This window comes from Streptomyces sp. NPDC046716 (assembly GCF_040645755.1).
Taxonomy (GTDB): Bacteria; Actinomycetota; Actinomycetes; order Streptomycetales; family Streptomycetaceae; genus Streptomyces.
Genome location: NZ_JBEYYU010000008.1, coordinates 173015 through 217989, shown reverse-complemented (window position 1 = coordinate 217989; position 44975 = coordinate 173015). Strand labels below are relative to the sequence as shown.

34 protein-coding genes (1 of these 34 cut by a window edge) are annotated in these 44975 nt (G+C 70.8%); 22 read left to right on the top strand and 12 right to left on the bottom strand.

Going from position 1 to position 44975, the window contains the following annotated elements; translation table 11 throughout:
* Positions 1-124 precede the first annotated feature (124 nt).
* Positions 125-982, bottom strand: coding sequence for a LysR substrate-binding domain-containing protein (locus ABZ930_RS09180; protein ID WP_361543947.1), 858 nt, complete (start codon positions 980-982; stop codon positions 125-127).
* A 124-nt stretch (positions 983-1106) separates the two neighbouring features.
* Here ABZ930_RS09180 and ABZ930_RS09175 point away from each other — a divergent pair, with 124 nt between their 5' ends.
* Positions 1107-2174, top strand: coding sequence for a bile acid:sodium symporter family protein (locus tag ABZ930_RS09175; RefSeq protein ID WP_361543944.1), 1068 nt, complete (start codon positions 1107-1109; stop codon positions 2172-2174).
* Here the strand turns inward: ABZ930_RS09175 and ABZ930_RS09170 are convergent.
* From ABZ930_RS09170 to ABZ930_RS09145, 6 genes are all read right to left on the bottom strand, one after another.
* The gene (locus tag ABZ930_RS09170) at positions 2143-2796 is read right to left on the bottom strand and encodes a fasciclin domain-containing protein (RefSeq protein ID WP_361543941.1); all 654 of its coding nucleotides are present in this window, start codon (positions 2794-2796) and stop codon (positions 2143-2145) included. The genes ABZ930_RS09175 and ABZ930_RS09170 overlap by 32 nt on opposite strands.
* 202 nt (positions 2797-2998) lie before the next feature.
* Positions 2999-3847: a formate dehydrogenase accessory sulfurtransferase FdhD gene (fdhD, locus tag ABZ930_RS09165; RefSeq protein ID WP_361543939.1), complete on the bottom strand. Its 849-nt coding sequence runs from the start codon at positions 3845-3847 to the stop codon at positions 2999-3001.
* A gap of 7 nt (positions 3848-3854) precedes the next feature.
* Positions 3855-4715 carry a 2Fe-2S iron-sulfur cluster-binding protein gene (locus tag ABZ930_RS09160; RefSeq protein ID WP_361543936.1) on the bottom strand — a complete coding sequence of 287 codons (861 nt, stop codon included), beginning with the start codon at positions 4713-4715 and terminating at the stop codon, positions 3855-3857.
* Positions 4712-6532 carry an NADH-ubiquinone oxidoreductase-F iron-sulfur binding region domain-containing protein gene (locus ABZ930_RS09155; protein ID WP_361543933.1) on the bottom strand — a complete coding sequence of 607 codons (1821 nt, stop codon included), beginning with the start codon at positions 6530-6532 and terminating at the stop codon, positions 4712-4714. Before ABZ930_RS09155 ends, ABZ930_RS09160 begins: the two co-directional genes overlap by 4 nt.
* Positions 6533-6534: 2 nt before the next feature.
* On the bottom strand, positions 6535-8490 hold the full coding sequence (locus tag ABZ930_RS09150; RefSeq protein ID WP_361543930.1) for a molybdopterin-dependent oxidoreductase: 1956 nt from the start codon (positions 8488-8490) through the stop codon (positions 6535-6537).
* A complete protein-coding gene (locus ABZ930_RS09145) occupies positions 8487-9467 on the bottom strand; it encodes a 2-dehydropantoate 2-reductase (protein ID WP_361543927.1) in 981 nt (326 codons plus the stop codon). Before ABZ930_RS09145 ends, ABZ930_RS09150 begins: the two co-directional genes overlap by 4 nt.
* A gap of 258 nt (positions 9468-9725) precedes the next feature.
* Here ABZ930_RS09145 and ABZ930_RS09140 point away from each other — a divergent pair, with 258 nt between their 5' ends.
* The 18 genes from ABZ930_RS09140 (at position 9726) to ABZ930_RS09055 (ending at position 33467) form a co-directional block, all read left to right on the top strand.
* The gene (locus ABZ930_RS09140) at positions 9726-11078 is read left to right on the top strand and encodes an OFA family MFS transporter (protein ID WP_361543924.1); all 1353 of its coding nucleotides are present in this window, start codon (positions 9726-9728) and stop codon (positions 11076-11078) included.
* Positions 11079-11322: 244 nt separating this feature from the next.
* Positions 11323-12270, top strand: coding sequence for a beta-ketoacyl-ACP synthase III (locus ABZ930_RS09135; RefSeq protein WP_361543921.1), 948 nt, complete (start codon positions 11323-11325; stop codon positions 12268-12270).
* Positions 12271-12409: 139 nt separating this feature from the next.
* Positions 12410-13087: a GntR family transcriptional regulator gene (locus tag ABZ930_RS09130; RefSeq protein WP_361543918.1), complete on the top strand. Its 678-nt coding sequence runs from the start codon at positions 12410-12412 to the stop codon at positions 13085-13087.
* 242 nt (positions 13088-13329) lie between these two features.
* Positions 13330-14511, top strand: a complete 1182-nt coding sequence (locus ABZ930_RS09125; RefSeq protein ID WP_361543977.1) for an ROK family transcriptional regulator — start codon at positions 13330-13332, stop codon at positions 14509-14511.
* Between the two features lie 233 nt (positions 14512-14744).
* Positions 14745-16232 carry a sugar ABC transporter ATP-binding protein gene (locus tag ABZ930_RS09120; protein WP_361543915.1) on the top strand — a complete coding sequence of 496 codons (1488 nt, stop codon included), beginning with the start codon at positions 14745-14747 and terminating at the stop codon, positions 16230-16232.
* Positions 16233-16605: 373 nt separating this feature from the next.
* Positions 16606-17628, top strand: a complete 1023-nt coding sequence (locus tag ABZ930_RS09115; RefSeq protein WP_361543912.1) for an ABC transporter permease — start codon at positions 16606-16608, stop codon at positions 17626-17628.
* Between the two features lie 20 nt (positions 17629-17648).
* A complete protein-coding gene (locus ABZ930_RS09110; protein ID WP_361543909.1) occupies positions 17649-18710 on the top strand; it encodes a substrate-binding domain-containing protein in 1062 nt (353 codons plus the stop codon).
* A 166-nt stretch (positions 18711-18876) separates the two neighbouring features.
* On the top strand, positions 18877-20040 hold the full coding sequence (locus ABZ930_RS09105; RefSeq protein WP_361543974.1) for a Gfo/Idh/MocA family oxidoreductase: 1164 nt from the start codon (positions 18877-18879) through the stop codon (positions 20038-20040).
* Positions 20041-20052: 12 nt separating this feature from the next.
* Complete coding sequence (locus ABZ930_RS09100) at positions 20053-21051, top strand: sugar phosphate isomerase/epimerase family protein (RefSeq protein WP_361543906.1); 999 nt, start codon at positions 20053-20055, stop codon at positions 21049-21051.
* A gap of 348 nt (positions 21052-21399) precedes the next feature.
* On the top strand, positions 21400-25050 hold the full coding sequence (locus ABZ930_RS09095; RefSeq protein WP_361543971.1) for a ThuA domain-containing protein: 3651 nt from the start codon (positions 21400-21402) through the stop codon (positions 25048-25050).
* 169 nt (positions 25051-25219) lie between these two features.
* Entirely contained in the window at positions 25220-26359 is a 1140-nt protein-coding gene (locus ABZ930_RS09090) for an inositol-3-phosphate synthase (RefSeq protein WP_361543904.1), read from the top strand.
* Positions 26356-27237: an SCO3242 family prenyltransferase gene (locus ABZ930_RS09085; protein ID WP_361543901.1), complete on the top strand. Its 882-nt coding sequence runs from the start codon at positions 26356-26358 to the stop codon at positions 27235-27237. The genes ABZ930_RS09090 and ABZ930_RS09085 overlap by 4 nt, the downstream gene beginning before the upstream one ends.
* Positions 27234-28118, top strand: coding sequence for a sugar phosphate isomerase/epimerase family protein (locus ABZ930_RS09080; RefSeq protein ID WP_361543898.1), 885 nt, complete (start codon positions 27234-27236; stop codon positions 28116-28118). The genes ABZ930_RS09085 and ABZ930_RS09080 overlap by 4 nt, the downstream gene beginning before the upstream one ends.
* Complete coding sequence (locus ABZ930_RS09075) at positions 28115-28753, top strand: EboA domain-containing protein (protein ID WP_361543895.1); 639 nt, start codon at positions 28115-28117, stop codon at positions 28751-28753. Before ABZ930_RS09080 ends, ABZ930_RS09075 begins: the two co-directional genes overlap by 4 nt.
* Positions 28753-29604 (top strand): TatD family hydrolase, encoded by an 852-nt coding sequence (locus tag ABZ930_RS09070; protein WP_361543892.1) that lies wholly within the window; start codon positions 28753-28755, stop codon positions 29602-29604. The genes ABZ930_RS09075 and ABZ930_RS09070 overlap by 1 nt, the downstream gene beginning before the upstream one ends.
* 3 nt (positions 29605-29607) lie before the next feature.
* On the top strand, positions 29608-30780 hold the full coding sequence (eboE, locus tag ABZ930_RS09065; protein WP_361543889.1) for a metabolite traffic protein EboE: 1173 nt from the start codon (positions 29608-29610) through the stop codon (positions 30778-30780).
* Positions 30777-32174, top strand: a complete 1398-nt coding sequence (locus ABZ930_RS09060; protein ID WP_361543886.1) for a nucleotide pyrophosphatase/phosphodiesterase family protein — start codon at positions 30777-30779, stop codon at positions 32172-32174. Before eboE ends, ABZ930_RS09060 begins: the two co-directional genes overlap by 4 nt.
* Before the next feature lie 120 nt (positions 32175-32294).
* Positions 32295-33467 carry a sugar phosphate isomerase/epimerase family protein gene (locus ABZ930_RS09055; RefSeq protein ID WP_361543883.1) on the top strand — a complete coding sequence of 391 codons (1173 nt, stop codon included), beginning with the start codon at positions 32295-32297 and terminating at the stop codon, positions 33465-33467.
* 74 nt (positions 33468-33541) lie between these two features.
* On the opposite strand, the gene ABZ930_RS09050 is transcribed toward ABZ930_RS09055, so the two are convergent.
* From ABZ930_RS09050 to ABZ930_RS09030, 5 genes are all read right to left on the bottom strand, one after another.
* Positions 33542-34927: an OFA family MFS transporter gene (locus ABZ930_RS09050; protein WP_361543880.1), complete on the bottom strand. Its 1386-nt coding sequence runs from the start codon at positions 34925-34927 to the stop codon at positions 33542-33544.
* Position 34928: 1 nt separating this feature from the next.
* Positions 34929-36326: an OFA family MFS transporter gene (locus ABZ930_RS09045; protein WP_361543877.1), complete on the bottom strand. Its 1398-nt coding sequence runs from the start codon at positions 36324-36326 to the stop codon at positions 34929-34931.
* 122 nt (positions 36327-36448) lie between these two features.
* Entirely contained in the window at positions 36449-38602 is a 2154-nt protein-coding gene (locus tag ABZ930_RS09040) for an acetate--CoA ligase family protein (protein WP_361543874.1), read from the bottom strand.
* Positions 38603-38605: 3 nt separating this feature from the next.
* Positions 38606-39835 carry a formyl-CoA transferase gene (gene frc, locus ABZ930_RS09035; RefSeq protein WP_361543871.1) on the bottom strand — a complete coding sequence of 410 codons (1230 nt, stop codon included), beginning with the start codon at positions 39833-39835 and terminating at the stop codon, positions 38606-38608.
* 12 nt (positions 39836-39847) lie between these two features.
* On the bottom strand, positions 39848-41545 hold the full coding sequence (locus ABZ930_RS09030) for a thiamine pyrophosphate-binding protein (protein ID WP_361543868.1): 1698 nt from the start codon (positions 41543-41545) through the stop codon (positions 39848-39850).
* A gap of 188 nt (positions 41546-41733) precedes the next feature.
* Here ABZ930_RS09030 and sucC point away from each other — a divergent pair, with 188 nt between their 5' ends.
* The 3 genes from sucC to ABZ930_RS09015 all read left to right on the top strand — a co-directional run.
* Positions 41734-42867 (top strand): ADP-forming succinate--CoA ligase subunit beta, encoded by a 1134-nt coding sequence (gene sucC / locus ABZ930_RS09025; RefSeq protein WP_361543865.1) that lies wholly within the window; start codon positions 41734-41736, stop codon positions 42865-42867.
* Positions 42868-42878: 11 nt separating this feature from the next.
* Positions 42879-43763: a succinate--CoA ligase subunit alpha gene (gene sucD, locus ABZ930_RS09020; RefSeq protein WP_361543862.1), complete on the top strand. Its 885-nt coding sequence runs from the start codon at positions 42879-42881 to the stop codon at positions 43761-43763.
* 141 nt (positions 43764-43904) lie between these two features.
* Positions 43905-44975 carry the 5' portion of an aldehyde dehydrogenase family protein gene (locus ABZ930_RS09015; protein WP_361543859.1) on the top strand. The gene runs 465 nt beyond the window's last position, so the window shows 1071 of its 1536 coding nt (coding positions 1-1071); the start codon lies at positions 43905-43907; the stop codon falls past the right edge of the window.

The following is a 44975-nucleotide window of genomic DNA, read 5'->3' as shown; positions in this document are numbered from 1 at the left end:
AGTTCCCCGCGCGCCCCTGAAGGCATGCGCCGCGCGCGCCTTCCCCTGGGCGAGCGGAGCTCGCTTCAGGGGCGCGGGGAACTGCGCGAGAAGCGGCCACCGGCCCGCGGCCGACCCACCACCCCTACCCGGCCCCCCGGTGCAACCGCTCCCCGCCCCCCAGAATGGCCTGGGCCAGCACAGCCCCCGGCCCCCGCCCCGCGGAACCCCGCACCACGAAATCCACCTCCCCGAGCTCCGGCAGCCCCACCCGCTCCGGCACCCGCACCAGCCCCGGAGGGATCAGGCCCCGGGAATGCGCCATCACCCCGAGCCCGGCCCGCGCCGCCGCGATCAGCCCGTTCAGCGAACCGCTCGTACAGGCGATGCGCCAGGCCCGCCCGTGCCGCTCCAGCGCTTCCAGGGCGAGCGCCCGGGAGATGCCCGGCGGGGGATAGACGATCAACGGAACCGGCCGCTCGGGATCGATGCGCAGCCGCTCCGAGCCGATCCACACCAGCCGGTCGTGCCACACGGACTGCCCGCCCGGGTCCTCCGGCCGCCGCTTGGCGAGCACCAGGTCCAGCTTGCCCGCGTCCAGCTGCTCGTGCAGGGTCCCGGACAGCTCGACGGTCAACTCCAGGTCCACCTCGGGGTGCTCGACCCGGAACGCTTCCAGGATCTCGGGCAGCCGGGTCAGCACGAAGTCCTCCGAGGCGCCGAACCGCAGCCGCCCGCGCAGCCGCGTCCCCGTGAAGAACGCGGCGGCCTGCTCGTGCACCTCCAGGATCCGGCGTGCGAAACCGAGCATCGCCTCCCCGTCGGGGGTCAGCTCCACGGAGTGCGTGTCCCGGGTGAACAGCGTCCGCCCCGTCGCGTCCTCGAGCCGGCGCACATGCTGGCTCACCGTCGACTGCCGCAGGCCCAGCCGCCGTGCGGCCTGCGTGAAGCTCAGCGTCTGCGCGACGGCCAGAAACGTCCTCAGCTGCCCGGGGTCGTACATGCCCCGACCCTACCTCCGCTCATCACGCGACACGATCACAGTCAGAGCGGTATGCCGGATTCCCGATCAAGCGGGAGAGGTGGACCATGGAGAGGGCACGACCTGAACCGAGAGCAAGGAACCAATGAAACGCCTGAGCTGGCCGTCCTGGATGCCGATCGACCCCTACATCCTGGCGCTGATCGGGACCGTGGGCGTCGCCGCCCTGCTCCCCGCTCGCGGCGGCGCGGCCGACGTGGCGTCCGGCGCCTCGACCGCCGCCGTCGCCTTCCTCTTCTTCCTCTACGGAGCGCGCCTGTCGACCCGTGAGGCGATGGACGGCCTGCGCCACTGGCGGCTCCACGTCACGGTCCTCGCCTGCACCTTCGTCCTGTTCCCGCTGCTCGGCCTCGCGGCCCGCGGCCTGGTCCCGGTGCTGCTGCCGCAGAATCTCTACGAGGGCCTGCTCTTCCTCACCCTCGTGCCGTCGACGATCCAGTCCTCGATCGCGTTCACCTCGATCGCGCGCGGCAACGTCCCGGCGGCGATCTGCGCGGGCTCCTTCTCCTCGCTCGCCGGCATCGTGTTCACGCCGCTCCTCGCGGCGGCCCTGCTCGGCAACAGCGGCGGCGGCTTCTCGGCCGACTCCCTCGTGAAGATCGTGCTGCAACTCCTCGTGCCGTTCGTCGCGGGCCAGTTGCTGCGCCGCTGGGTCGGCGGCTTCCTCACCCGTCACAAGAAGGTCCTCGGCTACGTGGACCGCGGCTCGATCCTGCTCGTCGTCTACACGGCGTTCAGCGAGGGCATGGTCCAGGGCATCTGGCACCAGGTGAGCGCCGTCCGGCTGGCCGGTCTCCTCGCCGTCGAGGCGGTGCTGCTCGCCGTGATGCTGGTGGTGACCTGGTACGGCGCGAAGGCGCTCGGCTTCGACCGCGGCGACCGCATCGCGATCCAGTTCGCCGGGTCCAAGAAGTCGCTGGCCTCAGGACTGCCCATGGCGAGCGTCCTGTTCGGCGCCCACGCCTCGCTCGCCGTGCTGCCGCTGATGCTCTTCCACCAGATGCAGCTGATGGTGTGCGCGGTCCTCGCCAAGCGCCGCGCGAAGGACCCCGAGGAGCCCGGAACACCGGACGGGACACCGGGCCGCACCCCGGCCGAGACGGCCGGGGCAGGCGTCGGCGTCAGCTCTTCGGCATCAGGACCGAATCGATGAGGTAGACGTTCGCGTTGGCGGTCTTCACATTGCCGCAGACCACGTTGGCCGAGCCGTTGACCTTGTAGGACTCGCCGGAGCCGGAGGTCGTCAGCTTCGACTTCTCCAGCGTGGGGAACGACCCCTTTTCCAGGTCCTTCGGCGCCAGCTTCTGGCCCACCACGTGGTACGTGAGGATCTTGGTGAGCTGGGCCTTGTCGTTCAGCACCTTGTCGAGATCGGCCTTCGGGATCTTCGCGAAGGCGTCGTTGGTGGGCGCGAACACGGTGATGTCCTGGGCGTTGTTGAGCGTGTCGACCAGGCCGGCCTTCTTCACGGCGGTGACCAGGGTGGACAGCGCCGGGTTGTTCGAGGCGGCGGTGGCGACCGGATCCTTGGCCATGCCGTCGAAGGAACCGGCGCCGTCCTTGGGCACGGAGGAACAGCCCGGGCCGAACGGCTCGCTCATGGCCGACGCGCCCCCGGAGGGGCTGGCCATGTCCGAGCCCTTCGGGGCCGAGGCCGAGGAGGCGCTGTCGGAGGCCTTGTCCTTGGAGTCGCTGTCCGAGCAGGCGGTCAGGGCCAGCGGGAGCATGCCCGCGGCGGCGACTGCGACGACGACACGGCGTACTCGAGTCTGCATGACGATCCCTCAGAGTTCTGGTCAGCGAGGACGCTCTGTCCCCGTCGCCAGTAATCCGGCGCCCCGCGCCCCGCGGATTGGCGGCTTCCCCGGACGAGTGACATCGGGCTCGGGCCGGGCGCGCCAAAAGACGGGGCCCGGCCGACGCAGGGGGCGCTCCCCGTCGCACCGGGACCCCGTCTTTCGTGCCACGGGCTCCGCGTCAGCTCGACGCGGCCGGAACCCGCAGGTCGAGCCGGTGTTCACCCGCGTACACGTTCATGTTGGCGCCCCGCAGGAAGCCGACCAGCGTCAGTCCGGTCTCCGCGGCCAGGTCCACGGCCAGCGACGACGGCGCCGAGACCGCCGCGAGCACCGGGATGCCCGCCATGACCGCCTTCTGCGCCAGCTCGAAGGAGGCGCGGCCGGAGACCAGCAGGACCGAGCGGGACAGCGGCAGGTCGCCGCTCTGCAGCGCGCGCCCGACCAGCTTGTCGACGGCGTTGTGCCGCCCGACGTCCTCCCTTATGTCGACGAGCGTGCCCGCCTCGTCGAAGAGCGCGGCCGCGTGCAGGCCCCCGGTCCGGTCGAAGACCCGCTGGGCCTCGCGCAGCCGGTCGGGGAGCGAGGCCAGCAGGTCGGGCGTGAGCCGGACCGGGGGAGTGTCGGAGATCGGGAACCGGGCCGTGGTGCGCACCGCGTCGAGACTGGCCTTGCCGCACAGCCCGCAGGACGACGTCGTGTACACATTGCGTTCCAGCGTGATGTCGGGCAGGACGATCCCGGGGGCCGTCCGCACATCCACCACGTTGTACGTGTTCGAGCCGTCCTGGGTCGCGCCCGCGCAGTACACGATGTTCTGCAGGTCGTCGGCGTCGGCCAGCACCCCCTCGCTGACCAGGAAACCGGCCGCGAGCGCGAAGTCGTCGCCCGGGGTGCGCATGGTGATGGCGAGCGGCTTGCCGTTCAGCCGGATCTCCAGGGGTTCCTCGGCGACCAGGGTGTCCGGCCGGGACGAGACCTGCCCGCCCCTGATCCGGATGACCTTGCGCCGTTCCGTGACTCGTCCCATGTCTTGATCAGTCCCGGTTCTGTACGTGCTGGTAGCCGAAGCGGCCCTTGATGCAGAGATTGCCGTGGGTCACGGGGTTGTCGTGCGGTGAGGTGACCTTCACGATCTCATTGTCCTGCACATGGAGCGTGAGGTTGCAGCCGACTCCGCAGTACGCGCACACCGTCGTCGTCTCCGTCTGCGCCGACTCGTCCCAGGTACCGGCCGCCCGCATGTCGAACTCCGACTTGAACGACAGCGCGCCCGTCGGGCAGACCTCGACGCAGTTCCCGCAGTACACACAGGCGGAGTCGGTCAGCGGGGCGTCGTGCTCGACGGCGATCCGGGCGTCGAAACCGCGCCCGGCGACCGAGATCGCGAAGGAGTTCTGCCACTGGTCACCGCAGGCGTCGACGCACTTGTAGCAGAGGATGCACTTGTCGTAGTCACGGACATAGAGGTCGTTGTCGACCCGGGGTTCCTCATCGACGCGGGCGGCGTCGGGGCCGAAGCGGTCCGGCTTCGCCTCGTACTCCTTCAGCCAGTCGGCGACCTGTGGAGTTGTCGACAGATCGACACTCGACGCGAGCAGTTCGAGGACGATCTTGCGGCTGTGCCGGACCCGCTCGGTGTCCGTACGGACCTCCATGCCCGCTTCGGCCCGGCGGGAGCAGGCGGGTGCCAGGGTCCGGGCGCCCTCCACCTCGACGACGCACACCCGGCAGGCGTTCTTGGGCGTCAGGGTGTCGCCCTGGCACAGCGTCGGGACGTCCCGCCCGGCGGCGCGGCAGGCGTCGAGGAGCGTGGACCCCTCCGGCGCGCGCACCGGCTCTCCGTCGAGGGTGAACTCCAGCAGGCGCCGGGGGATCCCCAGCGGCACGGTCGTCATGATGCGTACGCCCCCAGGCGGTCGATGGCGGACTCGATGGCGTTCCAGGCGGTCTGGCCGAGACCGCAGATCGAGGCGTCCTTCATGGCCCGCCCCACCTCGCGCAGCAGCGCGATGTCGTCGTCGGCCTCGATGCCCTTCTTCTCGGCGATCCGGTGCAGCGCCTCCTGCTGGCGCACCGTGCCCACCCGGCACGGCACGCACTGCCCGCACGACTCCTCGCGGAAGAACTGGGCGATGCGCAGCAGGATCCGGGGCAGCGGCAGCGCGTCGTCGAAGGCCATGACGACCCCGGAGCCGAGCGTGGTGCCCGCCTCGCGGGTGCCCTCGAAGGTCAGCGGGATGTCCAGCTCGTCGGGGCGCACGAAGCCGCCCGCGGCGCCGCCGAGCAGGATCGCGCGCAGCGGGCCCGGGGTCCCGGCGAGGGCGAGCAACTCGCCGAGGGTGGCGCCGAAGGGCAGTTCGTAGACGCCGGGGCGGGCGACGGCGCCGGAGACGCAGTACAGCTTGGGCCCGGTGGAGCGGCCGGTGCCGATGGCGGCGTACGCCTCGGCGCCCAGGGTCAGGATCGGCAGGACGTTGACGAGCGTCTCGACGTTGTTCGCCGCCGTCGGCTTCCCGAAGAGCCCCTTCTCCACGGGGAACGGCGGCTTGGAGCGCGGCTCGCCCCGGTACCCCTCGATGGAGTTGAACAGGGCCGTCTCCTCGCCGCAGATGTACGCGCCCGCGCCGCGCCGGATCTCGATGTCGAAGGCGAAGCCCTGCCCGAGCACGTCGTCGCCCAACAGGCCGCGGGCGCGGGCCTGCTCGACGGCGTGGGTCATCCGGGCGAGGGCGCGCGGGTACTCGCCGCGCAGATACAGATAGCCGTGGTGGGCGCCGGTCGCGTACGCCGCGATCGTCATCGCCTCGACGAGCGCGTACGGGTCGCCCTCCATCACCACCCGGTCCTTGAAGGTGCCGGGCTCGGACTCGTCGGCGTTGCACACGAGGTAGTGCGGCCCGTCCGGCTGAGCGGCGGTGGCCTGCCACTTCCGCCCCGTGGGGAACGCGGCGCCGCCCCGTCCGACGAGCCCCGCGTCCGTGACCTCCCGGATCACACCGGCGGGCCCGAGCGCGAAGGCACGCCGCAGGGCGGTGTAGCCGCCGGCTGCCCGGTAGTCGTCGAGCGAGGCGGGGTCGACGACGCCGACGCGCCGCAGGAGGATGAGACCAGGGTCGCCGAACTGCGGAATTCCGGCTGGATCAAGCCCCTCCGGCGATTGAGGAGCGGGGTCCGGGGCGGAGCCCCGCGACAGCAGCACATGCTCGGCGGACCCCGGATTCCCGGCCGCCACACGCAGCGCGACGGGCGCCTGCTCGCACAGCCCCAGACACGGCGACTCCTCGACAGCCGCACCGCCGACCCCCCGCGCCTTCAACGACGTACAAAGATCACCACCCCCCACCCGCGCACACGCCAGATCCGTGCACACGTGCAGCACCGTCGCGGCCCGCGGCCGCACCGAGAACATGGAGTAGAACGTCGCCACCCCGTACGCCTCCGACGGCGGCACCGTCAGCCGTCGGCACAGATAGGCGAGCGCGCCCTCACTGATCCACCCCACCCGGTCATTGACGGCGTGCAGCCCCGGCAACAGCAGATCCCGCCGGTCGCGCGCCCCACGCCCGCCCCTGGCCCACCGCAGATCGGCGTCCGGCCGGTCGACCCACTCACCGGCGGGCGCCTCCCAGGCCGAGGCCGGCGGACCGAGCAGCGCGTCGACCGCCGCCCGCTCCTCGTCCGTCGGCTTGCTGTCACCGAAGCGCAAGTCCACCGTCAGCCCCTCACTGCCTGTGCGGTCAGCTTCTCGATCCGGATCGCCGACGCCTTGAACTCCGCCGTCCCGGCGATCGGGCAATTGGCCTCGATCGTCAGGGAGTTGGTGTCCACCTCGTCGGGGAAGTGCATGGTCATGAAGGCGAGCCCGGGGCGCAGCCCCGGATCGACCCAGACCGGAGCGGTGACCACGCCGCGCCGGGACGACACCCGCACCTCCTCGCCGACCACGACCCCGTACCGCTCGGCGTCCTCCGGGCACAGCTCGACGTACTCGCCCCGGCGCAGCGGGGAGGCGAAACTCCCGCTCTGCACACCGGTGTTGTACGAGTCGAGGCGGCGCCCGGTGGTCAGCCGGATCGGATACGCCTCGTCGGTCAGGTCGACCGGCGGATCGTGCTCGACGAGACCGAACGGCGCGCGGCGGCCCCGGAGTTCGGGATCCGTGTCCCACAGCCGCCCGTGCAGGAACGACGACGGGAGTGCGGCGACGTCCGGGCACGGCCACTGCAGGCCCTGGTGCGCGTCGAGCCGGTCGTACGTCATCCCGAAGTGGTCGGGGGACAGGGCCCGTAGCTCGTTCCAGACCGTCTCCGCGTCCGGGTACTTCCAGTCGTGGCCGAGCCGTGCGGCGACGTCGCAGATGATGTCGATGTCCTCGCGTGCCTCGCCCGGCGCCCGCAGCGCGGCCCGCACCCGCTGGACCCGCCGCTCGCTGTTGGTGGTCGTGCCCTCGGTCTCCGCCCACGAGGCGGTCGCGGGCAGGATCACGTCCGCCATCTCCGCCGTCCTCGTCAGGAAGATGTCCTGCACCACCAGATGGTCGAGCGCGGCGAGCCGACGGGCCGCCTGCTCGCTGTCCGCCTCGGACTGGGCCGGGTTCTCGCCGATGCAGTACACGGCGTGCAGGGTGCCGTGCTCCATCGCCTCGAACATGTCGGTGAGGGTCAGGCCGTAGCGCGGCGGGATGACGGTGTCCCAGGCCCGTTCGAACTTCAGCCGGTGTCCGTCGTCGAGGATGTCCTGGAAGCCGGGCAGCCGGTTGGGAATGGCGCCCATGTCGCCGCCGCCCTGCACGTTGTTCTGCCCGCGCAGCGGCTGCACCCCGGCGCCGTACCGGCCGACGTGCCCGGTCAGCAGCGCGAGGTTGATCAGCGCGCGGACGTTGTCGGTTCCGTTGTGATGCTCGGTGATCCCCAACGTCCAGCACAATTGGGCGCGTTCGGCGGTCGCGTAGGCGCGCGCGAGGTCCTTGACGGCCGCCGCCGGGACGCCCGTGATCTTCTCGGCGAGGGTCGGTGTCCACGGCTCGACCAGCGCCTTGAACTCCTCGAAGCCGGTCGTCGCCCGCTCCACGAACGCCTTGTTGTACAGGCCCTCGGCGATGATCTCGCGGGCGACGGCGTGCGCGAGCGGGATGTCGGTGCCGACGTTGAGCCCGAGCCAGCTCTCCGCCCACTCGGCGGTCGAGGTGCGGCGCGGATCGACGGCGTACATCCGCGCGCCGTTGCGGATCCCGCGCAGCACGTGCTGGAAGAAGATCGGGTGCGCGAAACGGGCGTTGGAGCCCCACATCACGATCAGGTCCGTGTGCTCGACCTCCTCGTACGAGGAGGTGCCGCCGCCCGAGCCGAAGACGGCGGAGAGACCGGCCACGCTCGGCGCGTGGCAGGTCCGGTTGCAGGAGTCGACGTTGTTGGTGCCCATGACGACCCGGGTGAACTTCTGCGCCACGAAGTTCATCTCGTTCGTGGCGCGGGCGCAGGACAGCATCGCGAAGGAGTCCGGTCCGTGCGTGGCGCGCGCCCGCCGGAACCCGGCCGCCGCCGCGTCCAGCGCCTCGTCCCATGTCGCCCGCCGGAACGGCGAGGTGCGGTCGCCGGGCACCTCGCGCAGCAGCGGATGGGTGAGCCGGGTGTAGTTCTTCGGGGTTCCGTCGCGACGCCTCCGCTTCATGCGGCGTCCCTCCTCATGCCGTGGGCGAGCAGATCCGAGAGGGCGTGCACGGTGCGCAGGGTCGGCACCTCGACGCCGGTGATGTCGGCCAGCTCCACCACCGCGGCCAGCAACACGTCCAGCTCCAGCGGCTTTCCGCGCTCCAGGTCCTGGAGGGTGGAGGTGCGGTGGTCGCCGACCCGCTCGGCGCCGGCGAGACGGCGCTCGACGGAGATGTCCGGCCGGCAGCCGAGGGCCGCGGCGACGGCGAGCGTCTCGTTCATCATGATCTCGATGACCCGGCGGGTACCGCCGTGCCGGCACATCTGCCGCATGGTGGCGCGCACCAGGGCGCTGATCGGGTTGAACGAGATGTTCCCGAGCAGCTTGATCCAGATGTCGGCGCGCAGATCGGGCTCGACGGGGCACTTCAGGCCGCCGGCCTTCATCGCGTCGCTGAACTCCACGCACCGCGCCGACACGCTCCGGTCCGGCTCCCCGACGGAGAACCGGGTGCCTTCGAGGTGCCGCACGACGCCCGGAGCCGCCAACTCCGTCGCGGCGTACACGACACAGCCGATCGCCCGCTCGGGCGCGAGGACCGCACTGACCGCGCCCTGCGGATCGACACTGTCGAGCCGCTGCCCGTCGTGCGGGCCGCCGTGCCCGTGGAAGTACCACCAGGGGATGCCGTTCTGCGCGGCGATCACCGAGGTACGGGCGTGCAGAAGGGGCTCGATCAGCGGCCCGCACGCCGCGTACGAGGTGGCCTTCAGGCCCAGGAAGACATGGTCGACCGGGCCGATCTCGGCCGGGTCGTCGGTGGCGTGGACCCGTGCGGTGAAGTCGCCGCGCGGGCTGCCGACCCGGACACCGTCCCGCCTCATGGCCGCCAAGTGCGGTCCGCGGGCGACGAGATGGACGTCGGCGCCCGCGCGGTGCAGGGCGGCTCCGACATAGGCGCCGATCGCTCCGGCGCCGAGGACTGCGACTTTCACTGGAGCGCTCCGTTCGGTCGAGGGTGCCGGATCCGCCCCGCTCGCACGGGCGGTGGCGGTCCGGTGGGGCCGAATCTCGGGGAACGAATCTCTGGGAACGAACTGATGGAGCCGATTGAGCCAATGGAATATTGTCTACAGTATGGAAGTTGGGTCGACAAGGGTCCGTGCACGTGTGTGCAGGTTCATTGCATACGGTCGACCCATTTCGTACGCCCCCCTTCCCAACCCCCTTGGCGCTGCCTACGGTTCTGGATCATGAGGCCCCCTGTTGCACCCCCCGGCTGGAGCCGCTGGCTCGTTCCCCCAGCCGCTCTCGCGGTTCATCTGTCCATCGGCCAGGCCTACGCCTGGAGCGTCTTCAAACCCGCCGTCGAGGACGCCCTGCACGTGAGCGGCACGCAGAGCGCGCTGCCGTTCCAGCTGGCCATCGTGATGCTCGGCCTTTCCGCGGCGTTCGGCGGCACGCTCGTCGAGCGCAACGGACCGCGCTGGGCGATGACCGTAGCCCTGATCTGCTTCTCGTCCGGCTTCCTGATCTCCGCGCTGGGCGCGGGACTCGAACAGTTCTGGCTGATCGTCCTCGGCTACGGCTTCGTCGGCGGCATCGGCCTCGGCATCGGATACATCTCGCCGGTCTCCACGCTGATCAAGTGGTTCCCCGACCGGCCGGGCATGGCCACCGGCATCGCGATCATGGGCTTCGGCGGCGGCGCGCTGATCGCGTCCCCGTGGAGCGCCCAGATGCTCGAGTCGTTCGGCAGCGGGAACGGCGGCCTGGAGCTGGCCTTCCTGGTGCACGGCGTCGTGTACGCGGTCTTCATGTCGCTCGGCGTGCTCCTGATCCGGGTGCCGAGCGGCGCCCCGACAGGGGCGCGGGAAACCGCGCGAGCGACCCCCACCGGCCCGCAGGTGTCGGCGAACCAGGCGATCCGCACCCCTCAGTTCTGGTGCCTCTGGCTCGTCCTCTGCATGAACGTGACCGCCGGCATCGGCATCCTCGAAAAAGCCGCACCGATGATCACCGACTTCTTCCAGGACAGCAGCACCCCGGTGTCGGCCTCCGCCGCCGCGGGCTTCGTCGCCCTGCTCTCCGCCGCCAACATGGCGGGCCGCATCGGCTGGTCCTCCACCTCGGACCTCATCGGCCGCAAGAACGTGTACCGCCTGTACCTCGGCGTGGGCGCCGTGATGTATCTCCTCATCGCCCTGTGGGGCGACTCCTCCAAGCCCCTCTTCGTGCTCTGCGCCCTCGTGATCCTCTCCTTCTACGGAGGCGGCTTCGCGACCATCCCCGCCTACCTGAAGGACCTCTTCGGCACCTACCAGGTGGGCGCCATCCACGGCCGTCTGCTCACGGCCTGGTCCACGGCGGGCGTCCTCGGCCCGCTCATCGTCAACCGGATCGCCGACAGCCAGGAGAGCGCGGGCAAGCACGGCGCGTCCCTCTACGGCCTGTCCCTCACGATCATGATCGGCCTGCTGGTCGTCGGCTTCGTCGCCAACGAACTCGTCCGGCCGGTCCACGCCCGCCACCACCACGTACCCGCGCCCAGGGAGTCCGCCGATGACGCCGTCGACACCGCCCCAGACCAGCAGCAATCCGCCTAGCCGCCGGGGTCTCATCGCCTTCGCCTGGCTGTGGGTGGGCGCCCCCCTCGCCTACGGACTGTACGAACTGGTGCAAAAAGCGACACAGCTCTTCACGGGCTGATCGGTCGGAACTCTCCAAGCCTTGCCCCGCATTCCTGTCGCATACGTCACCGGTTACTCACCGGTCGCTGACCAGACTGGAATGTCCGCAGCTCGGACGGGGACAAAGGGCCCGCGGGCAAGGCACATGAGGGGACCCTCCATGAACGGTTCGCGCATCGTCGGCATCGGCCACTATCAGCCCGCCAGGATCCTGACCAACGAGGATCTGGCGGGCATGGTCGACACCAACGACGAGTGGATCCGCTCGCGCGTCGGCATCCGCACCCGCCACATCGCGGGCCCCGACGAACCGGTCGACGAGCTCGCCGCGCACGCCGCCGCCAAGGCGCTGGCCGCGGCGGGCCTGACCGCCGACGCCGTGGACCTGGTCGTCGTCGCGACGTCCACCGCCGTCGACCGCTCGCCCAACACGGCGGCCCGCGTCGCCCACCGCCTGGGCATCCCGTCCCCGGCCGCCCTCGACCTGAACGTCGTGTGCGCCGGCTTCACCCACGCCCTCGCCACCGCCGACCACACCCTGCGCGCCGGGGCAGCCCGGCGCGCCCTGGTCGTCGGCGCCGACAAGATGTCCGCCGTCACCGACTGGACCGACCGCACCACGTGCGTACTGACCGGCGACGGTGCCGGCGCCGTCGTGATCGAGCCGAGCGCCCAAGGCGCCGAGCCCGGCATCGGCCCGGTCCTGTGGGGCTCGGTCCCGGAGATGGGCAACGCCGTGCGGATCGAGGGCGAACCCGCGCGCTTCGCCCAGGAGGGCCAGTCCGTCTACCGCTGGGCCACCCGCTTCCTGCCGCCGCTGGCCCGCGAGGCCTGCGAACGGGCCGGCCTCGCCCCGGCCGACCTCGCCGCCGTCGTGCTGCACCAGGCGAACCTGCGCATCATCGAACCCCTCGCGGAGAAGATCGGCGCCGTGAACGCGGTGATCGCGCGGGACGTCGTCGACTCCGGCAACACCTCCGCCGGGAGCATTCCGATGGCCCTGTCCAAGCTGGTCGAGCGCGGCGAGCTGGAGAGCGGGGCGCCCGCGCTGCTCTTCGGTTTCGGCGGCAATCTCTCCTACGCCGGCCAGGTCGTGCGCTGCCCGTGAGGGGGTCCGGATGTGATGAGGCCAACTGCCCCTAGCTGTGGTGATTGTGCTCGGTAAACTGTATTCCAAAGACAATCCGTCGGAATCGGCTCGCCGGATGGTCTGAAGCCATGGTCTGAAGCTCAGGAGGGGGACCGCGATGTTGTCCACAGGACTGCCGCAGGGGGCCGTGCCCAAGCTGGAGCGCCCCGGACCGCTGCGCGAGCGGGTCTACGAGGCGCTGCTGGAGCTCATCACCACGCGCGCCCTGCAGCCCGGTCAGCATCTGGTCGAGAGCGAGCTCGCCGGGCATCTGGGCGTCTCCCGCCAGCCGGTGCGCGAGGCGCTGCAGCGGCTGAACACCGAGGGCTGGGTGGACCTGCGCCCGGCCCAGGGCGCCTTCGTGCACGAGCCCACGGAGGAGGAGGCCGATCAACTCCTCGCGGTCCGTACGCTCTTGGAGGCCGAGGCCGCCCGACTCGCCGCGGCCAACGCGGGCAAGACCGGCATCACCGCCCTGGAGGACCTGTGCGCCAAGGGTGAGCAGGCCGTGGCCGACGGGGACGTCGACCTGGTCGTCGCGACGAACGCCGAGTTCCACGCGAAGGTCATGGAGCTGGCGGGCAACGTCGTCCTCGCCGAACTGGCCGGCCAGGTCGACCGCCGGGTCCGTTGGTACTACCAGCCGGTCGCCCGCCAGCGCGGCACCCAGTCCTGGACCGAGCACCGCGAACTCATCGCGGCGATCTCGGCCCGCGACGAGTCCCGGGCCACGGCGGTCATGCGCACCCACACGGAACACACCCGGGAGACCTACCACCACCGAGCCCGCGACTGACGCCGACCGGTGAGGGGGGAAGGGGCGCTCCGCTCCCCGCCCCCCTTCGTCATGCCTCGACCCGGGCTTTGTCCTGTGACGGGAAAAAGTCGTGGGCAATTCCTGTGTAACTTCTTCCCACTCCCGGCAGCCACTGCTACGTTCCCCATCGAAAGCCGGACGGAGCTGCCGGGTACGACACCGGCGGACACGAGCGACGGTCCGACGGAGCCCGAAGAGGCGGGGAGGGGCACGTGAGACGCATGACGGCTCGGCCCGCGAACACGCACCAGGCGCGGCTGCTGCGACTGCTGCGCGACGGCGGGCCCAACTCCCGTGCCCAGCTGGGCGATCAGGTCGACCTCTCGCGGTCGAAGCTGGCCGTCGAGGTGGACCGGCTCCTGGAGACCGGACTCGTGGTCGCCGACGGCCTGGCCGCATCGCGCGGCGGCCGCCGCTCCCACAACATCCGGCTCGCCCCCGAACTCCGCTTCCTCGGCGTCGACATCGGCGCGACCTCGGTCGATGTCGCGGTCACCAACGCCGAGTTGGAGGTGCTCGGACACATCACCCAGCCCATGGACGTCCGCGAGGGCCCGGTCGCGGTCTTCGAGCAAGTACTCGCCATGGCAGCCAAGTTGAAGGCGTCAGGGCTCGCCGAGGGGTTCGACGGAGCGGGCATCGGCGTGCCCGGCCCCGTCCGCTTCCCCGAGGGTGTCCCGGTCGCCCCGCCGATCATGCCCGGCTGGGACGGCTTCCCGGTCCGCGAGGCCCTCAGTCAGGACCTCGGCTGCCCGGTGATGGTCGACAACGACGTGAACCTGATGGCGATGGGCGAGCAGCACGCGGGCGTCGCCCGCACCGCCCGCGACTTCCTCTGCGTCAAGATCGGCACCGGCATCGGCTGCGGCATCGTCGTCGGCGGCGAGGTCTACCGCGGCACGACCGGCTCCGCGGGCGACATCGGACACATCCAGGTCGAGCCGGACGGCCGCCAGTGCGCCTGCGGCAACAAGGGCTGCCTGGAGGCCTACTTCAGCGGCGCGGCACTCGCCCGCGACGCAGAGGAGGCCGCCCGCGACGGCCGCTCACCCGAACTGGCCACCCGGCTGGAGGCATCCGGCCGGCTCAGCGCGTCCGACGTCGCCGTGGCGGCGGCCACCGGTGACGGCACCTCCCTCGACCTGATCCGCGAGGGCGGCAACCGCACCGGCCAGGTCATCGCCTCACTCGTCAGCTTCTTCAACCCCGGCCTGGTCGTCATCGGCGGCGGTGTCACCGGACTCGGTCACACCCTCCTCGCCGCGCTGCGCACCCAGGTCTACCGCCAGTCACTGCCACTGGCCACCGGCAACCTCCCCATCGTCCTGGGGGAGTTGGGCCCCGCCGCCGGAGTCATCGGCGGCGCCCGTCTGATCAGCGACCACCTGTTCTCACCCGCGTAGACACCGTCGCGGGACCGGCACTCAGCACAGCGCTCTGCTCCGCCCTGCCCTGAAGCACGTCGCTCGGCCGCACCATGCCCTGCCGCACCTCGCTCCGCCGCACCCTGTTCCGCCCTGCTCTGCCCTGAACCCGGCCCGCACCCGTTCATAAGGGAACCGCCATGGCACCCACGGCACCATCGGCACCTCAGGCACCACAGGAACCACCGGCATCAGAACCGCCGCTGCTCACCATGTCCGGCATCACCAAGTCGTTCCCGGGTGTACGCGCCCTCGACGGCGTGGACCTGGAGGTCCGCGCAGGCGAGGTGCACTGCCTGCTCGGCCAGAACGGCGCGGGCAAGTCCACCCTCATCAAGGTCCTCGCCGGCGCCCACCAGCCCGACGAGGGAACCATCACCTGGCGCGGAGAGACCGTCACCCTGCGCTCGCCGATCGCCGCGATGCGGCTGGGCATCGCCACCATCTACCAAGAGCTGGACCTGGTGCAGCACCTGTCGGTCGCCGAGAACGTCCACCTCGGCCACGAGCCGACGGCCGGCGGCTTCGTCGTGCGACGCCGGGACGCCAGGGAGTCGACAGCCGCACTGCTCAAGCGACTTGGACACGGAGAGATCGACCCGGGAACCCTGGTGGGCGAGCTGCCGGCCGCCGGACAGCAGATCGTCTCCATGGCCCGCGCCCTCTCCCACGACGTCCGGCTGATCGTCATGGACGAGCCGTCGGCCGCGCTGGACCCCGACGAGGTCGACAACCTCTTCCGCATCGTCGCGAACCTCACCGCGGACGGCGTCGCCGTCGTCTACATCTCGCACCGCCTGGAGGAGATCCGCACCATCGGCGACCGGGTCACGGTCCTCAAGGACGGCCGCGCGGTGGCCGACGGCCTCCCCGCGAAGGACACCCCGACCCGCGACGTGGTCGCCCTGATGACCGGCCGCAACGTGGAGTACGTCTTCCCGGACCGGCCGGCCGCGGCCGCCACCGCCGAACCGGTCCTGAGGGCACGGAACCTCTCCCGCGCCGGGGAGTTCGCCCCGCTCGACCTCGATCTGCGCCCCGGCGAGATCGTCGGCCTGGCCGGTCTGGTCGGCTCCGGCCGCTCCGAGATCCTGGAGACGATCTACGGCGCCCGTAAACCGACGACCGGTCAGGTCAGCGTCGAAGGGCGGGAGTTGCGCACCGGCAGCGTCCGCGCCGCGGTCCGGGCCGGCCTCGGGCTCGCGCCCGAGGAACGCAAGGCGCAGGCCCTGCTGATGCTGGAGTCGGTGACCCGCAACGTCTCCGTCTCCTCCATGTCCCGCTTCGCGCGCGGCGGCTGGCTCGACCGGCGCGGAGAGCGGGCGGCGGCGCTGGAGGCCACCCGCGAACTCCATCTCCGCCCGGACAACCCCTCGGTCCCCGTCCGCACCCTCTCCGGCGGCAACCAGCAGAAGGCCGTCCTCGCCCGCTGGCTGCTCCGCGGCTGCAAGGTCCTCCTCCTCGACGAGCCCACCCGCGGTGTCGACGTCGGCGCCCGCGCCGAGCTCTACGCCGTGATCCGCCGCCTGGCCGACGAGGGCCTCGGCGTCCTCCTCGTCTCCAGCGAGGTCCCCGAGGTCCTGGGCCTGGCAGACCGCGTCCTGGTCCTACGAGAAGGAACGGTCGTCCACGAGGCCCCGGCCCACGACCTCACAGAACACCGAGTCCTGGACCTGGTAATGGAAGGCACCCCGACATGAACCGCCCCGCAAGGGGCGCGAACAACCACCCACGACGCACACCCGACAACGAACGTTCCAGCCCCGCCAGGGGCGCGGGAAACGCCGCGAGCAACCACCCACGACGCACACCCGACATCGAACGTTGCAGCCCCGAAAGGGGCGCGGGGAACGGCGCGAGCAACCACCCACGACCCGCACCCGACATCGAACGGACCAGCCCCGTCAGGGGCGCGGGGAACGGCGCGAGCAACCACCCACGACCCGCACCCGACAACGAACGTTGCAGCCCCGTCAGGGGCGCGGGGAACTGCGCGACCAGCCCCGCACAACCCGCACCCGGCACCCACCGAACCACCCCCGAGCCGCACCCCACAAGAAGGGACCCGGCGCCATGACGCAGCCCGCCTCACCCACCCGCCCGGCGGAGCCGAAACGCGCCGCCACCACCAAATCCCACCCCCTCGCCCTGGGCGCCCTCCGCCTGGACATCCGCACGCTCTCCCTGCTCGGCGTCCTCGTCGCCCTGATCGTCATCGGCGGCATCACCCAGCCCGACAGCTTCCTGGACGGCGACAACGTCCAGCTGATCCTGACCCAGGCCTCCGTCATCGGCGTCGTCACCGTCGGCATGACCTTCGTGATCATCTCCGGCGGCATCGACCTCTCCGTCGGCGCGATCGTGGCGCTCGCCAGCGTGTGGGCCTCCACCGTGGCGACCCAGGAGTACGGCTTCGTCGGCATCCTCCTCACGGCGATCCTCGTCGGCGTCGGCTGCGGCCTGGTGAACGGCGTCCTCATCGCGTACGGCAACATCGTCCCGTTCATCGCCACCCTGGCGATGCTGGCCTCGGGCCGCGGCCTCGCCCTCCAGATCACCGACGGCAAGACCCAGATGGTCACGGTGGACTCGGTGCTGAAGCTGGGCGAGCGCGATTCCTACATCCTCGGCATCCCCCCGCTGGTCCTCGTCTTCGCCGCGGTCACCGTCGTCGGCTGGCTCGTCCTGAACCGCACGACGTTCGGCCGCCGCTCCGTCGCGGTCGGCGGCAACCCCGAGGCGGCCCGGCTGGCCGGCATCGACGTACGCCGTCAGCGTCTGTACCTGTACCTGCTGTCCGGCCTGTGCTGCGGCATCGCCGCGTTCCTGCTGCTCGTCCTCGCGGGGTCGGGCCAGAACACCAACGGAAACCTGTACGAACTCGACGCCATCGCCGCCGCCATCATCGGCGGCACCCTGCTCACCGGCGGCCGCGGCAGCATCGTCGGCTCCGTCCTCGGCGTCCTGATCTTCATCACGATCCAGAACATCTTCGCGCTGAACAACCTGGAGACCGCGACCCAGCAGATCGCCAAGGGCGCGATCATCGTCGCGGCGGTCCTGCTCCAGCGACGTACGGCCAACACCACCTCATGAGTCCGGGAAGGGACGACGCCATGCCAGAGTCGACAAGCGTGTCGAGCCGCAGAAGCCTCCTGTTCGGCGCAGCCGCCGCGGTCACCGCGGGCGGCCTGCTCACGGCCTGCACCAGCAACGAGCCGAGCGACAAGAGCGACGGCGGCAGCAAGCCCGCGGACCAGCCGGTCGCGGACAGCAAGCCCGGCAAGCAGGTCACCATCGGGTTCGCCGGCCCGCAGGCCGACCACGGCTGGCTCAACGCGATCAACGACAACGCCAAGGAGCGGGCGAAGAAGTACTCCGACGTCACGCTCGAGGCGACCGAGGGCTCGAACGACACGGCCGCCCAGATCGGCCAGGTCGAGACCCTCATCAACAAGAAGGTCGACGTCCTCGTCGTGCTCCCCGCCGACGGCAAGGCGCTGACCCAGGTCGGCCTCAAGGCGATGCGCGCGGGCATCCCCGTGGTGAACCTCGACCGGATCTTCAACACCCCGCAGGCGTACCGCTGCTGGATCGGCGGCGACAACTACGGCATGGGCCTGTCGGCCGGCAACTACATCGGCGAGAAGCTCAAGGACAAGAAGAACGCGAAGGTCGTCGAGCTCGCCGGTCTCGACAACCTGGAACTGACCAAGCAGCGCACGCAGGGCTTCGACGACGCCCTGAAGAACTTCCCGAACATCAAGAAGGTGGCCCGCCAGGCGGCCGACTTCACGGTCGAGTCGGGCCAGGCCAAGATGTCCCAACTGCTCCAGGCGCAGAAGAACTTCGACGCGCTGTGGAACCACGACGACGACCAGGGCGTCGGCGCCCTGCGCGCCATCGAGCAGGCGGGCCGCGACGACTTCCTGATGGTCGGCGGCGCCGGCGCCCTCTCCGCGTTCGACGCGATCAAGAGCGGCCGCGGCGTACTGAAGGCCACCGTCCTCTACCCGCCGACGATGGCCGCGTCCGCCATCGACCTCGCCCGCGCCCTCGGCCAGGGCAAGGGGATCGGCGGCATGGCCGAGTTCGAGATCCCGGCCCACGTGACCCTGTTCTCGGCCGTCGTCGACGAGACGAACATCGACAAGTACATGTCCACCGGCTTCAAGTGATGCGGCCCGCGGGCACGGCGCATCAGGCGAACCCGGCGTGGACGAGGAGGACTTCGGCATGGCAGGAAGCAGCACCGGCACGACGGCCCGTGAACCGGGCGGTGACGACGACACGGAGGTGAGGCGGGCGGCGCCCGGCGCACCGAAGCCCGTCCTCGGCGTCGGCATGGTCGGCTACGCGTTCATGGGCGCCGCCCACTCCCAGGGGTGGCGCACCGTGGGCCGCGTCTTCGACCTGCCGCTCACCCCGCGCCTCGCCGCGGTCTGCGGCCGCGACGGAGAGGCCGTGCGCGCCGCGGCCGACCGGCTCGGCTGGGCCGCGGCGGAGACGGACTGGCGAGCGCTGATCGCCCGCGACGACGTCGACCTCGTCGATGTGTGCACGCCTGGCGACAGCCACGCCGAGATCGCGATCGCCGCCCTGGAAGCGGGCAAGCACGTGCTGTGCGAGAAGCCGCTCGCCAACTCCGTCGAGGAGGCGCAGGCGATGACGGAGGCCGCCGAACGCGCCGAGCGGCGCGGACAGGTGGCGATGACCGGATTCAACTACCGGCGGGTCCCGGCCATCGCCCTGGCCCGCCGGATGATCGCCGAGGGGCGCCTCGGCACCCTGCGGCACGTGCGCGTCAGCTATCTCCAGGACTGGCTCGTCGACCCCTCCTTCCCGCTGACCTGGCGGCTGCAGAAGCCGTACGCGGGCTCGGGCGCCCTCGGCGACCTCGGCGCGCACGCCGTGGACCTCGCCCAGTTCCTCGCGGGAGAACCGGTCGCCGGGGTGTCGGCGCTCACCGAGACGTTCGTCCGCGAGCGCCCTCTGCTGGCCGGAGCCACCTCCGGGCTCTCGGCGGCCAGCGGCCCCGGGGGAGGGGAGCGGGGCCTCGGCCAGGTCACCGTCGACGACGCGGCGCTCTTCACCGGCCGCTTCGCCTCCGGCGCCCTCGCCTCCTTCGAGGCGACCCGCTTCGCGACCGGCCGCAAGAACGCCCTCAAGGTCGAACTCAACGGTGAGCGCGGCTCGCTCGCCTTCGACCTGGAGCGCCTGAACGAACTCTTCTTCCACGACCAGACCGAACCCGGTGTCAGCGCGGGCTTCCGCCGCATCCTCGTCACCGAACCCGACCACCCCTACCTGGAGGCGTGGTGGCCGCCGGGCCACGGCCTCGGCTACGAGCACACCTTCGCGCACCAGGCCCACGATCTGGTGCGGGCGATCGCCGAAGGCGCCCGGCCCGCTCCGTCGTTCGCCGACGGACTGCAGGTGCAGCGCGTGCTGGCCGCCGTCGAGGAGAGCGCGGCGAAGAACTCGGTCTACACCCCCGTACCGGTCTGAGGAGGCCCTCCCGTGCCACGTCAGTTCACCCTGTTCACCGGTCAGTGGGCGGACCTGCCCCTGGAGGAGGTCTGTCGCCTGGCCCGCGACTTCGGCTACGACGGACTCGAACTCGCCTGCTGGGGAGACCACTTCGAGGTCGACAAGGCGTTGAAGGATCCCGGGTACCTCGACAGCCGTCATGCCCTGCTCGACAAGTACGGCCTGAAGTGCTGGGCGATCTCCAACCACCTGGTCGGCCAGGCCGTCTGCGACGCCATCATCGACGAACGCCACGAGGCGATCCTGCCCGCCCGCATCTGGGGCGACGGCGACGCCGAGGGCGTCCGGCAGCGCGCGGCCGCCGAGATCAAGGACACCGCCCGCGCGGCGGCCGCCTTCGGCGTCGACACCGTCATCGGCTTCACGGGCTCGTCGATCTGGCACCTGGTCGCCATGTTCCCGCCCGCGCCCGAGGCGATGATCGAGCGCGGCTACGAGGACTTCGCGACGCGCTGGAACCCGATCCTGGACGTCTTCGACACCGAAGGGGTCCGCTTCGCCCACGAGGTCCACCCCAGCGAGATCGCCTACGACTACTGGACCACGCAGAAGGCCCTCGAAGCGGTCGACCACCGCCCGGCCTTCGGGCTCAACTTCGACCCCTCGCATTTCGTGTGGCAGGACCTCGACCCGGTCGGCTTCCTGTGGGACTTCCGCGACCGGATCTACCACGTCGACTGCAAGGAGGCCCGCCGGCGGCTCGACGGCCGCAACGGACGCCTCGGCTCCCACCTGCCGTGGGGCGATCCGCGCCGCGGCTGGGACTTCGTCTCGGCCGGCCACGGCGACGTGCCCTGGGAGGACGTCTTCCGCATGCTCCGCTCGATCGAGTACGCGGGCCCGGTCTCGGTGGAGTGGGAGGACGCGGGCATGGACCGCCTCCAGGGCGCCCCTGAGGCGCTGACGTTTTTGAAGCGGCTCGATTTCGAGCCGCCCACTGCCTCTTTCGACGCCGCGTTCGGCAACTAGCGCCCCTTCAGGGGCACGGGGAACTGCGCGCTCGGCCACAACGGGCGCGCAGTCGCTGAACCCTGCCCAAAAACCCCTTTGTCCACGCGCAGGAGAAAGAAAAACGAACCCGCGCACAAGGTCTATCCGGCAAAGACAAACGCGGCTAACTTCCTGCCGTGTACATGGCCTAGATGAACCTTCCGGGGTGACGGCGCACCCCGGCGCCCGCACCGCACGTCTACGCACCCATCCCATACGGCCCACCCCGTTCCCGGAGGGACCTTCGTGCACAGCAGCAGAAGCAGAACCCGCAAGCGAACCCGCAACGGGCCCACCCGGCACTCCAGGCTCCGCACCAGCCTCGCCCTGCTCACGGGTTCCGTACTCATCGGCTCGTCCCTGGCGCTGGCCGTGCCCGGCACGGCCAGCGCCCACCCGGACCACCCCGACGAGCCGGCCGCGGCCTCGGACTTCCAGCAGGTCACCCTCGCCAAGGGCGCCGACGAGACCGGTGAGCCCATGTCGCTCGCCGTGCTCCCGGACCGCAGCGTCCTGCACACCTCCCGCGACGGCACCCTGCGCCTGACCGACGAGGGCGGCAGCACCTCCGTCGCCGGCAAGCTCGACGTGTACAGCCACGACGAGGAGGGCCTCCAGGGCGTCGGCGTCGACCCGGGCTTCAAGGACAACCGGTTCATCTACCTCTACTACGCGCCGCCGCTGGACACCCCGAGCGGGGACGCCCCCGAGACGGGCTCGGCCGCCGACTTCGCCAAGTTCGACGGCGTGAACCGGCTGGCCCGCTTCGTCCTCAAGGAGGACGGCACCCTCGACAAGGCCAGCGAGAAGAACGTCCTGGAGGTCAAGACCTCCCGCGGCACCTGCTGCCACGTGGGCGGCGACATCGACTTCGACGCCGACGGCAACCTGTACCTGTCGACCGGCGACGACACCAACCCCTTCGCCTCCGACGGCTACACCCCGATCGACGAGCGGGCCGACCGCAACCCCGCCTTCGACGCGCAGCGCAGCTCCGGCAACAGCAACGACCTGCGCGGCAAGGTGCTCCGCATCAAGGTGAAGGACGACGGCACCTACGACATCCCCGAGGGCAACCTCTTCGCGCCGGGCACCGAGAAGACCCGCCCCGAGATCTACGCGATGGGCTTCCGCAACCCGTTCCGCATCAGCGTCGACAAGCCCACCGGCACCGTCTACGTAGGCGACTACGGTCCCGACGCCGGAGCGGCCGACCCCAAGCGCGGTCCCGCCGGACAGGTCGAGTTCGCCAAGATCAACAAGGCGGGCAACTTCGGCTGGCCGTACTGCACCGGTGACAACGACGCGTACGTCGACTACGACTTCGCCACCAAGGCATCCGGCGACACCTTCGACTGCGCCGCGCCGAAGAACACCTCGCCGAACAACACCGGCATCACCGACCTGCCCCCGGCCCAGGCCGCCTGGATCCCGTACGACGGCGGCAGCGTGCCCGAGTTCGGCTCCGGCTCCGAGTCGCCCATGGCGGGTCCCGTCTACCGCTACGACGCGGACCTGGACTCCCCGGTGAAGTTCCCCGAGGAGTACGACGGCGACTTCTTCGCCGGCGAGTTCGGCCGCCAGTGGATCAAGCGCATCGAGCAGGACGGCGACGGGAACGTCTCGAAGATCAACGACTTCCCCTGGACCGGCACCCAGGTCATGGACAGCGCCTTCGGCCCCGACGGCGCCCTGTACGTCCTCGACTACGGCCTCTCCTGGTTCGGCGGCGACGAGAACTCGGCGCTGTACCGCATCGAGAACGCCACCGGCGGCCACTCGCCGATCGTCGAGGCCAAGGCCAGCAAGACGTCCGGACAGTCGCCGCTGCGCACCACGTTCACCGCGACCGGCACCGACGCCGACGACGACCCCATCACCTACAGCTGGGACTTCGGCGACGGCTCCAAGGGGACCGGCGCGAACCCGAGCCACACCTACCGCAAGGACGGCACCTACACGGTGACGGTCACGGGCGACGACGGCACGGGCCGCACCGGCTCGGCCAACGTCCGCGTCGTGGTCGGCAACACCGCCCCGTCGGTGAAGTTCCAGTCCCCGGCCAACGGCTCGCTGTTCAAGTTCGGCGACACCATCCCCTTCAAGGTCGCGGTCAGTGACCCGGAGGACGGCACGATCGACTGCTCGAAGGTCACCGTGCGCTACCTCCTCGGCCACGACAACCACGCCCACGAGCTGACCTCGGTCAAGGGCTGCGAAGGCACCATCACCGTGCCCGCGGACTCCGAACACGACCCGAACGCCAACATCTACGGCGTGCTCGACGCCGAGTACACCGACGGCGGCGGAGGCGGCCAGACCGAGCTGACCACGCACGACCAGGTCCAGCTCCAGCCGCGCCACCGCCAGGCCGAGCACTACAGCAAGCAGCAGGGCACCACACAGCAGAGCAAGACCTCGGCCAACGGCGGCAAGACCGTCGGCGACATCAACGACGGCGACTGGATCTCCTTCACCCCCTACAACCTCACCGGGGCCAAGAAGCTCACCGCCCGGGTCTCGTCCGCCGGCGCGGGCGGCTTCCTGGAGGTGCGCACCGGCTCGCCGACCGGCACCCTGCTGGGCTCCACGACCGTCCCGGTCACCGGCAGCTGGGACACCTTCCAGAACGTCGACGTCGCGCTGAAGAACGTCCCGAAGAAGACCACCGACCTGTACCTCGTCTTCAAGGGCGGCGACGGCGCGCTCTACGACGTCGACGACTTCGAGATCTCCAGTGACGCCGCCGTGAAGGGCGCCAAGCGGGTCCTCGTCTTCTCCAAGACGGCCGGCTTCCGCCACGACGCGATCCCCGAGGGCATCGGCGCCCTGAAGGAGCTCGGCAAGAGCAGCGACATCACCGTCGACGCCACCGAGTCGGCCGCCCAGTTCACCACCAACAACCTCGCCCGCTACGACGCGGTGGTCTTCATGTCCACCACGGGTGACGTCCTCGACGACACCCAGCAGAAGGCGTTCGAGGAGTACATCGCCAAGGGCGGCGGCTACATGGGCATCCACGCCGCCGCCGACACCGAGTACGACTGGTCCTACTACGGCGGCCTCGTCGGCGCCTACTTCGACTCGCACCCGGCCATCCAGAAGGCCACCGTCCGCGTCGAGGACAAGACCAACCCGGCCACCGCCCACCTGGACGACGCCTGGGAGCGCACCGACGAGCTGTACAACTACCGCACCAACCCGCGCGACAAGGTCCACGTCCTGGCCACCCTCGACGAGACCACCTACTCGGGCGGAAACATGAAGGGCGACCACCCGATCGCCTGGTGCCAGAGCTACGGCGGCGGCCGCTCCTTCTACACCGGCCTCGGCCACACCAAGGAGTCCTACGCCGACGACGCCTTCCGCACCCACCTGCTCGGCGGCCTGAAGTACGCCACCGGCCAGGCCAAGGCGGACTGCAAGCCGAACAAGGACTACCGGCCGATCTTCAACGGCCAGTCCCTGGACGGCTGGAAGCAGGCAGGACCCGGCAAGTTCAACGTCAAGGACGGCACCCTGGAGTCCGAGGGCGGCATGGGCCTGCTCTGGTACCAGGCCAAGGAGCTGAAGTCCTACTCCCTCAAGCTGGACTGGAAGATGCGGGGCGACGACAACTCCGGTGTCTTCGTCGGCTTCCCCGCCTCCGACGACCCCTGGTCCGCGGTGAACAAGGGCTACGAGATCCAGATCGACGCCACCGACGCACCGGACCGCACCACCGGGTCGATCTACACCTTCAAGGCGGCGAACATCAAGGCCCGTGACGCGGTCCTGCGCCCGCCGGGGCAGTGGAACTCCTACGAGATCAAGGTCCAGGGCGAACGCCTCCAGGTGTTCCTCAACGGAGTCAAGATCAACGACTTCACCAACAAGGACCCCGAGCGGAGCCTGACCGACGGCTACATCGGCATCCAGAACCACGGCGCCGACGACCAGGTCTCCTACCGGAACATCCAGCTCAAGGAACTGCCCTAGTAGGGCACCCCGAACGGCGGCGGGCGGAGGACGCCGGACCTCCGCCCGCCGTCCCGCCCGGCACCCCGCCGGTCGCGGAACCCGGCACACTCCGGCCCCGCCGGCCCCCGGCCGGTGCACCACCGGCACTCGCGCCACCCCCGGTTCGCGTACGACAAGGAGGCTGCCCATGTCCGCCGAACCGTCCCTCCCCACCCCCACCCCCCGCTTCGGTGTCTGGCTGATCGGAGCACGCGGCTCCGTCGCCACGACCGCGATCGCCGGCTGTGCCGCCGTCGCCGCCGGACTCCACCCCCCGACCGGCATGGTCACCGAGACCACCCCCTTCCTGGACTGCGGCCTGCCGCCGCTGACCTCCCTCGTCTTCGGCGGCCACGACACCGTCGACTGCCCGCTGCCCAAACGCGCCGAACACCTCGCCGCCGGCGGCGTCCTGCCGCACGGCCTGCCCGCCGCCGTCCACGCCGAACTCGCCACGGCCGACCACGAGATCAGGCCCGGCGGCCCGCTGACCGGCCACGACGACCCCCGCTCGCAGGACGAGCTCATCGACGCGTTCGCGGCCGACATCGTTGCCTTCGTCCGGGACCGGCACCTCGACGGTGCCGTCGTCGTGAACGTCGCCTCCACCGAACCCGTCCCCACCGGCGACACCCTGCCGCCCAGCTCCCTCTACGCGGCCGCCGCCCTCCGCGCCGACTGCCCCTACGTCAACTTCACCCCCTCGTCCGGCCTGCACCACACCGCCCTCGCGGCCGACGCCGCGACAGCGTCCGTCCCCCACGCGGGCCGCGACGGCAAGACGGGCCAGACCCTCCTGCGCTCCGTGCTCGGCCCGATGTTCCTGCAGCGCGCCCTCGCCGTCCGCGCCTGGTCCGGCACCAACCTCCTCGGCGGCGGCGACGGCGCCGCCCTCGCCGACCCGGCCGCGGCCGCCGCCAAGAACGCCGGCAAGGAACGCGTCCTGACCGACACCCTCGGCGCCGCCCCGCAGGGCGAGGTCCACATCGACGACGTCCCCGCCCTCGGCGACTGGAAGACCGCCTGGGACCACATCGCCTTCGACGGCTTCCTCGGCGCCCGCATGGTCCTGCAGACCACCTGGCAGGGCTGCGACTCCGCACTCGCCGCGCCCCTCGTCCTCGACCTCGCCCGCCTCCTGCTGCGCGCGCACGCCGTCGGACTCACCGGCCCGCGCCCGGAGTTGGCCTTCTACTTCAAGGACCCCGACCCCGGAGCGGGCGCCGCGCTCGGCGAGCAGTACGCCGCCCTGGTGGACTTCGCGGACCGCCTGCGAGCCGCCCGATGACCCGGACGACCCTGCGTGCCTGGGCCGAACTCCTGCGACTCCCGGCCCTCTTCACCGTCCCCGGCGACGCCCTCGTGGGGACCGCCGCGGTGGGTGCCCGCCCCGGCCGCGGCACCTTCCTGGTCCTCGGCTCCTCCCTGTGCCTGTACGAGGCGGGCATGGCCCTCAACGACTGGGCGGACCGGGCCGAGGACGCCGTCGACCGCCCCCACCGGCCCATTCCCTCCGGCCGCATCCGCCCCGGCACCGCCCTCGCGGCGGCCGGACTGCTCACCGTGGCCGGAGTGGGCCTCGCCTCCCGGGCCGGACGCGTGCCCGCGGCGATCTCGACCGCGCTCGCGGCCACGGTCTGGGCGTACGACCTCGGCCTGAAGCGCACCCCCGCAGGCCCGGTCGCCATGGGCGCGGCCCGCGGCCTCGACGTCCTGCTGGGAGCGGGCGCCGCCCGGAACGCGGCGAAGCCCCTGGGCTCGGCCACCGGCGCCGCTCTCACCATGACCGTCCACACCACGGCCGTCACCGCGGTGTCCCGCCACGAGACGACGGGCGGCAACGCCCTCGCACCGGCAGCGGCCCTGGCCACCACCGCCACCGTGGCCGGCGCCCTCCTCAGAACCCCGGTAGGCCGAGGCGCCGCAGCCCCCCTCGGCCTACCGGGTCCCACCGCGTACGCCCTGACCGCAGCCCGTCCCCTGCTGCACGCCGCGCTCAACCCCTCCCCACCCCTGACCCAGCGCGCCGTCGGCGCCGGCATCCGCGCGATGATCCCGCTCCAGGCAGCCCTGACGGCCCGCGCGGCAGCCCCCGTGCCCGCCCTCCTCACCGCCGCCCTCGCCCCGCTCGCCCGGCGCTTCGCGAAGAAGGTGAGCGTCACATGACCCAGCCCGCGCAGCCCGCGCAGCCCGCCACCCCGCGCTGGGGCTACGGCACCAACGGCCTCACCGACCTCCGCCTCGACGACGCCCTCGCCCTCCTGGCCGACCTCGGCTACGACGGCGTCGGCCTGACCCTCGACCACATGCACCTCGACCCGCTGGCCCCCGACCTCGCGGCCCGCACCCGCCAGGTCGCCCGGACCCTGCACCGCCACCACCTCACGGCCACCGTCGAGACCGGCGCCCGCTACGTCCTCGACCCACGCCGCAAACACGGCCCCTCCCTCCTCGACCCCGACCCGGACGCCCGCGCGGCCCGTGTCCGCCTGCTCGTCCGCGCGGTCCAGGTCGCCGCCGACCTGGGCGCGCACGCCGTGCACTGCTTCAGCGGCATCACCCCGGACGACACCGACCGGGACACCGCGTGGAAGCGCCTCGCCGACGCCCTCGAACCCGTCCTGCACGCGGCCGACGGCGCCGGGATCCCGCTCGCCATCGAGCCCGAGCCCGGCCACCTCCTGGCCACGCTCGCCGACTTCCACCATCTGCGCCACGCCCTCGGCAGCCCCGACGCGCTCGGCCTCACCCTCGACCTCGGCCACTGCCAGTGCCTGGAACCCGAACCGCCCGCCGACTGCGTGCGCGCGGCGGCCCCCTGGCTGCGCCACGTCCAGATCGAGGACATGCGCCGCGGCGTTCACGAACACCTGCCCTTCGGGGAGGGGGAGATCGACTTCCCGCCCCTCCTCGACGCGCTCGCGGCCACCGGCTACCAGGGCCTGACCGTCGTCGAACTGCCCCGCCACTCCCACGCGGGCCCGGACCTCGCCGCCGCGTCCCTGTCGTTCCTCCGCGCCGCGGCACAAGGAGGGAGCAGCACATGAGCGCACCGACCACCATCGCCACTCTCCGGGCCCACCTCGACACCGCGCTGCCCGGTGCCGCCCGTGCCTGGCTCGACCAAGCCCTCGACGAAGCGGCGGCCACCGGCCCGGCCGGCGACGACTCCCAGCCCACGCTCTGGGAGTCACGGTTCGCCGAAGCGGGCCGGCGCACCGGCCAGGACCATGCCGACACCGCCCGCGTCCTGCTGCTGCACGCCGCCCGCGCCGACACCGCCACCCTGACCCGCCTGTACGCGCAGGGCACCGCCGCCGAACGCCGCGCCGTCCTGCACGCGCTGCCCCATCTCGTCCCGGGACCCGAGGGCCTGCCCCTCGTCGAGGACGCCCTGCGCACCAACGACACCCGCCTGGTCGCCGCCGCCGTCGGCCCGTACGCCGCCGAGCACCTGCCCGCACACCCGTGGCGGCACGCCGTCCTCAAGTGCCTGTTCACCGGAGTCCCCACCGACACCGTCGCCGCCCTCGGAGAGCGAGCCCACGGCGACGCCGAACTCGCCCGAATGCTGGGGGACTTCGCGCAGGAACGCACCGCCGCCGGCCGGCCCGTCCCCATCGACCTGCCCCGCGTCCTCGCCCTGACCTCCCCGGCAGCCCCCACGGCGAAGGAGTCCTGATGCGCATCTTCGACCCCCACATCCACATGACCTCGCGCACCACCGACGACTACGAGGCCATGTACGAGGCGGGCGTGCGCGCCCTCGTCGAACCCGCCTTCTGGCTCGGCCAGCCCCGCACCTCGCCCGCGTCCTTCTTCGACTACTTCGACGCGCTCCTCGGCTGGGAGCCCTTCCGGGCCGCGCAGTACGGCATCACCCACCACTGCACGATCGCCCTCAACCCCAAAGAGGCCAACGATCCGCGCTGCACCCCCGTCCTGGAGGCCCTGCCGCGCTACCTCGACAAGGACGGCGTCGTCGCCGTCGGCGAGATCGGCTACGACTCGATGACCCCGGCCGAGGACAACGCCCTCGCCACCCAGCTCCAGCTCGCCGCCGACCACGAACTGCCGGCCCTGGTGCACACCCCGCACCGCGACAAACTCACCGGCCTGCACCGCACCCTCGACGTCGTCCGGGAGTCCGCGCTACCCGTCGACCGGGTCCTCATCGACCACCTCAACGAGACCACGGTCAAGGACGCCAAGGACGCCGGGAGCTGGCTCGGCTTCTCCGTCTATCCCGACACCAAGATGGACGAGGACCGGATGGTCGAGATCCTGCGCACCTACGGCACCGAGAAGGTCCTGGTCAACTCCGCCGCCGACTGGGGAAAGAGCGACCCGCTCAAGACCCGGCGGGTCGGCGAGGCGATGCTGAAGGCCGGCTTCGGCGAGGACGACGTCGACCTGGTCCTGTGGCGCAACCCGGTCGCCTTCTACGCCCTCAGCGGCCGCCTCCAACTCGACCTCACCGCGCCGGAGTCGCCCACGCACGAGGGCAATTCCATCCTCCGCGGCGGAGCGTGAACCATGCGCTTCCGCCACCCCGACGGCTCCACCGTCCACCTCGCCTACTGCACGAACGTGCACCCCGCCGAGACCCTCGACGGCGTCCTCGCCCAGCTCCGCGACCACTGCGAACCCGTCCGCCGCCGACTCGGCCGCGACCGGCTCGGCATCGGCCTGTGGCTCGCCAAGGACGCCGCCCGCTCCCTGACCACCGACCCGGCGGCACTGCGCGGACTGCGCACCGAACTCGAACGGCGCGGCCTCGAAGTCGTCACCCTCAACGGCTTCCCCTACGAGGGCTTCGGCGCCGAAGAGGTCAAGTACCGCGTCTACCAGCCCGACTGGGCCGACCCGGAACGCCTCGCCCACACCAGCGACCTGGCCCGCCTGCTCGCCCAACTGCTGCCCGCCGACGTCACCGAGGGCACCATCTCCACCCTCCCGCTGGCCTGGCGCACGGCCTACGACACCCCGCGCGCCGAGACCGCCCGCGCCGCGCTCGTGACCCTCGCCGAACGCCTCGACGCCCTCGAAGAACTCACCGGACGATCGATCCGGATCGGCCTCGAACCCGAACCGGGCTGCGTCGTCGAGACCACCGCCGACGCCATCGCCCCGCTCACCGCCGTCGGCCGACCCGACCGCATCGGCCTGTGCCTCGACACCTGCCACCTCGCCACCTCCTTCGAAGACCCGGAGACCGCACTGGACGGCCTCGCCGCCGCGCATGTCCCCGTCGTCAAATCCCAGCTCTCCGCCGCCCTGCACGCCGAACACCCCCGTACTCCCGCGGTACGCGAAGCACTCGCCGCCTTCGACGAACCCCGCTTCCTCCACCAGACCCGCACCCGCACCGACCAGGGACTGCGCGGCACCGACGACCTCGGCCCCGCCCTGAACGGCGCCGCGCTGCCGGACTCCACCGCCTGGCGCGCCCACTTCCACGTCCCCCTGCACGCGGCTCCCGCCGCCCCGCTCACCTCCACACTCGACGTCCTCAAGGACACGCTGACCCGCCTCGTCGGCGGCCCGCGCCCGCTCACCCGCCACCTGGAGGTCGAGACCTACACCTGGCAGGCGCTCCCTCCCGAGCTGCGTCCCCGGGCCCGCCCTCAGCTCGCCGACGGCATAGCCGCCGAACTCACCCTCGCCCGCGACCTGCTGACGGACCTCGGCCTGAAGGAACTGCCATGACGGACACGCCCGCCCGGCCGACCCCCCTCCTCGTCCTGGACGTCGTCGGCCTCACCCCGCGGCTGCTCGAGCACATGCCGCACCTCACGTCCCTCGCCCGCTCCGGCACCCGGGCCGCGCTGGGCACCGTGCTGCCCGCGGTGACCTGCGCCGCCCAGTCCACGTTCCTGACCGGGACCATGCCCAGCGAACACGGCATCGTCGGCAACGGCTGGTACTTCCGCGAACTCGGCGACGTCCTGCTCTGGCGCCAGCACAACGGCCTCGTCGCCGGCGACAAACTCTGGGACGCCGCCCGCCGCGCCCATCCCGGCTACACGGTCGCCAACATCTGCTGGTGGTACGCCATGGGCGCCGACACCGACATCACCATCACCCCCCGTCCCGTCTACTACGCCGACGGCCGCAAGGAACCCGACTGCTACACCCGGCCCCCGGCCCTGCACGACGAACTCACCGAGAAATTCGGCACGTTCCCCCTCTTCCACTTCTGGGGCCCGGGCGCCGACCTCGTCTCCAGTCAGTGGATCATCGACGCCACCCGGCACGTCATGGCCACCCGCCATCCGGACCTGACCCTGTGCTACCTCCCTCACCTCGACTACGACCTGCAGCGCTTCGGCCCCGACGACCCCCGCTCCCACCGGGCCGCCACCGAACTCGACACCGCCCTCGCCCCCCTGCTCGCCGACGCCGAGGCCGAGGGCCGCACCGTCGTGGCCCTGTCCGAGTACGGCATCACCCGCGTCGAACGCGCCGTCGACATCAACCGCGTACTGCGCCGGGCCGGCCTGCTGGAGGTACACACGCAGGACGGCATGGAGTACCTCGACCCGATGGCCTCACGCGCCTTCGCCGTCGCCGACCACCAGATCGCCCACATCTACGTGCGACGCCCCGAAGACCTCGACGCCACCCGCGCGGCCCTCGACGGCCTGCCCGGCATCGACCAACTCCTCGACGACGAGGGCAAGAAGGCCCATCACCTCGACCACCCGCGCGCCGGCGAACTCGTCGCCGTGGCCGAACCCGACGCCTGGTTCACGTACTACTACTGGCTCGACGACGCCCGCGCGCCCGACTTCGCGCAGCTCGTCGAGATCCACCGCAAACCCGGCTACGACCCGGTCGAACTGTTCATGGACCCCCACGACCCCTACGTCAAGGTGAAGGCCGCGAGCGCGCTCGCGCGCAAGAAACTCGGCATGCGCTACCGGATGGCGGTCGTCCCGCTCGACCCGTCACCTATTCGCGGCAGCCACGGCCGCCTTCCCTCGGACACCGACAGTGACGACGGACCCGTCCTCATCAGCTCCACCCCCCATGCGTTCCCCGGTCGCGTCCCCGCGACCGCCGTGAAATCCCTGCTCCTGGAGCTGGCAGGTCTGGGCTGAGGCATACGCCGCCCCAAGGCCCGCCCGCAGAGGAGCAGTTACAGAGAGTGAAGCACACGCCACCGGCGACACGCCAGTGGTGCCCGCCGCATCCCGCACGAGAACCGGAAAGAGGCACCCGTGACCGACTCCCGCGACGCCGCCACTCCCGCCACTTCCTCCACCGACGACGCCCTCAGACGACGTCTCGGCATCGACCGCCGCCGCTTCCTCAGCACCTGCACGGCCGTCGGCGCGGGCGCGATCGCCGCCCCCGTCTTCGGCGCCGCCCCGTCCTTCGCCCAGCCCGGGCACGGAGGCCACGGCCCGGGCCGCGGCCAGGAGCTGGTGCCGGCCGACAAGCGCGGCATCATCCTCTACACCGTGCGCGACGCCACCGGCCGCGACCCGTTCGCCTCCGACCTGCCCTCCGGATTCCGCGAGGTGTTCAAGGAGCTGGCCCGCTACGGCTACCGCCAGGTCGAGTTCGCGGGCTACGGCCAGCACGCGAACGCCCCGGGCGGAGCCAACCTCGAATCGGTCGCGGGCGCCAAGCTGCTGCGCTCCTGGCTCGACGAGTACGGGCTGCGCGCCCAGGGCAACCACGGCTTCATCCCGTCGTCGTGGCCGTTCACCCAGCCCGACCTCGACACGTTCAAGAAGCATCTGGAGATCGCGAACATCCTCGGCATGGACCACATGGGCACCGGCGGCGACCCCACCGGCAGCTCGTACAAGGCGGACTGGGACGTCGCCGCCGACAAGTGGAACGCCCTGGGCGAGGTCGCCCGCCGCGCCGGGATCAAGCTCTACACCCACAACCACGACGCGGCCTACGGCTTCCTCCTGGACGGCGGACCGCTGGACGCACAGGGCCGCCCGACACGCAGCTCCGGCACCCGCAAGCTGGAGTACTTCCTGAAGGTCACCGACCCGAAGACCGTATGGCTCGAGATGGACATCTACTGGGCGCACGTGGCCCAGTACAAGTTCCACACCTACACGGCGCACGACGGCTCCCAGCGGGAGAAGGTCTTCGACCCGGCGGCGCTGGTCCGCTGCCACACCAAGCGCTACCCCCTCTTCCACGCCAAGGACGGCACCCGCAACGACACCAGCGGCGAGGGCTACGACATGGTGCCCTTCGGTACGGGAGTCATCGACTACAAGACCTTCTTCAGCCGCGTCGGCGCGAAGAACTACCACAACCCCATGGTCGAGCAGGACAACGCGCCCTCCTCCACGGACCCCGGCCAGTCCCTGAAGCACGCGAAGATCGGCTACGGAAACCTGGCGGCCCTGCGCAAGAAGTGATCGCGGCACCACGCGCGTGAGGCGCGCAGAGGGCCCGGCCGACCGGCCGGGCCCTCTGCCGTGCGGTGCGCGACTCAGGCGTGGGTCACGGCCTGCTCCACCTCCTTGCGCCCCGGCTGACGCAGCAGCAGCGCGAAGGCGGCCGCCACCATGGATATCCCACCGGCCAGCGCGTACGCCCCGTTGTAGCCCCACGCGGCGACCACCATCGAGCCGAGCCCGCCGCCGAACAGGCCGCTGATCAGCTTGCCGCTGTAGACGAGCCCGTAGTTGGTGGCGTTGTAGTTCTCGCCGAAGTAGTCCGGGGTCAGAGCCGCGAACATCGGGTAGAACGCGCCGCCGCCGAAGCCCGACAGGAACGCGAAGAACAGGAACAGCCACTCGCTCTTGATGTCGCCGGCCCAGATGACGCCGAACTGGGCGAGACCCAGCACGACGATCACGAAGACCAGGCTCTTCTTGCGGCCCCAGATGTCCGACAGCCAGCCGACGACGGCCCGGCCGACGCCGTTGATGACCGCCATGACACCCATCGAGGAGGCAGCGACCAACGGTCCGAAGCCGACCTCCTTGGCGAAGTCCACCTGGAACGAGATACCGAAGATGGACACGCCCGCGGTGAGCACCAGGCTCAGCCACATGATCGGCAGCATTCCGGTCCTGACGGCCTCCATCGGGGTGAACTGGCGCACCGCGGGCGGATTCTTGGCCAGCGACCTCGCGCGCTTGCTCGTCCCGGACTTGTCGAGCGGATCGACGTCGTGGGGCCACCAGTTCTTCGGCGGGTCACGGAAGAAGAACGCGCAGACAAGGACGACCACCAGGACATACGCGCCGATCATGTCCAGCACCCGGTGGTAGTTGGAGGTGTCGAAGGCGTAGTTGAAGATGAAGATGAAGGGCAGCGAACCGTAGGCGAAGCCGCCGTTGACGAATCCGGTCTTGCCGCCCTTCCGCTCCGGGAACCATTTGCCGACCATGTTGATGCAGGTCGAATAGACGAGGCCGGAGCCCAGTCCGCCGATGACGCCGAATCCGAGGATCGCGAGCCACACATTGTGCATGTGCGACAGCGCGAGGAATCCGACCATGCACATGAACGCGCCGAGCATGACGGCCCGTTTGGCGGGCAGGATGTTCTTCTCCCGCAGCCATCCGGCCGGAAAGGCGATTCCCGCCTGGAAGAACACCCAGACGCTCAGGATCCAGAAGGTGTTCGACTGGGTCCAGCCATGGGCGGCGGACAGGGTGTCCTCCGCCGAGCCGTACGCGTACTCGGAGACGCTGATGGCCATCATCGCGACCCATGGCAGGTACACCATGAACTTTCGCGAATGGCCGAGGATGTCGCGGTCCGTCTCCCCGACACGGTAGACACGGCCGTTCTCATCGGTGATCTCTTGATACCTGGCGCCGGTCGACGATCTCGAATTTCCTGCGGCGATGGGCTCCGCCGTCATATCAGGCCATCTCCTCACCGAGCGGTTGCGGGTTGGGTACGATCCGGCGCTGCCTCTGGGGTCTGGGCTTGCCGGGGGCCTTGAGGAAGAGTGCGAGCACGGCCGAGCCGAGTCCGATCGAACCGGCGAAGGCGAAGGCGCCTCCGTATCCCCAGGCGTCGACGAGGAAGGCCCCGCCGCCGGCGCCCACCAGGCCGGAGATCAGCTTCGAGCTGTAGACCATGCCGTAATTGGAGGCATTGTTGTTCTCACCGAAGAAGTCGGCGGTCATGGCCGCGAACAAGGGGAAGATCGCTCCGCCGCCGAATCCGGAGACCATCGAGCAGAACAGGAAGAACGGCATCGAGCCCATGTTTCCGGAGAAGAACACACCGAACTGCGCCGTCCCCAGGACGAGACAGACGATGATCAATGTGTTGCGGCGTCCGGCACGGTCCGATATCCAGCCGATCACGCCGCGGCCGGTCCCGTTCACGATGGCCTTGAGCGACATGGCGGTGGCCACGATGCCGCCCGCGAACCCCATCTCCTTGCCGAACGGAACCTGCATGGCGATGCCGTAGATGTTGATCCCGGCGGTGCACAGCAGGCAGAACCACATCATCCACAGCACGGGCTGACGGGCCGCCTCACGCGGGGTGTACTGGTGCACGGCCGGCGGGTTCTTCTTCAGCGCCCGCTGCACGCGCGGGTCGTCCGCCACCTTCAGCGGGTCCACGTGCGCGGGCCACCAGTACTTGGGCGGGTCCTTCAGGAACCAGCCGGCGAAGGCCACCACGGCGCAGCAGATCACGCCGACCATGACCAGGACGCCCTGGTAGTTCGACAGGTCCATGAAGGACGTGAAGACGAACACGAAGGGCACCGAGCCGTAGGCGAAACCGCCGTTGACCAGCCCCGTCTTGCCGCCCTTGCGCTCCGGATACCACTTGCCGACCATGTTGACGCTGGTCGCGTAGACCAGGCCGGCCCCGATACCGCTGAACACACCGAAGCCGAGATAGGCGACGGTCACGTGCGGTGCGTAGGCCAGGGACAGATAGCCGCACAGTGTGCCGACGGCGCCCAGCATCATCGCGTACCGTGCCGGCAGTCTTCCGCTCTCGCGCAGCTGCCCGGCGGGGAAGGCCACGGCCGCCTGGAAGAAGATCCAGACACCCATCAGCCAGAAGATGTGCCCGCTGTCCCACAGATGGGCCTCGTGCAGCGTGTCCTCGGCCGAGGTGAACGCGTACTCCGAGGAACTGATGCCCAGCATGCCCATCCAGGGAAAGAGCACCATGGTCCATCGTGGTCGCCCCAAGATGTCCCGATCGGTCTGTCCGATCCGGTAGAGGCGGCCGTTCTCGTCCCTCACCTCCCTGACGGGGCCGGACGAGGATAGGTCGGTGGTCGTCATGACGGTCGCACCCCTTGCGTCGAAAGATCTGGCCAGCGCCCCCTGTCCAAATTGCTTTCGTGTGCGCACGGGACCTGGGTCCGGCCGACGCGCACCGCCGGCCGGACCCGCCACGGGTCACCTCATCGACCGCCCCCCATCAGCCCCGCCGCGCGGGCCCACCGGTACTTGGCCCCGAGCACCGCGACCGGCTTCTCGGTCGTGTACGGGTAGGCGACCACGCCCCGCTCGAACAGGTACTGGCAGGCCTCCTCGACCTCGACGTCCCCGGCCAGCGACGCGACCACCGGCTTCTCGATCCCGCGCTCCCGGAACTCCGCGACGACCCGGGCCGTTACCTCCGCAAAGACCATGGGAGGGGTGACGATGGTGTGCCAGTAGCCGAGCACGAGCGCGTGAATGCGCGGATCCTCCAGGCCCAGCCGGATCGTCGCCTCGTACGTCGACGGGGGCTCGCCGCCCGTGATGTCGACGGGGTTGCCGGCGGCGCCGAAGGGCGGGATGAACGCACGGAAGGCGGCGTCCAGGTCGTCCGGGATCTCCATCAGGTGGAGCCCGTTGTCGGTCACCGCGTCCGAGAGCAGGACCCCGGAGCCGCCCGCGCCGGTGATGATCACGATGTTGTCGCCCTGCGGAGCGGGCAGCACGGGCAGGGCCCGCGCGTACTCCAGCATGTCGTTCAGGCCCGGGGCCCGGATCACGCCGGCCTGCCGCAGGATGTCGTCGTACACGGCGTCGTCGCCCGCGAGCGCGCCGGTGTGCGACCCGGCCGCCTTCGCACCTGCGGCCGTACGGCCCGCCTTCAGGACGACGACGGGCTTCTTCGGCACCGTCGCCCGAGCGGCCTGCACGAAAGCACGCCCGTCCTTCAGATCCTCCAGGTGCATGGCGATGCACCGGGTGTTGGGATCCTCGCCGAACCAGGTGAGGAGGTCGTCCTCGTCCAGGTCCGACTTGTTGCCGAGCCCCACGATCGCCGACACACCGGTCTTCGTGGTGCGCGCGAAGCCCAGGATCGCCATCCCGATGCCCCCGGACTGCGAGGTCAGCGCGACCCCGCCCTTCACGTCGTACGGGGTGCAGAACGTGGCGCACAGGTCCTGCCACGTCGAGTAGTAGCCGTAGATGTTCGGTCCGAGGAGCCGTACGCCGTGCCGCTCCGCGATCGCCACGATCTCGTCCTGGAGGGCCTGTTCACCGGTCTCCGCGAAGCCGGACGGGATCAGCACCGCGTTCGGGATGCCCTTGCTCCCCACCTCCTCCAAGGCCGCTGCCACGAACTTGGCGGGGATCGCGAAGACCGCCACATCCACCTCACCGGGGACGTCCGTGACACTCTTGTACGCCTTGCGGCCCAGGATGTCATCGGCCTTGGGGTTCACCGGATGGATCTCCCCGGAGAAGCCGCCGTCGACGAGGTTGCGCATCACCGAATTGCCGATCTTGCCCTGCTCGTTGGAGGCCCCGATCACGGCCACCGACCGCGGCTGCATCAGGCGCCGCATGCTGGTCAGGATCTGCTCGCGCGTGTAGGTGCGCCGCGGCGTCGCCGTGCCCTCGGCGAGGATCACCCGGATGTCCGCCGCGACCGCCCCGTCGGGCGTCGCGATCACCGGATTGAGGTCGACCTCCGCGATCTCCGGGAAGTCGTTCACCAGTTGGGAGACGCGCCGGATCTGCTCGGCGAGCGCCCACCGGTCGACGCCCCGGGCGCCGCGTACCCCCCGCAGCACCTCGGCCGCCCTGATGGAGTCGAGCATCCCGACGGCCTCGTCGGCGTCGACGGGCGCGAGCCGGAACGTGACGTCCTTCAGGACCTCGACCAGCACACCCCCGAGCCCGAAGGCGACGACCTTGCCGAACGTCGGGTCGGTGACCGCCCCGACGATGACCTCCTGGCTGTCGCCGCCCGTCGGCAGCATCTCCTGTACCTGGATGCCCTCGATCCGGGCGTCCGGCGCGTACGCGCGCGCGTTGTCGATGATCCGGTGGAACGCGGCCCGGATGTCGGCCGCGCCCTCCACCCCCACCACGACGCCGCCCGCGTCGGTCTTGTGCAGGATGTCGGGGGAGACGATCTTCAGCACCACCGGCTTGCCGAAGCGGGCCGCGGCGGCCACCGCCTCGTCGACGTCGGCCGCCAGTTCCTCGCCGGGGACGGCGATCCCGTACGCGTCGGCGATCACCTTGCCCTCGGGCGCGGTGAGCGCCGTGCGTCCCTCGGCCCGCACGGTGTCGAGCAGCGCCCGCACCGTGAGCGTCCGGTCCTCGGCCATCAATCAGATCACTCCGTTCGACTTGAGCAGGCGCAGCTCCTCGTCACCGAGACCGAGTTCGCCGATGAAGACCTCTTCGTTGTGCTCCCCGAGCAGGGGCGAACTGCTGACGTTCACGGGGGAGTCGGAGAGCTTGAGCGGGGAGCCGACGGTGGTGAAGGTCCCGCGCTGCGGATGCGGCACCTCGACGACCATCTCGTTGGCCGCCAGGGAGGCGTCCTCGATGATCTCCTTGGTGGACAGGATCGGCCCGCACGGGATGTTGTGGGCGTTGAGCTTCTCCAGGACGTCCCACTTGGGCAGCGTCGAGGACCACTCCTCGATCAGCTGGAACATCTTGGTGAGCTGCGGGAGCCGGGCCTCCGGAGTCGCCCACTCGGGGTCCTCGGCGAGCTCGGGGCGCCCGATGAGCCGGGTGAGCGGCTCCCAGCCGACCGGCTGCACGATCACGTACACGTAGTCGTTGGGCCCGCCCGGCGCGCACTTGACGGCCCAGCCGGGCTGCCCGCCGCCCGACGCGTTGCCGGAGCGCGGCACCTCGTCGCCGAAGTCCTCGTTCGGATACTCGGCGAGGGGCCCGTGCGTGAGCCGCTGCTGGTCGCGCAGCTTGACCCGGCACAGGTTCAGGACTGCGTGCTGCATGGCCACGTTCACCCGCTGCCCGCGCCCGGTGTTCTCCCGCTGGAACAGGGCGGCCAGGATGCCGGCCACGGCGTGGATGCCGGTGCCCGAGTCGCCGATCTGGGCGCCGGTGGCGAGCGGCGGTCCGTCCTCGAAGCCGGTGGTGGACATCGACCCGCCCATGGCCTGGGCGACGACCTCGTACGCCTTGAAGTTGGTGTACGGGCCCTCGCCGAAGCCCTTGATGGAGGCGTAGACGATGCGCGGGTTGATCTCCTGGATGCGGTCCCAGGTGAAGCCCATGCGGTCCACGGCGCCCGGCCCGAAATTCTCGACCATGACGTCCGCGCGCCGGATCAGCTCGGTCAGCAGTTCCTTGCCGCGCTCGGACTTGGTGTTGAGGGTGATGCTCCGCTTGTTGCAGTTGAGCATGGTGAAGTACAGGGAGTCGACGTCCGGGATGTCGCGCAGCTGCTTGCGCGTGATGTCTCCGGTCGGTGCCTCCAGCTTGATGACGTCGGCGCCGAGCCACGCGAGGAGCTGGGTGGCGGAGGGGCCCGACTGGACGTGGGTCATGTCGAGGACGCGGATGCCTTCGAGGGCCTGGGTCACGAGGGACTCACCTCACTTGTACATCGTCTGGTTCATGGTTCCGGGCGCGTAGGCGTCCGGATCGACCCATACGTTGATCAGGGACGGCTTGCCCGACTCGCGCGCGCGGCGCAGCGCGGGACCGATGTCGGCCGGGTCGCGGACCTCCTCGCCGTATCCGCCGAGCATCTGGGCGAACTTGTCGTAGTGGACGTCGCCGAGGGTGTTGCCGACGCGCTCGCGCGCGTCGCCGTACTTGGCCTTCTGGCCGTACCGGATCTGGTTCATCGAGGAGTTGTTGCCGACGATCCCGACGAAGGGCAGGTCGTAGCGCACGAGCGTCTCGAAGTCCCAGCCCGTGAGGGAGAACGCGCCGTCGCCGAAGAGCGCCACGACCTCCTTGTCGGGCCTGGCCTGCTTGGCGGCGAGGACGAAGGGGATGCCGACGCCGAGGGTGCCGAGCGGCCCGGGGTCCATCCAGTGGCCGGGCGACTTCGGCTGGACGACCTGACCGGAGAAGGTGACGATGTCGCCGCCGTCGCCGATGTAGATCGAGTCCTCGGTGAGGAAGTCGTTGATCTCGCTGACCAGCCGGTACGGATGGATGGGGGAGGCGTCGGAGCGCAGGTTCGGGAGCCGCTTCTCGATGGCCGTCTGCTCGGCGGCGCGCAGTTCGTCGAGCCATTCCTTGCGCTTGGTGCCGCCTCCGTTGAGCCGTCCCGAGGCGGCCTCGGTGACGGACTTCAGGACCAGGCCCGCGTCACCGACGATCCCGAGGTCGACGTCGCGGTTCTTGCCGACGGTGCGGTAGTCGAGGTCGATCTGGACGACGGTCGCGTCCGGGGACAGCCGCTTGCCGTAGCCCATCCGGAAGTCGAAGGGCGTGCCGACGATGACGATGAGGTCGGCGTTGGAGAAGGCGTAGCGGCGCGACAGCTGGAAGTGGTGCGGGTCGCCGGGCGGCAGGGTGCCGCGGCCTGCGCCGTTCATGTAGGCGGGCACGTTCAGCGCGCGCACCAGCTCGACGGCCGCCTCCGTGCCGCGCGTCGTCCACACCTGGCTGCCGAGCAGGATCGCCGGCTTCTCCGCGTGCACCAGGAGGTCGGCGAGCTTCTCCACCGCCTCCGGGTCGCCGGCCGACCGGGTGGAGGCACGGTAGTGGCCCGCCTTCGGGACGCGCGCCTTGTCCACCGCCACCTTGGCGTCGAGCACGTCGCGGGGGATCTCCAGGAAGGAGGGCCCGGGCGCTCCGTGGTAGCACTCGCGGAACGCCATGGACACCATGTCGGCCGCGCGCGCGGTGTCCGGCACCGTCGCCGCGAACTTGGTGATGGGCGTCATCATGTCGACGTGCGGCAGGTCCTGGAGCGACCCCATCTTGTGCTGTGTGTGCGCTCCCTGGCCGCCGATGAGCAGCATCGGTGACTCCGCGCGGAAGGCGTTCGCGACACCGGTGACGGCGTCCGTGGTGCCGGGTCCTGCCGTGACCACCGCGCATCCCGGCTTGCCGGTGATCCGGGCGTATCCGTCCGCCGCGTGGGCGGCGACCTGTTCATGGCGTACGTCGACGACCTCGATGCCCTCGTCGACGCAACCGTCGTAGATGTCGATGATGTGGCCGCCGCACAGGGTGTAGATGACCTCCACCCCCTCGGCCTTCAGTGCCTTGGCGACCAGATGGCCTCCGGAGATCTGCTCCTGGCCGTTGTCCGCGGTGGACGACTGGGGCATGGCGAAGTCCCGTCCCTTCGTAGGGGATTGGCGAGCCGATTCGGCCGAGGTTCAGCACGGCTGGGGCACGGCTCTCGTGCGTCGCTCGTACATTGCATACAGTCGACGAATACTGTATGAACCTTGTTATCCCGCATCCGGTGGGTGGTGTCCAGGGGGCGTGCGGCACTTTCGAGTCAGGAGCCGAAATGGACCTGTACGAACACCAGGCAAGGGAACTCTTCGCGGAACACGGCATCTTGGTGCCGCGGGCGGAGACCACCGACTCCGCCGAGGAAGCGCGCGGGATCGCGCGCAGGCTCGGCGGTCGCGTCGTCGTCAAGGCCCAGGTCAAGACCGGTGGGCGCGGCAAGGCGGGCGGCGTCAAGGTGGCCGCCGACCCGGCCGCCGCCGAACTCACGGCACGTCAGATCCTCGGCATGGACATCAAGGGCCACACCGTCGGCACGGTGATGCTGGCCCAACCCGTCGACATAGAGGCGGAGTTCTACGTCTCCTACGTGCTCGACCGCGCCGCCGGCACCTTCCTCGCCATCGCCTCCGCCGAAGGCGGCATGGAGATCGAGGAGGTCGCCGCCGCACGGCCCGAGGCCGTCGCCCGCATCCCGATCGACCCGGCGGAGGGCGTCACCACGGCCGGGGCCGCACGGATCGCGGCGGCCGCCGGCCTGCCCCCGCAGACCGTCGACGTCCTCGTGCGCCTCTGGAACGTCCTCACGCGCGAGGACGCCGTCCTGGTCGAGGTGAACCCCCTGGTGCGCACCGCGCAGGGGCAGATCCTCGCCCTGGACGGCAAGGTCACCCTCGACGACAACGCCCGCTTCCGGCGCGAGCGCTGGGGCGCCCAGGAGATCACGCACGACGACCCCCTGGAGGCCGAGGCGGCCGCCAAGGGCCTCAACTACGTCAAGCTCGACGGCGAGGTCGGCATCATCGGCAACGGCGCGGGACTGGTCATGTCCACCCTCGACGTCGTCGCTGGCTGCGGCGCCCGCCCCGCCAACTTCCTCGACATCGGAGGCGGCGCCTCCGCCCGGACGATGGCCGACGGACTGAACGTCATCCTCTCCGACCCGTCCGTGAAGTCCGTCTTCGTGAACGTCTTCGGCGGCATCACGGCCTGCGACGCCGTCGCCGACGGCATCGTCAGCGCCCTGGACAGCGTCCGGCTGACCAAGCCGCTCGTCGTCCGGCTCGACGGCAACAACGCCGCCCGCGGCCGCGCCATCCTCGACTCCCGCGCCCACCCGCTGATCCAGCAGGCGCCCACCATGGACGGCGCCGCGCGCCGCGCCGCCGAACTCGCGACCAACGCCCACTGAGGAGCCGGGACATGGCCATCTATCTCACCAAGGAGAGCAAGGTCCTCGTCCAGGGCATGACGGGCGCCGAGGGCATGAAACACACCCGTCGCATGCTCGCCGCGGGCACGAACGTGGTCGGCGGCGTCAACCCCCGCAAGGCCGGCCGCACCGTCGACTTCGACGACCGGGCCGTTCCCGTCTTCGGCAGCGTCGCGGACGGCATGGCCCGCACCGGCGCCGACGTCACCGTCCTCTTCGTGCCGCCCGCCTACGCCAAGGCCGCCGTCGTCGAGGCCGCCGACGCGGGCATCCCGCTCGCCGTCGTCATCACCGAGGGCATCCCGGTGCACGACTCCGTCGCCTTCCACGCGTACGCCCGCCGCAAGGGCACCCGCGTCATCGGCCCCAACTGCCCGGGCCTGATCACCCCGGGCGCGTCCAACGCGGGCATCATCCCCGCCGACATCACCAAACCCGGCCGCATCGGACTCGTCTCCAAGTCCGGCACCCTCACCTATCAACTCATGTACGAGTTGCGGGACATAGGCTTCTCGAGCTGTGTCGGCATCGGCGGCGACCCCGTCGTCGGCACCAGCCACATCGACTGCCTCGCCGCGTTCCAGAACGACCCGGAGACCGATCTCGTCGTCCTCATCGGGGAGATCGGCGGCGACGCGGAGGAGCGGGCCGCGGCCTACATCCGCGACCACGTCACCAAACCTGTCGTCGCCTACATCGCCGGGTTCACCGCCCCCGAGGGCAGGACCATGGGGCACGCCGGAGCCATCGTCTCCGGCTCCTCCGGCACCGCCCGGGCCAAGAAGGAGGCGCTGGAAGCGGTCGGCGTGCGCGTCGGCTCGACACCCACCGAGACGGCCCGGCTCGTGACGGAACGCCTCGCCGGCGGCGAGTGACGCGATTCATACGCCCCAACCGCCTTTCCCCGTACGGTCCTTGGCATACGGGAGGTGTCCAGCGGGCACCTCCCGTCCACAGCACCGACAGCCAGCAAGACGCCCGCCCCGACTGTGCACCGTGAGCGGAGACCGAAAGCAATGGCAACCACCCTCAAAGCAGGAACGTCCTGGATCGACGCCTGGCAGCGCTGCCTCGGCGCGGCCCCCGAGGCCTTCCGAGACGACCGCGTCCTCAACCTCTGGAACGGCGACTGGCAGGCCGACGGCCGTACGCTGCCCGCCACCACCCCCGTCGACGGCAGTCCCATCGCCGGCCCGCCGCGCCTCGACGCCGACACCGCCCACCGGGCCGTCCGCGCCTCACTCGACCAGCACCGAGCCTGGCGCCACGTCCCGCTGCCCGAACGCCGCGCCCGCGTCGCCGCCACCCTCGACGCCCTCACCCAGCACCGCGACCTGCTCGCCCTGCTCCTCGTCTGGGAGATCGGCAAACCGTGGCGGCTCGCCCGGGCCGACGTGGACCGGGCCATCGACGGAGTGCGCTGGTACGTCGACGACATCGACGAACTCCTCGGCGACCGGACGCCGTTGGCCGGACCGGTGTCCAACATCGCCAGCTGGAACTATCCGATGAGCGTGCTCGTTCACGCCATGCTGGTACAGGCACTGGCAGGGAACGCGGTCATCGCCAAGACCCCGACCGACGGCGGCGTCTCCTGTCTGACCCTGGCCTGCGCCCTCGCCGCCCGCGAGGGCATCCCCGTCACGCTCGTCAGCGGCAGCGGCGGGCAGCTCTCCCAGGCGCTGGTGCGGGCGCCCGAGATCGGCTGCGTGTCCTTCGTCGGCGGACGCGACACCGGCGCCGCCGTGGCCACGGCCGTCGCCGACCTCGGCAAGCGGCACATCCTCGAACAGGAAGGGCTCAACACCTGGGGCATCTGGAACCACACGGACTGGGACGGGCTGACGGCCGCGATCCCCAAGCTCTTCGACTACGGCAAGCAGCGCTGCACCGCCTACCCGCGGTTCGTCGTGCAGCGTGACGCCTTCGACGCGTTCCTCGCCGCGTACCTGCCCGCGGTACGCACCCTGCGCGTCGGACACCCGCTCGCCGTCGAGGACGCCGGGGACCCCTACCCGCAGCTCGACTTCGGCCCGCTCATCAACGCGGCCAAGGCCAAGGAACTCACCGACCAGGTCGGCGAGGCG

Coding starts and splice junctions, on each gene's coding strand:
- ABZ930_RS09130 (WP_361543918.1), top strand. CDS start 12,410: ATGTTGTCCACAGGACTGCCGCAGGGGGCCGTGCCCAAGCTGGAGCGC.
- ABZ930_RS09180 (WP_361543947.1), bottom strand. CDS start 982: ATGTACGACCCCGGGCAGCTGAGGACGTTTCTGGCCGTCGCGCAGACG.
- sucD (WP_361543862.1), top strand. CDS start 42,879: ATGGCCATCTATCTCACCAAGGAGAGCAAGGTCCTCGTCCAGGGCATG.
- sucC (WP_361543865.1), top strand. CDS start 41,734: ATGGACCTGTACGAACACCAGGCAAGGGAACTCTTCGCGGAACACGGC.
- ABZ930_RS09040 (WP_361543874.1), bottom strand. CDS start 38,602: ATGGCCGAGGACCGGACGCTCACGGTGCGGGCGCTGCTCGACACCGTG.
- ABZ930_RS09160 (WP_361543936.1), bottom strand. CDS start 4,715: ATGACGACCGTGCCGCTGGGGATCCCCCGGCGCCTGCTGGAGTTCACC.
- ABZ930_RS09075 (WP_361543895.1), top strand. CDS start 28,115: ATGAGCGCACCGACCACCATCGCCACTCTCCGGGCCCACCTCGACACC.
- ABZ930_RS09175 (WP_361543944.1), top strand. CDS start 1,107: ATGAAACGCCTGAGCTGGCCGTCCTGGATGCCGATCGACCCCTACATC.
- ABZ930_RS09080 (WP_361543898.1), top strand. CDS start 27,234: ATGACCCAGCCCGCGCAGCCCGCGCAGCCCGCCACCCCGCGCTGGGGC.
- ABZ930_RS09115 (WP_361543912.1), top strand. CDS start 16,606: ATGACGCAGCCCGCCTCACCCACCCGCCCGGCGGAGCCGAAACGCGCC.
- ABZ930_RS09140 (WP_361543924.1), top strand. CDS start 9,726: ATGAGGCCCCCTGTTGCACCCCCCGGCTGGAGCCGCTGGCTCGTTCCC.
- ABZ930_RS09060 (WP_361543886.1), top strand. CDS start 30,777: ATGACGGACACGCCCGCCCGGCCGACCCCCCTCCTCGTCCTGGACGTC.
- ABZ930_RS09085 (WP_361543901.1), top strand. CDS start 26,356: ATGACCCGGACGACCCTGCGTGCCTGGGCCGAACTCCTGCGACTCCCG.
- ABZ930_RS09110 (WP_361543909.1), top strand. CDS start 17,649: ATGCCAGAGTCGACAAGCGTGTCGAGCCGCAGAAGCCTCCTGTTCGGC.
- ABZ930_RS09045 (WP_361543877.1), bottom strand. CDS start 36,326: ATGACGACCACCGACCTATCCTCGTCCGGCCCCGTCAGGGAGGTGAGG.
- eboE (WP_361543889.1), top strand. CDS start 29,608: ATGCGCTTCCGCCACCCCGACGGCTCCACCGTCCACCTCGCCTACTGC.
- ABZ930_RS09135 (WP_361543921.1), top strand. CDS start 11,323: ATGAACGGTTCGCGCATCGTCGGCATCGGCCACTATCAGCCCGCCAGG.
- ABZ930_RS09150 (WP_361543930.1), bottom strand. CDS start 8,490: ATGAAGCGGAGGCGTCGCGACGGAACCCCGAAGAACTACACCCGGCTC.
- ABZ930_RS09070 (WP_361543892.1), top strand. CDS start 28,753: ATGCGCATCTTCGACCCCCACATCCACATGACCTCGCGCACCACCGAC.
- ABZ930_RS09170 (WP_361543941.1), bottom strand. CDS start 2,796: ATGCAGACTCGAGTACGCCGTGTCGTCGTCGCAGTCGCCGCCGCGGGC.
- ABZ930_RS09050 (WP_361543880.1), bottom strand. CDS start 34,927: ATGACGGCGGAGCCCATCGCCGCAGGAAATTCGAGATCGTCGACCGGC.
- ABZ930_RS09090 (WP_361543904.1), top strand. CDS start 25,220: ATGTCCGCCGAACCGTCCCTCCCCACCCCCACCCCCCGCTTCGGTGTC.
- ABZ930_RS09125 (WP_361543977.1), top strand. CDS start 13,330: ATGACGGCTCGGCCCGCGAACACGCACCAGGCGCGGCTGCTGCGACTG.
- fdhD (WP_361543939.1), bottom strand. CDS start 3,847: ATGGGACGAGTCACGGAACGGCGCAAGGTCATCCGGATCAGGGGCGGG.
- ABZ930_RS09120 (WP_361543915.1), top strand. CDS start 14,745: ATGTCCGGCATCACCAAGTCGTTCCCGGGTGTACGCGCCCTCGACGGC.
- ABZ930_RS09105 (WP_361543974.1), top strand. CDS start 18,877: ATGGTCGGCTACGCGTTCATGGGCGCCGCCCACTCCCAGGGGTGGCGC.
- ABZ930_RS09030 (WP_361543868.1), bottom strand. CDS start 41,545: ATGCCCCAGTCGTCCACCGCGGACAACGGCCAGGAGCAGATCTCCGGA.